The organism is Sphingobacterium detergens, assembly GCF_003610355.1.
Taxonomy (GTDB): domain Bacteria; phylum Bacteroidota; class Bacteroidia; order Sphingobacteriales; family Sphingobacteriaceae; genus Sphingobacterium; species Sphingobacterium detergens.
Genome location: NZ_RAPY01000006.1, coordinates 333,802 through 391,472, shown reverse-complemented (window position 1 = coordinate 391,472; position 57,671 = coordinate 333,802). Strand labels below are relative to the sequence as shown.

Sequence of the window (57,671 nt, the reverse complement as noted above, 5' to 3'; positions counted from 1 at the left end):
CCAGCAACTGGTCATGTTCCCCCTGTTCGATAAGTACGCCGTCTTTTAGGACAAGGATGGTATCAGCAGCTGCAATTGTGCTGAGACGATGAGCGATGACGATCATAGTTTTTCCTGAATCCCGGAAACGATGAAAAGCGCGTTGAATAACTTGTTCTGTAGACGAATCGAGCGCTGAGGTTGCCTCATCCAAGATCAATATATCTGGATTCCGGTACAAGGCCCTTGCAATAGCAATGCGTTGACGTTGCCCTCCAGACAGCATAGAACCATTTTCCCCCAGATAAGTATCAAAGCCCGAAGGCAGTTTTTCTATGAATGGCATCATCTCCAGTTCATTGACGATTTCCAAAAAATGTTGAAAATTGGGAACATCTTCGCCGACCGCTATATTATCGATCACATTGCCTGAAAATAAATCTATCTGTTGCGGAACGATAGATATGCGTTCACGCAATGAAGATTTGGAAATGTAATTCAGGTCGTATTCGCCGATACTGATTTTGCCTTCCTGCACAGGGTATAACTGCTGGATCAATGCGCCCAAGGTTGTCTTGCCACTTCCACTTTCACCGATAACGGCTGTCATTTTCCCCTGCTTAATCTTACAGCTAAAATTCCGGAATACCTCAACCCTCGAACCATAGGAAAAACGGACATTATCAAATACAATATCCCCAATAAGATTCGATGTTAGATGTAACTTATTCTCGTTTTCGTCACATTCCAGATCCATAATCTCAAATAACCGGTCAGCAGCAATAAGCGCATTTTGCATGGTTTTATTCATCCCGATCAGCTGTGTAACTGGTCCTGTAAAGTATCCGATCAATGCATAAAACGACAATAATTCACCTGGAGTTATGGTACGCTCGATCACATAATATGAACCGGCCCATAACAGAATAATCGTAAATAATCGGGAAAGAAATTCACCAGCCGTACCTGAAAACAGACCATTCATTACCGAATCGTAGATAGTCCGCAGTAACCGGGAAAACCGCTTATCGGTTTCACTATTAAAATAAGTTTCAATACCGAATTGTTTTATTGTCTTTACCGCATTCAGGGAAGCAACCAAATGGGATTCCAATTCGGCACTCTCTTCCATCATTCTCCGTTCGACCTTTTTATTAAGTCTATTGGATAGCCAATAGACTCCAGCATAGAACGGGATGACCAACAACATCAGGAGCGCAAGCTTCCAGAAGTAAGTAAACATCAATGCGAAGGAAAAAACGACGATAAATACGTTAACCACGACCTGGATCGCCACATCGTTGATAAAAGCGCGGATCTTTACTGCGTCATTGACCCTAGAGATGATCTCTCCGACTTTCATCGTATCAAAAAAACGCTGTGGTAGCGTCAGAAGATGCTTATAATAACCTAAAATAAGATATTTATCAATGCGCTGCCCTGTCTGTAAAACCATCACGCTCTTGAGCGTTCCTATTAACAGCTGGAAAACCAAGATAACCAGCATGATGATGGAAAGCAGGTTGAGTAACCTGACATTTCCGTCAATCAGGACATAATCCGTTATCTTCTGTATATAAAATGAAGTTGATAATCCCAGGAGAGTATATACTGCTGCCCCAACCAGTGCCTGAACAGCCACTGAACGATGGGGTCTGATAAGATTCCAAAAACGTTTGTAGACACTCGTTTTTTCGTTCTTCTGTTCGAAATACTCATTGGGCTCCATCAAGATAAGAACACCCGTCCATATCTCCTGAAATTCATCAATTGTATACTTTTCTAGCTTTCCCGGTCCCGGATCCATGACCAGCACTGTCTTTTTGTCTACCTTGTAAATAACGACATAATGATTCAGCTGCCCCTTCAGAATGACATGCGCAATGGCAGGCAAAGGAATTTGCGGTATCGCATCTATTGCCCCTTTGACTCCCTTCGCATTAAACCCCATTTGTTGAAGCCCCTGCACCATTCCCAATACGTTTGTACCTCGAATGTCAGTATGGCAATACTGCCTGATCTTAGCGATGGGCATATCGATTCCATAATAGCTACCGATGGAAGCGAGACAGGCAGCACCACAGTCACGGATATCATGTTGTTGAATACAAACTGGTGTTTTTTTCATCGGATTAGCTTATTTAGAAATGTTTGGTTCTCTGTCGAGAGATAGTTAATAATCGGTGAGCAAGTAAGTTTTATTGAATCGAAGACATACTAGTCCCCAAATTGGGATTGAATAGCTCATCTGCCCTATCAAATAGTAACTGCCATAATGTTCGGTCCAGAAGGTAAAAACGCGCATTAAAAGTATTGCCCTTTCCAACGAAAACTTTATTTCCATTTGGTAGGCTCAGGTAATTTTGATCTATACGACAACGTACCTTAAAAAAGGCCCCCTTCTGTTGGTCTTCAATAAGATTATAATCTATATCCGTTACTTTTCCATTAAGTAAGCCCCATTGATTATAATTGTAGGTATCCATCTGAAACTTCACAGCCTGGTCATGCCTGATATATCCAATTGATTTCGCTGGAATCATACATTCAGCGATGAGATTATCTTCAGGAGAGATCTCCAGGAGATCCTGCCCCTGTACGATTGGACTTCCCTTCTGGTATCCCTTAAAATTAACGACAGTACCACCTAGTGGTGCCCGGACCACATAGTTTTCACCGTCTATCAGAATTGATCTCTTCTCCGAAGACAGCGATTGTGATTTTTGCTGTAGCTCAACCAGCTTCGCACTCCATTGTGCCATCTGCTGTTTCTTTATGGATAAAACCTGATTTTCCAGTTGCTCAAAAGTATATTTGCTTTTTTCCAGCTCGGCCAGCGCTACGACACCTTGTGTATATAATTGATTGTTTCGTTCATATTCCCGGCGTGCCAGGGTAAGCTGAGACTTCACTTCTGACATCCGCTGTTCCATGGAAAGATACTCGAGTTTATATTGCCCAGCAGGAAGACTTGCTGCATTTCCATGAAGAATCAACTTCAGATCCGAGATTTGCTGCGTATAGTCAGTTTGCAGGTCCCGGTTCAATACAAGCTTGTTCTCTAGGTCTTTGGAAACTACGATCATTAACGTATCCCCCTGTTTGACTTGCTGGTTACTATGCGTGATACGATTATCCACGACAAGTCCGCTCACCAGTGACAGAATCTTTGTGTTATCAATAATTGGTCGAATGGCGCCGCGGGCGGAAATAGAAATCGGAACTTTTATAACCGGTAGCATCGCAATACTGCCGACAAACGCTAAAATCAACAATATATAGATATAATTCGCTCTTTTCATTTCTACAAATTTGAACATTGGATTACATACACACTACAACCCAGAGTTATATTTTGAAATTTATTATCTATTTTAGCAGCATTAGGAAAGCGAACCAAATGAAATTTTTTGATATATTTCCAACCTTCTCAGAGTCACCTTATTCGTATACACTCGTTCCTGTAGTTATGATCTGTAGCACCATTGGTTTTTACTATAAACCTTTCTTTCATGCGCTGATCCTACACCCTTATGAGATTGCAAATGGTAAACGGACACATACTTTATTTACCTCAGCTTTGATCCATCGCGGTTGGCTACATTTACTGTTTAATTGTATTGTGATATTCAGTTTGGTCTATGATATGACTAGTATACTCAAACAGGAGTTTGGACAGACGGTCTCTTACTTAGTAACCCCTATTTTGGTGCTTACATTAATTGTGCTACCTAATTTATGTCAAACCTACTTACATCGTAAGAATTTTATCTTCACATCTATTGGAGCATCGGGACTATCCCTAGGCTTATATGGTTTTTCGGCGCTGTTTTTTCCATTACAAAAAATCAATCATCTCTTTGTTCCTTGGATACACAACTCTGCTCAGTATTGGATCTATATTTTACTGCTGTTAATCTTGTCTTCCTTTATAAAAAATACCAAGATTAATAGATCGTTGCATCTGATTGCTTTTATTTTGGGATCGGTTTTAGCACTTCTAATCAGCCCCTATACCGTTGAGTTACGGGAAGCATTTAATTAGAAGGAAATCAAGAGGAGCATTGCCTCCCAAAAGTTTCCACTTTTTTCATCTTTTCGCTCGCCTCCAGCTTCAGTATCCATCATTTCGGATAAAGTCATTTCTTGAATGTCGATTGTTGTGATTTTATCTTCCATCATAATTTAAATTTTTACATTTCAAATTTGCTAGAAATAGCTGTTATATACCACAACTACAAGTTATATTTTACAACTATAAGTTTTGAAATAAAAAATACTACAAATTCAACTTTTATTTATTAAATTAGAATCGCTATATTTTTAAAAGAAATGGCAGTGGCGCAAATCGGAACTTATATCAGACAAAAGAGGGAGAGCCTAAGGATATCGCAAGAGGCAGTTGCCTATGTATTGGATATGTCACAGGCAGCATATTCAAAAATTGAACGGAATGAGACCAAGATAAAAGTAGATCAGGTATACAAAATAGCAGATTATTTTGGAATTAGTGTTTACGAATTATTACCACCATCATTAGCCAGTGACGTTACCGGCGAAAACCTATTAAGCTTATTATATCATTATATCAACCGCTGGCTTAAAAAAGACCGTAAGACTGTTTAAAGCCAAATTAGGTTGTTTCTTAAGAAGCATCGCTGCCTCCTTGCTTTTTTGGCTAAAAACAAAAAAAGCCTTCCAATTTTCATGGAAAGCTTTTCTCTATCGTTAATTACTAATCTTACTCTTTTTCTACTTGCATGTAGTTCAATTCAAGTGGCGTCTTACGACCGAAGACCTTCACCATGACGATCAATTTCTTCTTGTCTTCATGTACCTCTTCAATTTCACCTGTAAAACCGTTAAAAGGACCATCGTTTACTTTTACAGTTTCACCAACGTAGTAAGGGACATTAATGGTTTCACCCTGCTCAGCCATTTCATCAACCTTACCTAAGATACGGTTAACTTCTGCTTGGCGTAAAGGGACAGCGTTTCCAGCTTTATCTCCCAAGAAACCAATTACGCTATTGATATTCTTAATGATGTGCTCCAACTCTCCATCCAATGCGGCTTCTAATAAAACGTATCCCGGGTAGTAGTTACGCTCTTTAGCGACCTTCTTACCATCGCGCATCAAGTAATATTTTTCCATTGGAATCAACACTTGAGGAATCAAGTGTTCAATACCTAAACGACTAACCTCGGCATCAATATATTGCTTTACTTTCTTCTCTTTCCCACTTACAGCACGAACTACGTACCATTTTAAACCTTGATCTGCCATAAATAAATACTATTGAAAATTAAGAAGCAATACCGTACAAGAACTCTAACCCTACGCTTGAAGCCTTATCCATTACAAAGACTACCAATGCAATAAGAAGAGATGCAATAAGCACAATAACAGCTGAACTTTGCAACTGAGACCATGTAGGCCAAGTCACTTTCTCAGTGATCTCTACATAAGAGTCTTTAAAAAAATCAAGTACTTTTGCCATTTTAGTTTATCTGTTTTTATAAGCACGGGCACCAGGACTCGAACCCAGACCAAAGGTTTTGGAGACCTTCGTTCTACCTTTAAACTATGCCCGTGTATTTCTTATTTTGTGATGCAAATATAGTGTTTTAAACCACTTTCTGCAAATCTTTTTTAACTTTTTTTTATTTTAATCCGATAAATCGCTTATCGAAAAAATAAGCTAATCAACCTCAGTCGATTAGCTTATTTTATATTTTTCTAGATCTTTACAGACTAGATGATTTCAGTTACCTGACCAGCACCTACTGTACGACCACCCTCACGGATAGCGAAACGTAGACCTTTTTCCATTGCAATAGCAGAAATTAATTTCACGCTGATTGTAACGTTATCACCTGGCATAACCATTTCAGTACCTTCTGGTAAAGAGATCTCTCCAGTTACGTCAGTTGTACGGAAATAGAATTGAGGACGGTATTTGTTGAAGAATGGAGTGTGACGACCACCTTCAGCTTTTGACAATACGTAAACCTCAGCTTTGAAATGATCGTGAGGAGTTACTGAACCTGGTTTACAGATAACCATACCACGTTTGATATCAGTTTTCTCAATACCACGTAACAATAAACCTACGTTATCACCAGCCTCACCGTAATCTAAGATTTTACGGAACATCTCAACACCTGTTACTGTAGATTTCAAGTTCTCAGCACCCATACCTAAGATCTCAACTGGATCACCAGAGTTGATTACACCTCTTTCGATACGACCTGTAGCAACTGTACCACGACCTGTGATCGAGAATACGTCCTCTACTGGCATCAAGAAAGGCAACTCAGTTAAACGTGGAGGAATTGGAATGTAGTTATCAACAGCATCCATTAATTCCATGATTTTCTCAACCCACTCAGGCTCACCATTCAATGCACCTAAAGCAGATCCTTTGATTACAGGGATATCATCACCTGGGAATTCGTAGAATGACAATAACTCACGAACTTCCATCTCTACTAAGTCTAACAACTCAGAGTCATCAACTAAGTCAGTTTTGTTCATGAATACTACTAACGCAGGAACACCTACCTGGCGAGCCAACAAGATGTGCTCACGAGTTTGAGGCATAGGACCATCAGTCGCAGCAACTACGATGATAGCACCGTCCATTTGAGCAGCACCAGTTACCATGTTCTTAACGTAGTCAGCGTGACCTGGACAGTCAACGTGTGCATAGTGACGGTTAGCTGTAGAATATTCTACGTGTGCAGTATTGATTGTGATACCACGCTCTTTTTCTTCAGGAGCAGAGTCAATTGAATCAAATGAACGAGCTTCTGACAAACCTTTATCAGCCAATACTTTAGTGATAGCAGCTGTAGTTGTAGTTTTACCGTGGTCAACGTGACCGATAGTACCAATGTTTAAGTGTGGTTTACTACGGTCAAATTTCTCTTTTGCCATGTTTATGCGAATTAGTAATTATAAATTATTTCTATTTGTTATATACTCTTGCTTAACTTTTACACAAGTACGAGCCAAAGATGGGATTTGAACCCACGACCTCTTCCTTACCAAGGAAGTGCTCTACCCCTGAGCTACTTCGGCTTACTAAAAAACCTTATTTACGTATTAATGCCCCCACCTTTAGATACATTATTATCAAAGAAGATAGAGACTAAATTTAATACTTGAAAAATTTGAGCGGAAGACGAGGTTCGAACTCGCGACCTATAGCTTGGAAGGCTATCGCTCTACCAACTGAGCTACTTCCGCTTAATAATTAGAAACTAGAGTAAATCTAAACTCCAATTAAAAAAAAGTGTGGAGGGAGAAGGATTCGAACCTTCGAAGCCGAAGCAACGGATTTACAGTCCGTCCCATTTGACCGCTCTGGAACCCCTCCAGACCTGTAACTTTCGTTACATTTAGAGCCTCTTATCGGAATCGAACCAATGACCTACTGATTACAAGTCAGTTGCTCTACCAGCTGAGCTAAAGAGGCTTCTAATATTTTTTAAATAACTTACGTTCTATCAACGCCTATCAGATGTTTTATCTTTTCAGCGAGTGCAAATATCGAATTTACTTTTGATTATTGCAAGTTTATTTTTTACTTTTTTTTCATTTAAAGAACTAAGCAAACTTCGTTGTTAAGAACCGTTGTTCCCTTGTTTGCTGATGCAAAGATAGACACAAAACTCACTTTACAAAAATATTTACCAAAAAAAAACAACACTTTTTGTCAATTATACTGATATGCAGCACAATAATTTTTAATTGTTTATTTGCCTATTTTGGTTATTTGCCTAATGTACTATCTTTGGGCATGCAAATTTTACCGCAATCACTTTCAAAACTTACTCGGTATACGGTGCTCTGCACTCTGTTTATAGCCGGAACAAGCGATTTGAAAGCTCAAAATATTATTCAAAAATTGAGTAAAAAATTCCTCTCTGCCGAAAAGGACTCTACCCGTTCAGGCAGTTTTATGGTTTTACCTGCCGTCGGTTACGCACAAGAAACAGGCGTAGAATATGGATTAGCCAGCTCATATAATTTTTACCTGGACAAGTCAGATCCCCATATTCGTACATCCACGATGACATTGATGGGAACCTTTACATCCAAACATCAGTCAAATTTTAAATTTCAAACCGATCTTTGGACAAAAAATAACGACTACCATTTTGTAAGTGAAATCCGTTACCGCAACTGGCCATTTAATTATTACGGCATTGGTATGGATACATGGAAGGCAGATGAAGAACGCGTCGATCAAAAGCTATTTCGCGTAAAATTGGAGGCAGAAAAAAAAGTCGGCAACAATCTGTATTCCGGAATCAATATACAGTACGATAATTTTTCGATCCGTAGTGATAGTAGCGACCATATATTTAACCGATCCGATCTTATTGGAAAAGAGGGCGGGCAACAATTGCTGCTCGGTCTATCTCAGTTATTTGACAATCGGGACAATGTTTCCTATAGTACACGTGGTTATTATGCCAAATTGCGGCTGGCTTACGCACCTAAGTTATGGACCAGCACAGACTTTAATGGAGCTAATCTGGATCTAGACCTCCGCGGATTTATTCCATTACATAAAAAAGTCACACTGGCCCTTCAAGGGATCTTTCGTTCGACATTTGGAAAAACAATTCCTTTCTATAATTACCGTGAATTAGGTGGTGATATGATGATGCGCGGATATTACCTCGGGCGTTATCGTGACAAAAACTACCTCGCTTCGCAAGCTGAATTACGCTATCGCTTTCATCCTCGTTTTGGCATTGTCGGTTTTTCGGGAATTGGATCAACCTTTTCAAAAGAAAATAGCAGCAGGTATGTACCCAGTTATGGTGGCGGATTGCGCTACTTCTTCAGTTTAGAACACAATAGTAGTATTCGATTTGATTATTCTTATGGCGAACAAAGAGCTGGTGAGAAACGTCAATCAGGCTTCTATCTATCCCTAAGTGAAGCTTTTTAAATAATATCTTCATGCGTTCAGCTACGGCTATGAGCGCATGAAGGTTCTTACTGACCGCCTCGAGTCCACGTCAAGTCCACCTTTCCAAGTGGAGTCATTATCCAGACAGCCTGCTCACGCTCCAGTCATAACACGAAGTTAATAGCTTTCAATATCCTGAGTAAACATTCATTAAAGACTGTAGGAAGGACATCGAACATGCTAAAACCTGATCAGAAAATTTTCTTTACGTTGCCCGGCTCTAAAAAAGACCAAGCCAATTCGATACAGATCTATGCTGACAACTACGCGACCATCATCCTTTAGCCTGTTCCAATAGTCTTCACGTTCTGCTGACAAATGCGGTTCGTTCACAATCAGCATATCCCTTTCATTGATAGCATTCAGCAAATTCAAGTCAAGATTCATCTGATCTACATAATAGATCTTCCGAAAAGAGTAACTTCCGACCCTATCTTTGAATAGTGTCTCATAACTCGCTAGAGGTTTTTCGGTCAAAAACACAAACTGATCATAAGCAAAAGCCTTTAATAGACGATCGACCAACAGATATTTTTTTTCCTCTGCCTTTCCTCCTGCTCTGATGTCGTGAGGCAAGTTTGAGACCGTATCAGGATCATCTTTCTGATAAATTACTTCATCGACCAATTTATAAACAAAGGGAGAATGTGTCCCATGTCGGCTATGGGAGATGAAATAATGGCGCCAATACTTCAGGTGGTAATTCATTTTGCTGCAAACATCGAAAAATTTACCCTGATATACAATTAAATTCTCGTTCTGTAGCGGCATATTTAATCATCTATAGCACTAGTAAAAAGCATTTCACGTCCGAATCCAGCAAGAATCGACCTTAGTTTTACATATCACAATACCACTTTTACTAATTATTTCACATGGAACATTCAAGCACGTAGACATAAACAAGTCATTTAAAACCCTATTCGGGATATAAGGAGAGCTTCTGTATAATAAGACATTGTATGTGGGATGATATTTAAAATTGAAGTATAAAAGCACTACCTTCTCCCTCAACACTATTGAGAAAGATGGTACCCTTATGCAGCAACATAATTTGCTTGCTCAGGGTCAGACCAACCCCTGTTCCCGTTTTCTTTGTTGTAAAAAAAGGTGTAAATATCTGTTCCTGGAGATCAGCGGGAATCCCCGAACCATTATCTTCGATACGAATCTGCACACTTCCGTCAATTTCCAGTGCAGACAAACTGATATAAGCTTCCTCCCTGGTCTTTACTGCATCAATAGCATTTAGCATCAGATTGATAATAACTTGCTCAATCAAGTTGACATCAGCATACAGTATCAACCGGGTATTCTTTAAAATGATATCAACATCAATATTTTTCTGAATTAACGTTGGCTCGAGCAACTGATAGATATGTTCAAATAATTGGGAAACCTGAATCGGAGCCACCTGTGGTTGATCCACTTTGTTGATCATGCGGTAGCTTTTTGCAAAATGTAAAAGCCCCTCGCTTCGACGTTTGATGGTAGATATACCAGTTTTTAAATCATCAATGTCCTCATGTCCCCTGAAATGATCCAAACGGCCGTTGAGTGTTTCAGCTAATGAACTGATCGGCGCAATAGAATTCATGATCTCATGTGTAAGTACACGCAATAATTTATGCCAGGCCTTTGTCTCAGTCTCGTCAATAGCTTCGTTGATATTTTGATAAACGACAATGCGAAATATCGCATCTTGTGTTTCAAAACTAGAACTCTGAATTAATAATTTTATCTTTCCTTTACTTGACTGAATAGACTCCATTTGTTGCCGCCCATTATCGAGTAACATGGTCTTTTCATAAAGGTCAGGATTTTTCTTTTTTAAGCCGGCAATATTCCCCAGGTGTGGTAGATGAAAAAGCTGTTTGAAGGCATCGTTTACCCACATTACTTTCCCTGTGTCCATTTCATAAAAGATAATAGCCGAGTTAAGCATATTGATGACACGATCAAGGTACTGGTGCTGGATCTCCTGTTTAATGTTGATTTCCTTATATGTTTCGTTAATCTGATTAAAAGCGAGAAAAAGCTGTCCCTCAACCGATTTTGGGTTTTTTACCAAAAAACGTCGTGTGAAATCGCGATATTTAACTGCCTCGGCAAATTCCACAAGCTGCCTTTCCAAAAAATTATATTGGGCATATAGATTAAAGCCAAGATAGAGCATAATACAAAAGATTAAAGACGCTTGTACATACTCACGCTTCAGCAAGAGGTAGGCACCCACAACCGCAGCTACCAACAGCAAAATAATCTTAATTACATTTAAAATCTTTCCATGTCTCATAGACTAGATATCGTATTTCTCCAAACGCCTATAGAGTGCCGCACGGGTAAGCCCCAGTTCCTTTGCTGCCTTACTGATATTTCCATTAAAACGTTCGATGGCCGACTTAATGGCTTTTCGCTCCAACTCTTCCAGATTTTGACTACTAGGAACGGATTCAACAACGACCTGTTCTGCTTGCTGCTCAATAGGAGAGAAAAACAGATCATTTCCAGCAATACTTACTTGATCGGCCATGATTACAGCCCGTTCGATACTGTATTGTAACTCACGCACATTTCCGGGAAAGTGGTAAGCAAAGAGCTTTTTTATGGCATCCGGTTCAAATCCTTCTATCCGTTTATTGTACTTCTTCGCATAGATATCCAGAAAATGTGCCGCCAATAGTCTAATATCTTCTCCCCTATCCCGTAAAGGAGGAACCTGAATTTCCACGGTATTGATCCGATAAATCAGATCCTTCCGAAAACGGCTTTCGTCGGCCAAGTGTTTAAGGGATACATTTGTTGCGGAGATTAGGCGTATATCCACAGGGATCGGTTGATAAGAACCCAGCGGTGTAACCTGTCGATTTTGCAGTACAGTTAACAGTTTGGCCTGTTGCTGTAAGGAGATATTTCCGATTTCATCCAGAAACAACGTTCCACCATTTGCCGCTTCAAAACGTCCCTGACGGTCTTCACGTGCATCTGTGAATGCCCCTTTTTTATAGCCGAAAAGTTCACTTTCAAACAAAGTTTCCGTCAATGCTCCTACGTCAACTTTCACATAGACCTGATCCGAACGTAATGAGCGCCGTTGAATAGCCTGCGCAATTAAATCCTTACCTGTACCATTTTCACCCAAGATCAAGATATTGGCATCCGTTGGTGCTATTTTCTCAAGCTTATATTGCAGTTCGTCCATGACCACTGAGTTACCGATCAGATCCGGGCTATTGCTGGAGCGCAACAACGAACTCTTATTTTTCTTCTCTTTATTTTTTGATTCAGCAAGTGTGCTTTCAATTGTTGCCAGCAGCTGCTCGTTTTCCCAAGGCTTGACCACAAAATCAGCGGCACCCTGTTTCAGCGATTTTACAGCCAGATCTACCGCACCATAGGCAGTGATCATAATCACATGCACCTGCGGGAATTTTTCCTTGATCCGCGACAACCAATATAAACCCTCATTTCCGGTATTGATTGTGCTTTTGAAATTCATATCCAGAAGCACAAGGTCATAAGGCATTTTCTCCAAATGCCCAATCAGGTTCTCTGGATTAGATTCGACTTGAACGTGGCTGACTTTAGGTTTTAGCAAGATCCTTGCTGCTGTAAGTAAATCTTGGTCATCGTCGACAACTAAAATAGATGCTTTTTTCATATTCCCTGGCTTCATTCAGACACTAAGATAACTATAAATTTAACGAGCCTGCGTAATAATCATTGATATATTTTTGTAGCAACCATTCATATTGCTTGACAACCAATTGAATCTGGCTATTATCATATTTGGTCTTTGCAGTTAAAAATATGACCGAATTACTGTTTCCCAGCTCGAAGACTACCTTAGCGATGCGAAATGATTCAGCGTAATTTGTATTTTGCTCATGTAATTGAGTGATTGTATTGCTGGCATTTTTCAGGTTAAAAACCGCATTTGCTGTCTCGGCCCTCAAATTATTCAGTGCAATCTCGCGTTGAAATTTACTTGATTCCAAATCCAATTTAGCCAGTTTAACATCATTCTTAACCTTAAATCTATTAAAAACAGGTATTGAAAGATTTAGTGATACATACTTCCCAACATTATTTCGCATCTGATACCAATAATCCCCATCCATTCCATTTTTGGAATAATTCGAGTTCAATCCACCATTTAAAGATAAAGAAGGCCAATAGGATGATTGTGCTATTTTAATATTCTTTTCGGCGGCCTTAATTTTCCATTCCAGTGCAGGAATATCTGGAAGGCTCTCCGTCGCTAATTTATAAAGTGCTATAGCGTCCAATTTTTGTGCATCAGCTTTTAATTCCAATGCCTGCAAATCGCCCAAGTGCGCCTCTTCAACATTTAAAAAACTGGCTAGCTTTACACGATTGGTATAAAGGATCTGTTTATTGCTTTCGATCGTATTAATATCGTTAGCAAGTTGCCCTTTTAGATCAAAATAATCACCGGGATTAATTGCTCCTTCTTTTTGCATCGCTTCAGCACGACGTACCTGCTCACGCGTGACCTCTGTTTGCATCTCCGATTGCTTCAACACATCTTGTGCTGTTAACACCTGAATATAAGCCGTAATAACATCCAGTTTCAACGCGTTGACCTGCGAATCAAACTCAAGTTTTCCAGCAGTCTTCGCATCTGCACGCATCCGAATATCATTCAATATGCGAAATCCATTAAAAACGGGTACACTAGCGTCCAACGAAAAATTTCCAGAGGAATTATTTCTCGTAATATATTGATTTGTGGAGTTATCAACTGAACGCCCCGAGGTAAGGCTATGACCTAAACGTCCATTTAAATCAGGTAATCGATTCGATTTGGCTTGTGAAAGATTCACCTCCGCACGTTTAACAGCTAATTCATTTTGTAATAAGGTAGGATTGGCTTTTATCGCCAACTGGATACATTCGGCCAAGCTGCGTTTTGCATCTTGCTTATCTCCGTTAGCGGCAGCTTCTATTTTTAAAACATCCTTCTCCCCTGTTCCTTGCTCAGTCTGCTGTGCGTCAACTTTCATATAAGTCAGCAAAAAACACAATGTACTATATATATAGATTCTCTTCATATCCACTTTTTGTTTTCCAAGCAGACCATCCCCATGCCAAACAATAAAATTTCTGATTATCAACAAGATGCACAAAACCACGAACGATCAATGTCCAAGTTCGTACAATCAACTGTCCGATATTGAACACCCACACAATCTTATTAAAAGACAATAAAAATAAACCGTAAAAATCGCAGATAGGACCGAGGTTGTACGCCATCGTACATGAAGTGTCCGCTATCGAACACCGAACAGCAGTACAAACAAAATAAACAACTAAAAATCAACAGGTTAAATTATTGGCACAGCTTTCATAGTTACATAGCAAATTGATATTAAATTATGGACAGACCTTTAGAAAAGAAGAAGTGGAATAGCAAACGCATTATGACCATTGTAGGGATTGCTGGCATCGTTGGATTAATCGGCGCTAGTTTTTACTTTACCTCGGGCAAAAGCAAGCTAAATGTAGAAGCGGACCGTATCTCTATTGTCGAAATAAAAAATGGTAACTTTCAGGAATTCATTCCAATCAATGGTACAGTGCTTCCAATCAGTAGCATCTATCTCGATGCTTCTGTAGGTGGTCGTGTGGAGGAGAAATTTGTTGAAGATGGTACTGTCTTAAAAAAAGGTGATCCGATTATGCGTCTATCCAATACAGATCAGGAACTCACGTTAGTTCAACAGGAAACACAAGTACTGAACCTTTTGACACAGTCGCAGATCGCTCAGACTAATGCCCAACAAGCAACTATTACCAACCGCAACCAGATGGCAGATGTCGAACAGGCTTTTAGAGAAGCCGAGCGTATCTATAATTTAAACAGAAAATTGCTCGCGGAAAAAGCCATTGGCACACAGGAATTTGAAAAATCAAAAAACGAATATAATTACCAAAAGGAACGAGTCAATCTAACAAAACAGATTCTAAAACAAGACGAAATATCCAACGCTCAAAAAACCAATCAAGATAAACAGACTTACCAACGTACGCAAAGTGCATTGGAATTAATGAAACGGAAAATCGGCGACCTTATTGTACGCGCACCTGTAGATGGTCAGTTAACCGCTTTTGATGCTGAAATCGGACAGAACAAAAATGCGGGCGAACGTTTGGGACAGATTGACGTACTGACCGGATTTAAAGTGCGTGCTGATATTGACGAGCATTATATCAACCGTATTTTCCCAGATCTTCAGGGCGAGTTTTCCATTGGTGACAAAACCTACAAGCTTCGTATTAAAAAGGTATATACACAGGTAACCAATGGCCGCTTCCAGGTCGATATGGAATTTATCAATGAAGTACCCAAAGGAATCCGCCGTGGACAGACTTTACAGATACGTCTCGCCTTAAGTGATGAAACGAAAGCATTATTATTAGCTAAAGGTGGTTTCTATCAGCAGACAGGTGGCAACTGGATCTTCAAACTCGATAAGAATGGAAATACAGCCTATCGTGTTGACATCCAACTGGGCAGACAGAATCCGGAATACTATGAAGTGATCAAAGGATTGCAACCCGGAGACAAGGTAGTCGTATCGAGCTACGAAACCTATGATAAAGTCCAGGAATTAAGTATCAAGAGGTAAATTTGAATTGAAAAAATAAAGCCAGTGGTAATCCACTGGCTCATTTAACCAAAATCTGAATAAGCAACACCGATTACGCAATACCACGATGATAAAGAACTTTATAAAAACAGCCTTTCGTAACCTTTGGAAAACCAAAGGTTATAGCTTTCTCAATATTTTTGGGTTAGCGATCGGCATTGCAGCGGCATCATTGATCTTTTTATGGGTAGAAAATCAGTTAAGTTATAACGATAACTTCCCAAACAAAAAAGATATCTACGTCGTCAAGTCAAAACAGACCTATGATGGTGCAACCTTTGTGTTCGAATCAACCCCCGGTCCCCTGGCACAAAATATAGCGAAAGAGATTCCGGGCATTAAACATGCCGTACGTATGACATGGAATAGCCCAATGTTATTCTCCGTTGGTGACAACAATTTATTTCAAAATGGACTATATGCTGACGCGACCATTGCCGATGTACTTTCCCTTGAATTTATGGAAGGAGATCGTAAGACTGCATTTGACAAAGTAGATAACATCATTTTATCAGAATCTGGTGCGAAAAAATTATTTGGTAGTCAACCAGCGTTAGGCAAAACAGTGAAGACCAATAACAAAGATCTTTACATCGTTTCAGCCATTACAAAGGACCTCCCTAAAAATAGCAGTTATGAATTTCAATGGTTAATTCCCTTCAAAAAATTTGAGGCTACCCAAGACTGGTTGACCAGATGGGACAATAATGGTCTCCAGACTTTGATTCAGGTTGAAGACAAGGCAAATGTTGATCAAATCAACAAACAGCTCATGAACTACGTCAAAAACAAAACCAATGGCGAGGTTACTTTTTCACAAAACTTCCTCTATCCTATGGAAAGATGGATTACGCATAACCGATTTGATAACAGTGGAAATGAGAAAGAAGGAAGCTTAAAAAATATTCGTCTGTTCACCATTATTGCTTGGATCGTTTTGCTGATTGCCTGTATCAATTTTATGAATCTTGCTACCGCCAGATCCGAAAAAAGAGCAAAAGAAGTCGGTATGCGCAAAGTTGTTGGTGCAAGTCGTCAATCGCTGATCGGACAATTTCTCGCAGAATCATTGGTCCTAGCCTCTATTTCCTCATTAGTTGCTATTTTATTGGTTTATATTTGTATTCGGCCATTTAATACCATGATTGGCCAAGACCTTCAGGTCGATTTATTAAAACCGATGCATCTTGCCTTTGTCATCACAATTACTTTAATATGCGGACTATTTGCAGGAAGTTATCCCGCATTCTTTCTGTCCGCTTTTAAACCACTATCGACCATCAAAGGAGCAAAGCAGAAAGCTGGGACCGGAAGTCTTATCCGCAAGGGATTGGTTGTGCTACAGTATACCGCATCAGTTGTACTGATCATTTGTACGATTATCATTTATCAGCAAATACAACATAACAAAAATAAAGACCTAGGTTTTGACAAGAGCCAGGTATTGACCACAGCATTGCAAGGGGACATGGCCAAACATCTTCCCCTGATCAAAAACCAGCTCATCGCAACCGGGCTAGTGGAGCAGGTTGGTGTCAGTGATGTGAGTATTCTCAACATTTACAATAATACATCTGGTTTCAATTGGGAAGGAAAAGATCCCAACAAGAGTATTCTGATCGGAATGTTGCGTGCCGATGAAGGCTTAGTACCAGCATTAGATCTTAAAATGTTTGATGGAAGAAACTTCCACGCCAATTTACTAGGAGACAGCACGTCAGTTCTTATTAATGAAACCCTTGCTAAATTAATCCGCAAAGATGGTCATGTAGTGGGTAGTATCCTCAATTACGGCGGAGAGAATTACACGATTGCCGGAGTCGTCAAAAACTTTGTTTATAACAACGTATATGCCGATCCAGATCCCATGTTATTTGTACCCCTGGTCAGAGAGAGCGGTCTATTGAATATCCGTACAAAAGCAGGGATTGACCTGCCACAAGCTATCCAGCAAATTGAAAAGATTATTGTGAAAAATAATCCCGGATTTCCTTTCGATTACAAATTTTTGGATGAAACCTTCAATAGCAAATTTCAGGCTGAACTTTTTATACAACAGCTATCCAGCGTATTTGCCATCATATCGATTATTATTTCATGCCTAGGCCTATTTGGTTTAGCTGCCTTTGCGACAGAACAACGTGCCAAAGAGATCAGTATACGCAAAGTCCTCGGTGCTTCCGTTTCCGGTCTTATTCAGATGCTCAATCGCGAATTTATTATCCTTATTGGTATCTCCTGTATCATTGCATTCCCGATTGCCTGGATTTTCATGCACAAATGGCTCGCAGACTATGCACATCATATTACTATTTCTTGGACAGTCTTTGTACTGAGTGGCCTATCTGCAATAATTATAGCCTTATTAACGATTAGCTCACAAGCTTTTAAAGCAGCGATAGCCAATCCGACCAAAACACTCAGAGACGAATAAACAGAAAAATAAACAATTTAAAAGAATAGAATTAAACAGAATAATAACCGCCTAAAGCGATTGCCTAGGGCCCAAAACATAAAACCATGAGCGCAAAAAATATGATTAAAATAACCAATCTTCAAAAGTATTACCGCACGGAAGAAGTTGAGACTGTCGCATTGAACAATTTGAATATTCACGTAAAAGAAGGTGAATTTGTTGCCGTGATGGGCCCTTCTGGTTGTGGCAAATCAACTTTACTGAATATAATCGGACTATTGGATGATCTGGATGAAGGGAGCTATTTATTCAACGAGATCGAAGTGGCCAAATTTAAGGAACGCGGCCGTTCAGATCTGCGTAAGCACAATATCGGTTTCGTATTCCAGAGTTTTAATCTGATTGATGAACTGACGGTATTCGAAAACGTGGAACTTCCTCTAGTTTATACCAATGTCCCTGCAGCCGAACGTAAGAAACGTGTCGAAGAAGTACTGGAGAAAGTACAGATCATGCACCGCCGCAACCACTTTCCGCAACAGCTTTCCGGGGGACAGCAACAGCGTGTAGCCGTTGCCCGTGCTGTCGTCAATAATCCCAAATTAATTCTTGCCGATGAGCCTACCGGTAATCTGGATTCCAACAATGGTAACGAAGTGATGCAGCTCTTGACCGAACTGAACGAAGCTGGCACAACCATCGTCATGGTAACCCACAGTGAACACGACGCCAAATTTTCGGATCGCGTCATCCGTATGCTGGATGGTCAGGTCATTATGGAAACGACATCATTAGGATCCTAGCAAAGCTAGTGGCCCATTTTTAGGACAAGAAATGTTATTAAAAATCTAAAACGCTAACCTATAAAGGACCAAGAGTTATTAAACGAGTTTAAAGTATAAAACGATGAAAGGGTTAAAATTAATTTTGAGACAATGGGGACGTAACCGTCTATTTACTTTCCTTAATATCATAGGTCTAGCGATCGGGATCAGCGCAAGCTGGATTGTATTTCGAATTGTCAATTACGAATTCAGTTTTAACCAGAGTCATCCCGACAAGGAACAGATTTATAAACTTTACTCGGCATTTAAGGAAGGTGAAAATATCCATCGCTTTGATGGGACCCCCTACCCTCTTGGCACTTATCTCGGCACTAATTTAAAAAAAGACCTGACCGGATTAGAATTGGTTGCACCTATCGCTAACCGATCATTTGAAAGCATTAAGGTAAAGCGTTCCAACAATGAAACATTGGAATTCAATGCCCAGGACAAAATTGTTGCAGCCACCACGGATTATTTTAAACTTGTTCCCTACAAATGGATTGTTGGTAATCCGAATACCGCACTCAAAAACAACAATGAAGTTATCCTGACGGCCTCCCGTGCAAAACAATACTTCCCCGATGCAGATTTAAAATCCCTTCTTGGCAAAACGATACAATACGATGATCAGCTTCTTACAGTAACCGGAGTTGTTGCAGACTTAGACTATCCGAGCAGTTTTGTCGACAAAGAATTTATCCGTGTAACTCCCAATCCTCAGGAAGCAGACAATTGGGAGAATTCAAGTTCAAATTTCCATGTGTATGTTAAATTAACTAAAAATGGACTGCCTTCGCAAGTAATTGCACTAGCAACCAAGAAGTTTCAGGAGATGGTTGGCGAGAAATTTAAACAGCACAATATAACGGCTGGTTATGAGTTAGCACCACTGACGGACTTGCATTTCAATAAATTCATCTTGAATGGAAGTGACAAGCAGGTGTTGTTCGGACTTATAGGTATAGCCGTATTTCTACTTATACTGGCAAGTATCAATTATATCAACCTGACTACTGCCCGTGTTCCTGCCCGGGCCCGAGAAATTGGTATTCGGAAAACATTAGGAGAACAGCCCAGACGCCTGACACTGTCCTTTATCAAAGAAACCTTTTTTACCTGCCTATTTGGGTTGTTATTCTCCTGGCCATTGGTCAAGATATTTGAACTTACCTTTAGCACATATTTTCCGGAAAATATAAACGCCTATTCAGATAGTCTACCAGTCTTTATCTTTCTATTGGGACTTATTACCCTTTTGACGTTAATTTCCAGTCTGTATCCAGCTTACCTCATCAATAAGGTACATGTCGTAGAAGCTATCAAAATCCATGCAGCAGACAAAATTTCGTTTGGTGGTATTTCGCTCAGAAAGATCCTCATTGTCTTTCAATTTGTAATCGCTCAGGCTTTTGTTGTCCTGACAGTGATCATGGGCTTGCAGCTACAACATGCTTTAAACAGCGATGTTGGCTTTCAGGATGATGCTGTCATTACACTCAAACTACCAAATAGAAAAGCGGAAGATTCCGGTAAAAGTCCATTTCTGTTGAAGGAGCTTCTCCAAAAATATACTGAAATTGATCAGGTTTCGCTAGGCCACCTCCCAATGAATAACGACCAATGGGGAAATAATATCGTTATGCAGAGCGATACCGGTCAGATCATGGTCAATATGCCTTTTAAATATATCGAAGAAAATTACCTGGATGTATTTAGAATGAAACTACTGGCCGGCCGGGCACTCAAACTTTCGGATACAACTTCAGGAATACTGGTCAATCAAAAAGCCATTAGTAAGTTTGGATTTAAATCCCCTACAGAGACCGTTGGAAAAACCGTTTCTGTAAACGATTGTCCAACGACAATTGTCGGCGTACTGGCCGATTTCCACAACTTTAATCTCCACGCCCCATTAGAGCCCCTTGCTATGCAAATATCAGCTGACAAGGGCACGCTGCAGAATATTAATATTAAATTAAATGGAGATCCTAAAAAATGGCACCAAGCGATTGCATCCATAAAGGCTGAATGGGAAAACGTATATCCAAATGCACCATTTACCTACCAATTTTATGACGAGAGGATCAAGGAACTCTATGAGAAAGACTATCGTTTTTATAAAATAATCAATTTATCAACCTCAATTACCATTCTATTAAGCTGCTTGGGATTGATCGGCTTAGTGACATTAACTACGCATCAACGGACAAAAGAGATCGGTATCCGAAAAATTTTGGGAAGCACGGTCAGTGGAATTGTGCTACTGCTATCAAAAGATTATATCAAACTAATTGTTATCTCGATCCTAATTGCTACACCGATTGCCTGGTTGGCGATTGATAAATGGCTAACCGACTTTGCTTTTAAAATAGAGCTCAGCTGGTGGATGTTTATTATTCCAGCGATAGTAACTATTGGCGTAGCATTTTTAGCCATGAGTTATCAATCCGTCAGTGCTGCCCGTGCAAATCCAGTAGATAGTTTAAGAGATGAATAAAGAGACATTAAAAAAAATAAACCCAATAAAACCGAATTGTAATGAGTAATATGAAATTGATTTTTAGACAACTCTGGCGACATCGTCTTTTTACTTTTCTGAATGTATTGGGACTTGCCATAGGTATAAGCGCCTGTTGGTTTATCTTTCGTATTGTCAATTATGAATTTAGTTTTGACCGACAACATCCAGACAAAGAGCAGATATACAAAGTATTCTCACATACACAAAGTGAAAAAGAAAACGGAGATTTTGACGCAGTACCATTTCCTCTTCCTTATTACCTGAAAGAGAACTCGCAAGATGTCGAATTGGTTGTACCTTATTATAATCGTTATTTTGAAATCGTAACACCAGCTTCCAAAAGTGAAACGCCCACAGAGTTTGCCGGACAGGAAAAGATTTTTGCAACGACAGCCGACTATTTTAAAATGGTCCCCTACAAATGGCTTGCCGGAAGTCCGCATCAGCTTTTCAAGCTCCAAAATGAAGTTGTTCTTACCGAATCGCGTGCGAAAGCCTATTTCCCAAAACTGCAAAGTCAGGATATTATAGGCAAAACCATTTCTTATGATACGACACAGTTTACTGTATCTGGCATTGTAGAAGACTTAAGTTATCCAAGTACTTTTATTGGTAAGGAATTTATCAAAATACCTGATCAGGATCCGAACCTAAACAATTGGATGATGCTGATGAACTATTATCAGTTATTCGTCAAAGTCAAATCTGTCGATCATCTTAAAAATCTTGCCAATACCATCGATCAAAAATTAGTGCAGATGAATGGCGAAGAATATAAAAAAGAGAACTATAAGCAAACTGCCCGTTTTTCACCATTATCTGAGCTACATTTTAACCCAACTATACAAAATCACAGCAATATCAAAGTACTCTATGGACTTATTGGAATAGCTGCTTTTCTACTTGTATTAGCTGCAATCAATTATATCAATCTAAGTACCGCGATGGTGCCTATGCGCGCGCGATCCATCGGTATACGGAAAACACTGGGGGAACGGGAAGTCTATTTGACCCGAAGCTTTTTAACAGAGACTTTCTTGGTCGCACTATTCGCCCTCTTGCTTTCCTGGCCTTTTACAAAAATGATGGAAGTACTGTTCAGCGATTTTATCCCTTCGGACATTAACAACTACGACGATCAGTTCAATTTGTTGTTATTCATCATTGGGTTACTTGTCTTAATCACATGCTTCGCTGGAATATATCCATCGATATTGATTAACAAAGTAAAATTGATCGAAGTCATGAAAATAAAGAGTTTATCCAATAACTCAAACAAAGGCGTATACCTCCGCAAAGGACTGATTATTTTTCAGTTTATTATCGCTCAGGTTTTCCTTATTGGCACTTTCGTGATCACCATTCAGATCAAACATATGCTCAAGAGCGATCTGGGATTTACTAAAGATGCTATTGTGACCGTATCAATTCCCAATCGGGCTGCAGATAAAGCAACAACAGATCCATTTGTATTTAAGCAGGCCTTATCCAAATATCCGGAAATCGCCCGTGTCTCCTTGGGACATTTTCCTATGGATAATAGTTATTGGGGAAATAGAATCCGTAAATATGGCGAAGAGGAAATCAAAAATAGAATCATGCAATACAAGTATGTTGATCAGGATTACATTGACCTCTATGATATAAAACTTCTTGCTGGCCGCAAATTAATGATGTCCGATACGAGTTCGGGGATTATAATCAACGAAAAAGCAATGACCGAACTGGGATATAAAAGTGTTGACGAAGCAATCGGACAATCTGTTATCTCCAGAGACAAAAATGTAAAAATTGTAGGTGTTATAGCTAATTTCCACAGCAAAGATCTTCACCAGCAGTTAAACCCTATTGTGATGGAGGCTTCAACCAATAGAGGCCCCCTTGGACACATCAATGTCCGTTTAGACCATGATTCTAAAAAATGGTCGACTGCTTTAGCGAACCTCGAAAAGGAATGGAAAAGCATTTATCCACATGCCAAATTCAGCTATCGCTTTTATGACCAGGAGATCAAATCTCTTTATGAAACAGATATACGACTGTCCAAGATTATCAATCTGGCAACAGCAATCACCTTATTGCTGAGCTGCCTTGGTCTCGTTGGTTTAGTTACGATAACAACTGTACAACGCACAAAAGAAATTGGAATCCGCAAAGTATTGGGAAGTACCGTTGCGGGCATCATTGGTCTACTGTCTAAAGATTACATCAAACTGATCATTATTTCAATTTTGGTATCAACACCAATTGCATGGTGGGCCACACACGAATGGTTGCAGGATATCACATTTAAAATTGAGATACAATGGTGGTTATTTTTTATACCTGCGGTACTCACGATAGGAATAGCATTTTTGACATTAAGTTTTCAATCATTGCGGGCCGCACGTGCAAATCCAGTAGATAGTTTAAGAGATGAATAAAAGAAGCTCAATAGTGATCAGAGAAAGTAATGGGTCTCAATAGTGAGCCCATTGCAATCTCTACCTACATCATCTCAATTAGAAGTAAGAGCAATATTTATCACGATAAATGTTTAAAAGACAAATAAATAAAATAATGATATGTCGGAAGGTTATAATATCTCGGAAAAAGATAGAAAGAATAACCCCGATAAACTTTCATAAAAAACAGCGATCATGATACAAAATTATATTAAAATAGCCTGGCGCAATATTCTAAAGAATAGAGGTTATGCCACCATAAATATTGTAGGCCTCGCCATTGGCTTGGCCTGCTGTTTATTAATTGTTATTTATGTGCAGCATGAACTTTCCTACGATAAATATCATGTCAACAAAGACCGTATTTTCCGCGTCGTACATGACTATAAAGAAGTCGGCAGCACAGAACAACATCAGATCTGGGGAAATGCCCCGATCGGAGAAGCCCTAAAAGCCGACTTCCCGGAAATCGAGAAGATCGTTCAGTTCTCCGGGCAAACGTCCATCCTACTCAAACAAGGAGAAAATAGATTCCAGGAAGAAAATGTATTTTTCATGGATTCTACAGCATTCGATGTATTCAGCTGGAAAATTTTGGCTGGTAATCCACATACGGCATTAAAAAATGCATATTCTGTAGTATTGACAGAAAGCACCGCTAAAAAGTATTTCGGTGACCAGAACCCTATCGGCAAAACCATTGAAGGGGGATTAGCTGCTGGCCGTGCAGATGCCGGCCTGTATACCGTAACAGCCGTGATGGCAGATGTACCAGCCAACTCACATTTTACCTTCGATGCTTTACTATCCATGAGTACCTTTCGGAAAGGACGACCAGATGTATTTGAAAAAGAAGGTTGGGACTATGTAGATTTTTATACCTATTTTTTGACATCGAAAGAATTTGATCCTACAAAATTCAATCAGAAGATACCTGACTTTCTTAAACGGCACATCCAAGTACATGAAAACGCCAGCTCAAAATACGGTTTCCATCTCGAGCCCATGCTTCAAGCATATATGCACTCCACTGCGGATCGCCAACCGGGAACAACGGGTAGCTTTCAAAATTTGTACATTTTCGCGATTATCGGCGGATTTATCCTGCTGATTGCCTGCGTCAATTTTATGAATCTTGCTACGTCCAGATCCATGGAGCGTGCCAAGGAAGTCGGTGTCCGAAAAGCCATTGGCGCCAATAAAAGCAATCTCATTCTACAGTTTATGTCTGAATCGCTGGTACTCGTATTTATCGGCGGTATATTAGCTATCGCTTTGGTCATTGCCTTTCTCCCTTTTATGGAAGCTTTTTCAGGTAAACAGTTTGGTTATTCAACCCTCCTTAACGGCACCACATGGACGATTTTCTTTTTAGTAACACTTATAACCGGGATATTAGCCGCCAGCTACCCCGCATTGATCCTGGCAAATTTTAAACCGATTAAAGTTCTGAAGGGGACGTTTAGCAACAGTAAAGGTGGGACATTATTACGTCGGGGTCTCGTCGTCTTTCAATTCTGTCTTTCTATTGCATTAATTGCAGGTACGGTGATTGTATTCTCCCAATTGAATCAACTGCAACAGCAAGACCTTGGATTTCAAAAAGCACAACGTCTAATCATCGACTATAATTTCGATGAAAAAGTCAACAATAACTTAGAGGCAATCAAAAATACACTCGCAAAAGATAAAGATGTACAGTCGGTGACAGCTTCACGCACCGTACCAGGAGCATTTTTTCCAAATGCCGGAACAGAAATTATGTCTACCGATGGCAAAATGACCAATTTCGCTCCGTCGCTATATGAAGTAGATATAGACTTTATCCCCAATATGGGCATCAAGATGGCAGCAGGAAGAGCTTACTCACGCGATTTCCCAGCAGATAGCGCCCATTCACTTGTGATCAATGAATCAGCAGCCAAATTATGGGGCTATTCAAATCCACAGGATATCATCGGAAAACAATTTAGACAGTGGGGCAAAGAAGGCACGGTCATCGGCGTTGTAAAAGATTTCAATTACCTGTCCCTACATCGCAAAATTGAGCCATTAGCGCTACGACTTGAGCCAAGTAGCAGTCGTTATCTGACCGTGAATCTACAAAATGTCAATCAGCAAACAATTGACCGAATGGGCAAATTGTGGGCCGAACTCGCCCCTCACCGTCCCTTTCTATATAGTTTCTTAGATGATAATTTTAACCGTCAATACGAAGCCGATTATAACTTCAGAAGACTCTTTACAGCCTTTTCAAGCCTCGCTCTTTTCATTGCCTGCTTGGGTTTACTAGGATTGGTGACCTATACTGCTCAACAGCGTACCAAAGAAATCGGGGTCCGCAAAGTCCTTGGCGCATCTATATACAATTTAGTGCTGCTGCTTTCTTCCGATTTTATCAGACTATTAGTCATTGCGCTCTGTATCGCTACACCGTTATCATGGATAGCAATGAACAAGTGGCTGGATAATTTTGCTTACCATATTGAGCCAAAATGGTGGATGTTTGCTTTTGCCGGATTTTCAGCTGTTCTAATTGCCTTGGTTACCGTTAGCTTCCAAACGTTTAAAGCCGCTAAAGCCAATCCAGTAGATAGTCTGAGAGATGAATAAATAAGATAGAACCTTTATGATCATCATAAAATAATTAACAATGAATACGCTTATATTGAAATCGGCTGTTCGCCAGCTTTTGAAAAATAAATTGTTCACACTACTGAATATTGTCGGATTGTCTATCGGCATTACCTCCTGTTGGATGATATTCAAAATTGTTAATTATGAATACAGTTTCGAGGAGGGTATTCCACAATTGGAGCGTAGTTATCGTTTAATATCTAAATTTGGTAATGAGGGAAAAGCGACTTATAATCCAGGTATTGCGAAGCCATTTCATCAGGCCATAAAGAAAGAAATTCCAGGAGTCGAACTGGTGGCACCGGTATTTCGAGATTATTCCATATCCGCTGTTACCATCAACAAAGGCACTGCTGATCAGAAATTGATTGAAGATTTTGCCGATGCCGCCGGAAATGTTACTGAAACGACCCCAGACTATTTTAAACTCGTTGGCTATAAATGGCTCGCAGGTTCGCAGGAGAAGGCATTCGCTACACCGGATAATTTGGTATTGACTCAAAAACGGGCAGCGCTTTATTTCCCTAACCAACCAGTAGACCAGTTGATCGGCAAAACCATTTTCTATAACGATACGATTCCAAAAACCATTTCTGGAGTAATCGCCGACCTACCGTTTAACAGTGAATTTGATGGCACCGAGTTCGCTCTGGTTAAAGATGAAACATACCCGCTCTATGTTTGGACAAATGTCAGTGGTACAAACCGTCTATATATCCGCTTGGAAGATGGTGTAAAAAATACCGATATCCAAGCAGCCATAGCAAAAATAGGCAAGAAAAATTGGATCGCGTTTCAAGAAGCGCAGAAAGCCGAAAACGAATATAAGTGTCAAATAGAAGTGATGCCGCTCAAAGAATCTCATTTTGCGGCACATGTACAAGATTGGAAAGGTGAAAAGACAAGCAAAACACTGATTTATGGGCTGGTAGCAGTTGCTATTTTCTTAATGGCTCTTGCCTGCATTAATTACGTCAATCTCAGTACCGCACAACTCCCAGCACGCAGCAAGGATATTGGAGTCCGCAAGACATTAGGTAGCAGTCAGGGGAGTTTGGTTCTTCAAATTATTTTCGAATCCCTGATAACCATTTTTATTGCGCTCTTATTTTCGGTCCTATTGACCAAACTAGCTTTCCACTATTTTCAGGAAATGATTCCCGATAAAGTGCAGAGTTTTACCAGTTCTGGCTCATCTAGCTTATTTATCGCTATCCTGCTTGCAGTAACAACGGGTATAGCTGCAGCTTATCCGGCTTGGTTAATCAAAAAGGTGCAACCTGTCAATCTATTTCGGGCCGGAAAACAATTCCAGATTGGAAAGACTCAGATCAACTTGCGTAAAACCCTTATTGTCTTTCAGTTTTTTATTGCACAGTTCTTTACGGTATCGGCCCTGATCATCGGTCAACAGCTATCTTATACATTGAACAAAGAAATGGGCTTCAATAAAAATGCTGTTGTTACATTGGATATGCCTTATAAATTGGTCAATAAGTTTTGGAACAAAAATATAGACCAGCAAAAGAAACAGACTTTCCTCAATGAAATCAAAAAAATCAAGGGCGTTTCCGTTGCTTCAGTGGGCTCACTACCATTAACAGATAACTATTCCTCCTCATGGCTTCATTTTCAAAATCCTTCAGGGAAAGAAAAAGTCTCATCCGACGTCTACTTCAAAGATGCAGATCCCAATTATATTGAGGTCTATGACCTGAAATTAATTGCAGGAAATAATCTTACCCAGTCAGATACGACCAATGCTTATGTGATTAATGAATCCGCAGTCAAAGCTTTTGGGTTTAAATCTCCACAAGAGGCAATAGGCAAATACATTGGTCAAGGACAGAGCAACTACCCTATCGTTGGTGTAATTAAAGATTTCCATGCGCAAAACTTCTATACAGAAATCAAACCTTTAGCATTGCGTAGTTTTAGCTTCGGATCCTACACTTTCAATATGAAATTATCAGGTAATAGTAGTGAGTGGAAATCCGCCATTGAAGATATTAAAAAAGTATATGCCAGGTTCTTCCCGGAATATCCTACAGAAATCAAATTCTACGATGAGACCATTGCCTCCCTCTATCAAAAGGAACAAAATATGGCCAAACTGATCAACTGCAGTACAATCGTTGCCATCCTCATTGGTTGTTTGGGGCTATTTGGACTTATCACGCTTGCAGCCTTTCAACGTAGCAAAGAAATCGGAATCCGCAAAGTTCTCGGCGCCAGCATTCCCAGCATTTTTCATTTGCTGGCCAAAAATTTTGTACAGCTGATTTTGATCAGTATTCTCATAGCAGCACCGCTGACCTGGTGGCTGAGCAATAAATGGCTGGAAGACTTTTATTACCGCATAGATATTTCAACCACTCCATTTTTGCTCGGAGCAGGCCTATCGCTATTCGCGGCAGTTTTTACCGTTAGTTTTCAGGCCATAAAAGCAGCAATTCAAAACCCGGTCGATAGCCTGAGAGACGAATAAATAGTATACAATCAAGAACAAACTTAATATATCAGCACGAAACAAATAGATACGATCATGATCAAGAACTACATAAAAACAGCCTGGCGAAGTATCCGGGCCAACCGATTTTTCAGCATCCTTAATATTAGTGGATTAGCGATTGGCATCTGTGTGTCCCTGCTGCTATTTGCTTTTATCCGTCAGGAACTGAGTTTTGATACCATGTATTCGAAAGCTGATAATATCTATCGTTTGCACATGCAGCTGTCGGCAGAATACAATCGGGAGAAAATGATCAATCTGCCAAATGCAGTGGGGCCCGCACTGAAATCCGATATTGCTCAGGTCGATAATATGGTGCGACTTGTAAAAGATGGCTTTGGCGCCACGGCTTCTATACGTGCCGGAGAGGAAAATTTCAATGAGAAACAATTGTACCTAGCCGATTCAACGTTATTTTCCATCTTTGATTTCCAATTTATAGAAGGGAATGTTCACACTGCGTTTCTAAACAAAAAAAGTATTGTACTTTCCCAATCAACAAAGGAAAAATTCTTTGGAAACAATGAAGCACTGGGAAAACTCATTTCCATTAACCAAAGAGATACTGTACAGGTCACCGGTGTATTCAAGGATCTTCCTGCAAATAGTACCCTGGACTGTAATATGGTCATGAATATTATGGATTCCTGGATGGGACAAAATGTCTATTGGAGTAATGCCAGCTATGAAACGTATATATTACTAAAAAAAGGATCCGAACCAGCTGCTGTTGCGCGAGAAGCAACAAAGCTGATTGACAAATACGTAGAAAAAGACACCCGATATTTTACCGAATTTTTCTTGCAACCACTATTAAAGGTTCATCTCTACTCATCAAGTCTCGGAAAGGGAGTTACCAAACGTATAGGAAACATTGACACCATTCGAACGCTATCCGTTCTTGCTTTTCTTGTCATCGCGATTGCCTGTATCAATTACATGAACCTGGCCACGGCAAAATCACAAAAGAATGCTAAAGAGGTGGGTGTAAATAAGGTACTTGGAGCTACCCGAGGCCAGCTCATTGTCCGCTTTTTTGTCGAAACCGCAACGATTAGCCTATTTGCGATGACAATCGGCGTGGTTCTGGCCATTATTTTGATCCCGCTATTTAATTCCATCGGCAGTACAAATATTACCATCAGACAACTTCTAAACTGGGATATGCTAGGGATATTGGCGCTATCCTGGTTTATAATTACGTTTGTCGCGGGCAGCTACCCAGCCTTATTCTTATCGAAAATCAAATCGATCGCATTGATGAATAAAGGTTATAACAAACAAGGGAAAACAGTTCTGATCAGACAAATATTGGTGATATGCCAATTTACCATTTCGATTATATTGATCATCGGCATTAGTGTGATGCTCACCCAGATGAATTATATCCGAAATAAAGACCTCGGGTATCAACCTGAACATGTGGTCTCTATCCCTATCCGTTCTTTCCGGAGTCAGGAAAAACTCAACACGCTCAATCAGCAGGTCCAAAGCTTATCACATACGCTGTCCACCACATTCGCACAGTCTGTACCAGGAAGCAATGAAAGCGGAAAAACAACCTATAAACTCAGCACAGATAAACAGGGATTACCAACACTAAGTTGTGTCACTTATGGAAAGACAGTAAATACACTTGGATTAAAATTGCTTGCCGGAACAGATTTACCCGACATTTGGGGACGTCCAGATTCCACCTGTTATATGTTGATCAACGAGAAAGTACTGAAATACTTAGGGTATAAATCCCCACAGGAAGCGATTGGAAAACATATCGTCACCGAGATGAGCCCGACCAACTCGATCATCACCGGTGTCGTCCAGGATTTTAATTATGCAAACCTTAAATCTGAAATCGGGGGTTACAGCTATTACACTATGAATGATCCCTCAGAATCACCACGCAACTTATTGATCCGTTATAAAACAACAGATGTTCAAGGATATATCGAACAAATAAAGAAGATCTATACGACTGTTGCTCCAGAAGCTGCATTCGATATTTCCTTTTTAGATCAACATGTGCAAGACCAATATGAAAATGAAATCCGGTCATCCAATGTCATGAGTATGTTTTCATTTCTTACTCTTTTTATTGCCTGTCTCGGTCTGTTGGGATTAGCAGCCTATACCACCGAAGCCCGAAGCAAAGAAATCGGTATCCGCAAAGTCTTGGGAGCTAGTGTTCCGGGTATTATTCATTTATTATCATCAAATTATATCAAACTGATCCTTCTTGCATTTCTTATTGCCGGACCAATCGCTTATTATCTCTTTAGCCATTGGTTAAATGATTTTGTGTATCATATTGAGATGCCATGGTGGGCTTACCTGATTGCGATCGTATCGGTCACACTGGTGGCATTTATCACAATAGGATTCCAGACATTTAAAGCCGCGCTATTGAATCCGGTAAATAGTCTAAGGGACGAATAGATCTTCATCTGGTTGAATCAATTTAAAACTAAACGACAATGATTGGAAACTCACTAAAAACAGCCTATCGTTTTTTGAAAAAACATAAGTTGATTACATGTATCAATGTCATGAGCTTAGCCATTGGCATTACGGCAACATTAGTTATCTTTTTGATGATTCAATACGACTATAGTTTCGATAAAAATGTTCCCAACCGCGAACAGGTTTACCGTATTGTCAGCAACGGTGATTTTAAAAATGCAGGTGTATACATGCCTTTAGTACGAACTATGGAAGAAGAGCTACCAAACCTCGACGCCATAGCTCCAATCTATCGAAGTCATGTTCAAAAATTGAAAATCACGACCGCTAGCAACAAAGCTCAAGTTTTTCCAAAAGAGCAACGTATTTTACTAACCAACAGCCAATATTTCGATATTTTACCACGCAAATGGCTATCCGGAAATCCACTTAGCCTAAATACAGCCGGTCATATCGTGCTAACAGAAAAAACACTGGAAAAATTTTATGGAAATGAGTCTCCAGCCAATGTCATTGGCAAAACCATTGTCTATGCAGACAGTATTCCCCTTCAGGTTGTCGGCGTGGTCGAAAATGCACAGCAAAATTCAGATTTTAATTTTGACAGTTTTATCTCCGAAAAAACAATTCCACAGAACAACAGTCTGAAAGAGATGTTTAATTGGGAAGCCTGGAACAGTATCTCCGATTCCCATCAGGTATTGATCAAAACCAAAGCGGGTACTGCTCCAAATGTAGTAGAAAGCAACATCGCAAATCTACTCAACAAGTACAGAAACAAAAATGGTAAAACATTTAAGGATAAACTTATCTTACAGCCCCTATCGGAGGTTCATTTTGACTCAACTTTCAATTATGGAGCGACCAAGCCCGAAACACTCCGCAACCTAATTTTGCTTGCCATATTTCTATTGGCATTGGGAGCTGTTAATTTTATCAATTTATCTACCGCACAATCCATTGAACGGGCAAAAGAGGTAGGTATTCGCAAAACATTAGGAAGTTCAAAATCCACGTTAATTAAGCAATTTTTAGTAGAGACATTTTTGATCACCCTAACAGCGACACTACTGGCTGTCCTATTACTACCTTTGTTTTTACGTGTTTTTGAAGGATTTATTCCCCCAAATTTAAGTCTGGATTTATTAGATAAAAAATTAATCCTACTGTTCCTATCTGCTCAGCTTATTCTCGTCACCTTATTGGCTGGTTTTTACCCTGCCTGGGTACTGACAGGATATGCTCCTGTATTAGCCCTTAAAAATCAACTGGGAAAAAACACCAATCTTTCCAGAAGTGCATGGATACGCAAAGCCTTGACCATTTTTCAATTTGTGATGGCCCAGGCTTTTCTGATCTGTGTGCTGATTGTGATTCGACAGATCAATTATCTATCCCACAAGGATATGGGATTCCAACGCGATGCAGTCATCAACATCGATATTCCAGGAGCATTTCAAAATTCGGACAAAGGGCAAATGCTCAAAAACGAACTGCTGAAACTTCCCGAGGTAAAAGCGATAAGCTTTGGAAATATTGCACCGGCAATGAGTGGTTTTATGACCACTTCAATGGTGTATGATCAATCACCGGACAAAAAATCCTTAACTTTTGATAACCGGTCAGGCGATGAGAGCTATCTGGATGTTTATAAAATCCCACTTTTAGCAGGAAGGAATATTCGTTTACTGGACTCAACAAGTGAAATGCTGATCAATAGAAAAGGTTTAGAATTATTAGGTATCCAAAACCCACAGGATGCAATTGGTAAAACTTTTGAAAATGGAGAATCCACTATTGTCGGTGTTATGGAAAATTTTGACATCGCTTCGGCCCGTCAGACGATCAAACCTGTACTCTACATCGGAAGCAAGACCGGTTATGTACTTCATATCGCTTTAGACCAAAAACATCCGGAAAATTGGAAAACAGCAATTGATAAAATTACCTCCACTTACAAAGCTTCCTTCCCTGATGATGAGATCGACCTCCGCTTTGTGGATGAGATTGTCCAACAATTCTATGAACAGGAAAAACAACTTTCCAAATTGTTGTCCTGGGCTGTCGGGCTCTCCGTATTTATTGCGGGGTTAGGATTATTTGGCTTAACCATATTTACAGCCAACCAAAGGACAAAAGAGATTGGCATACGTAAAGTTCTAGGTGCTTCCGTATTACAGATCACCTTTTTATTGCTTAAGAATTTATTGACGCTGGTGGCTATAGCCTGTTTGATTGCATTCCCGATCGCTTATTACTTTATGGATCATTGGTTAAATGATTTCGCATATCGCACCGAAATAAATCCATGGATTTTTGGGCTATCTGCCCTAAGCCTGATTGGATTTGCAAGCTTCGTGCTGTCAACCAAAAGTATTATGGCCGCAAAAGCAAATCCAGTAGATAGCCTAAGGGACGAATAGATCAGCTGATGGTGGCGAGAATGGTATACAGTTAATTTTGAATCTAAAAAACGGATCACAATGATAAAGAATTTCATCAAAACCGCGTGGCGCAGTATTTTTTCCAACAAATTCTATAGTGCTATCAATATCCTCGGGCTGACTGCAGGATTAGTTGTGGGAATCTTCCTACTACTATGGATAAAGGATGAATTGTCCTTTGATCGTTTTCATAAGAATCAAGGCTCTATCTACAAAATTGGGATTGAGGGTGGAACAGGGATCTCAAAACGAATATTTGGATCTATCATTGCCCCTGTTGGGAGTTTTGCTAAGAGAGAAATCCCTGAGGTTCAGGACGCCGTACGTATCTTTAGGATCGGTGATGCCGCCATCAAGTATAAGGACAAACGATTTAGAGAAAAGAATTTCGCTTTTGTAGATCCAAGTTATTTTAGTGTTTTTGATTTCCCTCTTATTCAGGGCAACCAGAAACAACCCTTTCCCGACAACAATTCCGTTGTTCTTACCGAGACTACCGCCCGTCGGTATTTTGGTGATGAAAATCCAATCGGCAAAACGGTGGTATTGGGAATAGAGGACCTATGTATAGTTAGCGGAGTTATCCCCGACTATCCCGAAAATTCTTCCTTTCAATTTCAGGTGCTCCTCCCCCTTTCACGGTTTAATGAGCAGGCTTACATCAAAAATAAGACCACCTATGACAATAAAACCTATCTGTCATCGATGGATGAAGATTGGTCGAGCTTCTCCTTTGGCACCTACCTGCAGTTGAGAGCCGAAGCAAACCCTGCTCTGGTAGCTCAGAAATTACAAAAGATACATGAACGCAATAAACCCGAAGATACTCCCGTGCCCTATGTCACGCAAGAATTAGCGAAAATGCACCTTTACCAGATGGATGGCAGCGATGCAGGAATTGGTACAGTCCATATCTTTATCGGTGTCGCATTGATGATTCTTGTCATTGCTAGTATCAATTACATCAACCTCTCTACCGCACGCTCCTTATCCAGATCCAAAGAAGTCGGTATCCGTAAAATTATCGGAGCCGGAAGAAAGGAACTATTTTTCCAATTTATGCTGGAGACGACACTGCTCTTCACGATCGCTGCGACTTTAGCAGTCAGCATTGTTTTTATCTTTCTTCCCTTTTTTAACAATTTCTCGGGCAAACATATTTCTTTGCAGCTATCTAGTATTGATCTCTGGAGCTATATTTTAATCATGTTGATAGGCACATTACTATTGACCAGCATTTATCCGGCATTATTACTTTCAAACTTTGACCCAATCAAAGTATTAAAGGGCAGATTCGGAATGAAGAAATCAAATTTTAGAAAGATATTAGTCGTATTACAATTTACTGTATCGATTGTGCTCATCATAATGACGATCGTCATCGGTCGACAATTGGAATATATACGCAACAAGAACCTGGGGTACGAAAAGAACAACATTATAGCTGTCTCCATGGCTCCAAAAATGGCGCAACATTTTGATGCCGTCAAAAGTGATCTACTGAAAAATAAAGGTGTAAGTGATGTCATTCGACTTGGAAGGGATATGGTATATGGTGGTGGATCGACAGGAGATAACGATTGGGACGGAAAACCCAGCAATTCAAATCTTTGGTTCAGCATTACGCATTCGGATCAATATGCACTTGATTTTTTCAAGATAAAACTGGCTCAAGGGAAAAATTTCACTGGCTCGATGGCAGATTCTACGCACTTTCTCATCAATGAAACTGCCGTTCGTGAGATGGGATTAAAGGATCCAATTGGTGCCCGTCTACGGATCCGAACTGTTCCGGGAACCATTATTGGTGTGGTCAAAGATTTTAATTACGCAAGTGTACGTCAAAAGATCGAACCCATGGTCTTTCAATTTAGTCCCAAAGATTGCCAGCAGCTTTATATAAAAACAAACCCTGCCGGAACCGAATCGGCGTTGCATGCGCTGCGACAGATCTGGAAAAGCTACTATGACGATATGCCGATCAGTTATAGTTTCCTCGACGAAAGCTACCAACAGCAATATATGAGCGAGCAAAAACAAGGAACATTGTTTAATTTCTTTGCCATCATAGCGATACTGATTTCATGTCTGGGGCTTCTTGGACTATGCACCTATACCGCACAACTGAAAACCAAAGAAATTGGCATCAGAAAAGTCCTCGGTGCAACGGTATTCAATATTATGCAAATGCTGAATAAAGAATTTTTGCTTTTGATCATTATCGCGAATATCATTGCAATTCCTGTCGCGCTATATTTCACTTCGAACTGGTTAGATGGATTTGCCTTCAGAACAACAGTGCCGATAACAATATTTTTAGGTGCGGGCATCCTAACGATTATGATTGCCCTATTTACAGTTAGTTTCCAATCGATCAAAGCAGCTATTGCCAACCCCGTCAAGAGTTTAAAAGACGAATAGCTTGTGTTCATAAAAATCAACTCTTTATATATTGGATAATTAATCAGTACACCAAAAACAACAAACATAAGCATCAAACACCGCCATGATTAAATTATTTTTGAAAACCGCTTTACGCAATCTTAAACGCAACCCCTTAAATACGGCAATCAATATTCTCGGGTTGTCTTTGGGATTTACGGTTGCTTTGGTGAGCACCCTGTGGATCTTGAAACAATTTTCCTTCAACCGCAATCATGAAAACTATGATAGTATCTATCAAGTCATGTTAACAGGTACCTTCAATAATGAAAAATCTACGGGTCCCTCTACTCCTGTCCCTTTAGCAAAGGTTATTGCATCTGATTTTACCAATGAGGTGCAGGATATTACATTGGTCACTAACGAAAGTAACAACCTTAAGGTTGGGGACAAGAAGTTGAACGTCGATGGTTTCTATGCAATGGGCAAATTTTCCGAATTGTTTTCATTAAAATCTGTACATGGAGATATTTCTACCCCTACCGCAGCATCCACCATGATAATCTCGGAATCATTAGCCAATCGTCTATTGGGGTCAACTGATGTAATCGGGAAGACTATTCAGCTCAACGGAAAAGAGCAATATAATATACTCGGTGTTTTTGAAGATATTCCCGAGAATAGTACTTTTCAAGGATTGGCGTATATTTTGCCTTTTGTCGATTACCTCCGCAAAAATGAAGGTATAGACGAAAGTTGGTCAAACTGCTTTTTTCGCACGTATGGCAAAATCGAGAACCCACAAAATATCCCGGGACTCGAGCAAAAACTGACCAATATCTTTAGAACAAATCTTACAGATATCAACCCTGAGATCTTGTTGCATCCCATGTCCAAATGGAATCTTTATGATTCATTCAAAAATGGTAAAAATGCAGGTGGACAAATTCAATATGTGTGGATGTTTGCTTGGATAAGCATATTTATTCTTTTGTTGGCCAGTATTAACTTTATTAACCTCAGTACAGCCCGAAGCTTAAAAAGAGGAAAGGAAATTGGTATTCTAAAATCTGTTGGTGTAAACCGTCGGCAACTGATTGCCGGATTTTTAGTTGAGTCCATCCTCTCCGTATCCTGTGCTTTTCTGATAGCCCTTATAGTAAGTACTTTGCTTCTTCCGTGGATAAATACCATCACCAATACCGCATTGCATGTTCCATTTACGCGTCTTCAATTCTACTTATACTCCTTTTTGGGGATTCTCTCTATTGGTGTTCTTGCTGGACTATATCCCGCACTATTCTTATCCTCTTTCAATCCGATCCTTGCGCTCAAAGGAAAGATGAACATCGGCAAACGGGGATTTAATGCTAGAAAGGGAATGGTTATCATACAATTTGCGATTTCCATCTTTCTGATGATTGCAACCTATTTGGTCATCAAACAATTGCACTATACAAAGGATCGTCCGATTGGTTACAAAAGCTCAAACTTAGTCAACATCACCAGTACTAGTCAATTAATTTCCAAAAACTTTGAGATTCTGAGAAAAGAACTGATCGGTCAACGTTTGATCCAGGAGGCCTCACTTACTTCGAATTTTGTAAACAAACTCACTTTAACTGGTGGCGGTTTTAACTGGCAGGGGAATGAAACAAAGGAAGGATCCATTATGGGGATTTTCACGATAGACGAAAACTTTGCCAAAACCGTACAATGGAACTTTTTGAAGGGAAGAAATTTCTCCAAAGATTTCAAGACAGATTCCACGGGAGTAATCATCAATGAAGCAGCGGCCAAATTTATGGGAGTTACAGATCTGACGAGCAAGCAGCTATCCAAAAGAGGTATCAACTATACCATTATCGGTATTATACAGAACACCTTATCCGAATCCCCATTTAAGTCGATTACACCTACTGCCTATTTTCTTGATTTTCTGCCAAAAAATAAAATAACACTCAGACTGAATGAACAACAAGATATCAGTCAGACGATGAAAGCAATCGCTCAACAATTCAATCGTTTTGATCCAGATCTCATCTTTGATTATGCGTTCACAGATAAAGAATATGCCAAGCAATTTGAACAAATGGAAATGATCAAAAGTCTGACCAGTATTTTTACGGGGCTTGCCATATTGATTTCTTGTCTTGGGCTATATGCATTGGTCGCATTTCTAACCGAGCAACGTGAAAAAGAAATTGGTATCCGTAAGGTTCTTGGCGCATCAGAAGTTGGTTTATGGAAATTATTATGCACCGAATACCTCTGGTTGACATTGATCGGTTTCCTCGTAGCAGCTCCGCTGGCCTATCTGTTAATGGAAACATGGCTTGACGATTATGTTTATCGTATTTCAATTAGTTGGACCGTATTTGCCCTTACAGGATTAACTGCACTGGGCATCACCCTAATAACGGTCAGTTATCAAGCCATTAAAGCAGCATTGGCTAACCCCGTCATCACATTACGGAACGAGTAAATCCACATGTTCGGCGACGGACAGCAGACTGTCCGTTTCCGAACATATAACAGGCCGTCAAAACAAAACAACAATTAATAATCAACAAGTTACACTTATGGCAAACGAATTGAATTAGCTATTTCTATTGTGGCATGACCAGCAAAAGCCTATCTATCCAGATAAACGACTTTGCTGGACAGAAAATTATGAAAAAGTCAAAAACTCAATACGATGATTAAGAATTACCTTAAAATTGCCTGGCGGAATATCAAAAAAAATAAGGGGTTTTCCTTATTAAACATGTTTGGCTTAAGTTTGGGCATTACCTGCTTCCTGTTATTAGCAGCCTATATTTTTCACGAATCAAGTTATGAACGTTTTTTTCCAAATGCCGACCGTTTAGCTTATTTCAGTCTGACCTATAAGGCACCCAATAGTACCGAAGAGGTCAATTCCAGTGTAACACCAACAGCCTTGGCGCCAACCTTACAAGCAGAGCTTCCCGAAATCGAACAGGCGACCCGATTATTTGAATATTCCAAAGCCGGAAATGTAGAATCGAAAGACGAAACGACGAAGGAAAAAAAACTGATGTATGCTGATCCTAATTTTTTTAACACTTTAGGTTACACATTTATCGAGGGCGATGCAAAACATGCATTAACTGAACCGAATCAAATCGTATTGACTAAAAAACTAGCCGAAAAATACTTCCCAAAACAATCCGCGCTGGGAAAAACCTTAACTATCGATAAAGTCAACTGGAAAGTCTCCGGTGTCATACAAGATTTACCGACAAATACACAGATAAATTTCACGGCCATTCTTTCCAACAAAGATTTAGCGCGATACAAGCAACCAGAATGGTCTTCGGCAAATGACATCACCATCGCGCTACTAAAAAACAAAGACAGTTTTGGCGCCATTCAACAGAAATTAGATCAGATCACCAAAGCAAAATTTGCCGAGGCAACCAAACAAGGTTATCAATTTAGCTTTTCAATCGAAAAACTAATAGATATTCATCTGCATTCTAAGGCTGCGGGTTCTGGCAACCTGGTATATATCTATATTTTGATGGCTCTAGGAGCTGCGCTTATTATCTTGACGAGCATTAACTTCACAAATTTAATATTGGCACATGCCATCGAACGCAAAAAGGAAATTGGAGTTAAGAAAGTTTTAGGCGCTGCCCGAAAAACGATTTTCTTGCAGTTCTTCTTAGAATGCAGTTTGATGGTATTGCTCTCCCTTTCTTTAGGTTTGCTGGCTACATTTCTATTATTGCCCGTGTTCAGTTCGTACATGGGAAGCGAAATGCAATTAACGGTATGGACAGATCCTAGGTTCTATGCGATCCTGTTTTTATTTTTTATCGTATTGACTTTAATCTCTGGTGGATGGCCGGCCTATTCCATTGCCAGCTCAAAACCAATGTCTATTTTCAAACGGAAATTGGCGGAGAAACAAAGCGGGATTTCTTTTAGCAAAGTATTGGTCACCTTCCAATTCAGCATATCCATCTTTTTTATCATCTGTACCCTATTTGCGGGACGTCAAATGCAATTTATACAATCCAAAAATACAGGACTAGACCGCACGGATATGCTGGTCATTGATGGGCAGGGATGGCAGGACAAAGAGCGGCAATTATTAAAAGATAAATTGATGCAGCTCAATAGTGTTCAGGGTGTAACTGCTTCCTATGACAATCCGGTCAATATTCAGGGCGGATATAGCATTAATGAAGTTGAAGGGCAACCTGCCGATTTTGAAATGAATGTGACAGCAATTCCTATTGAAAAAGATTTTGTATCAGTCTTCCGTATTAAAACGCTAGCAGGCGATCCACTTTCTGATACAGATATTTTACGTGCACGGGATACCGCATCTCCGGAATATAGTTTTGTGATCAATACACTCGCGGCATCGGCAATGGGGTTTACACCACAACAGGCAGTCGGTAAGAAAATTAATTTAAACGGCCGTAAAGGCAGTATTAAACAAGTTGTTGCCAGTTTTAACTTTGCCTCACTCCACAATGAGATTAAGCCTATTGTACTTTTTCCTGAATACTATTATTTTGGTAATATTTTCATTCGACTCAACCCAAATACACCGATTCAGGACGCAATAGCACAGGTGAAATCGGTCGTGAAAGATATTGATGCGAAAAATCAATTTGAGTATCATTTTCTAAATGATGACTATAGCAAACTCTATTTAAAAGATCAACAGACGACAAAAGTCATGCAGCTCTTTTCGATTATTACAATTGCCATTGCTTGTATGGGATTATTCGCACTATCCGCTTATGCTGTGCAACAACGTGTAAAGGAAATCGGAATCCGCAAAGTATTGGGTGCTTCCGTATTCAAAATTGTCAAGATACTCAGCGTTGACTTTATGATACTCGTTTGTTCAGCACTTTTGATCGCCATACCATTGGGATGGTACGCCATGCATCGCTGGATGGACAATTTTGCTTATCACATTACACTGGACTGGTGGGTATTTATTATCGCAGGATCAAGCGCACTGCTGGTTTCCTTTATTACAATCAGTTTTCAGACAGTAAAAGCAGCAGTCACAAATCCCATTGACAGTTTAAGGGATGAATAATTATCCATTATCTCATATTTTAATAGAAACAACATGATCAAAACATATATCAAAGTAGCTTGGCGAAATCTTTGGAAAAGTAAGAGCTATTCTATTATTAATATTATTGGACTTTGCATCGGCATGACTGCTGTATTGATTATTGGCATATGGGTGCAAAACCAATTACAGTTTGACAATTTTTATAGCGATAAAGAAAACATCTATAAGGTTTTGAACAAAAACCGTAACGATGAAGGTAAAATCAGCTTGCAAGAATACACCTCAGGACAAGCTTCCCCAGCATTGATTGCTGATTATCCCGAAGTTGAGCGTGCAGCACGCATGTATTGGAGCATTAGCAAGCTACTCTCTTTTGGAGACAAAAAAATCAAATCCAAAGGCAACGAAGTCGATCCGGCATTTATTCAGATGTTTGATTTTAAACTTTTAAAAGGCAATAACAATAAGGCTCTTGGAGAGACAAGAAATATTATCCTGACGGAAAGCCTGGCAAAAAGTATCTTCGGGGAGAAGGATCCATTAGATCAAACAATTATATTGGACAATAAGGAGCCTTATAAAGTCTCCGCTATCATGCAGGACCTTCCAGGCAATACAAATTTTGATTTTACCTATCTCATACCCTTGGTAAATGCAGAAGGTTATTCGCCAAACTGGAATACGATCGCCTTCACGACCTATATTCAACTAAAAAAAGGAACCAATGTAGATGCTTTTAACAATAAGCTTATCGATATCATCAAGAAAAAGACCAATAGTGAATTGGGAGGATCCCTTTTTTTGTATCCAATATCCAAAATGCATCTGTATTCGAAATTTGAACAGGGTATCCCTGTTGGCGGAAAAATTGATCAGGTTAAAATTGTTACTGGAATTGGCTTATTAATTTTATTGATCGCTTGTATCAATTTTATCAATCTCAGTACGGCGCGCAGTCAAAAAAGGGCTAAAGAGGTCGCTATACGAAAAGTTGTGGGCGCACAGCGTTTCAACCTCATCGCACAATTTCTGACAGAATCCTTATTATTGGCGATCATCTCAGGAGCACTTGCGATCACATTGGCAGTACTGACGCTTCCCCTATTCAATACGATATTTGATAAACCGTTGGTACTTGCTTTGTCAGATCCAACAATCTGGCTCTCGTTGATCGGTTTTATTTTTCTAACTGGCATACTGGCGGGACTATATCCTGCATTTGTGCTATCGGCTTTTAAACCAATAAAATCATTAAAAATATTTCGCTCATCAAAAAAGATCGCTTTGAATTTCCGTGAATTATTGGTCATTTTTCAATTCGGTGTTGCCATCATACTTATTATTGCCACGATTGTCGTCCGGAGGCAAATTGAATATGCGGGACAACGTGATGTTGGCTATACTACTTCCCAACTGATAGAGATCGGCATGGAAGGCGATATGGGGGGAAACTATGAAGCAATTAAATCAGAGCTGCTCAACAATGGAATTGCTACTGCTGTCACACGTTCGGGGTCATCAATAACCAGTAATGCTGGCAGCGCATGGGGTGGTTTTTCCTGGGAAGGTTCAACGCCGGAACAAGGAAAAAAAATGGGTTTCAATCTGGGAAGAACAGAAAGTGACCTTATCAAAACACTTGGATTAAAACTTATTGCCGGTCGGGATATCGACTATGCTAGGCTAGCAGCAGACAGTTCAGCAGTACTCCTGAATGAGGCAGCCATCAAAGAAATGAATTTGAAAAATCCCGTAGGAACTTATTTAAAATGGGGAAGTACCACCTATACCATCGTAGGAGTTATAAACGATTATATCAGTGGTTCACCCTACAATCCAGTAACACCCATGCTCATCTATGCAACCAAGAAATCCCTGTACAATTTAATTATCCGAACCAATCCAGCCTCGTCAGTACAGGATCAGCTCAAACAAATCGAACAGATTATTAAAAAATTCAATCCAGCGTATCCCTTCGAATATCAATTTGTCGATCAAAAATTTGCGGGTAAATTTAAAGATCAGCAACAGACAGCTCGACTGGCATTCATCTTTTCGGGGTTGGCGATTTTTATATCTTGCTTAGGCTTATTTGGATTAGCGTCCTATATTGCAGAACTAAGAACCAAGGAAATTGGCATACGTAAGGTACTCGGTGCCTCGGTTAGTGGCATTACAACTATGCTCTCCAAAGATTTTATCAAATTGGTGATTATTTCCATTGTGTTGGCATCACCGATTGCCTGGTGGGCAATGAACAAATGGTTGCAAGATTTCTCCTATCGCATTGAGATACAATGGTGGATTTTTGCGCTGGCAGGTGCTGCAGCCGTTTTGGTCGCCTTCGTGACAGTAAGTTCACAAGCCATTAGAGCAGCAAATCACAATCCGGTAAAAACATTAAGGGATGAATAAAATTATCCATTATCTCATATTTCAATAGAAACAATATGCTTAAAACATACATCAAAGTAGCTTGGCGAAATTTACTGAAGAACAAAGCTTTTTCGGCAATTAATATCTTTGGTTTAGCCATCGGTATGGCTGGTGCCTTACTTATTGCCTTATGGTTGCAGAATATGTTGGGCATGGACAGGTTTCATGAAAAAGGTGATCGGCTTTATATTATCAGTAACCGCGATACCTATCAAGGCGAATCACAGGCCTGGACAAATACACCTAAGATCATGGGGCCAACACTGAAAAGTGATTTCCCCGAAATCGAAAGCTTTACACGTATCGAGCAGGATGATAAATTTCTAACAAGCTATGGGGATAAAAATCTTGTTTCCAGCGCTACTTTTGCCGATGCTGGTTTCTTCAATATGTTCAGCTATCCATTGCTTAAAGGAGATAAAACCAATCCGCTTAAAGATGCAAACTCAGTTGTCATTACAGAAAAATATGCGAAGGCTCTTTTCGGTGATACGGATCCAATAGGAAAAACCATCAAAATAGAATCGAAGTATTTAGTCACCGTCCAGGCGATCGTAAAAGATCCTTCCAGCTACAGCAGTATACAGTTTGATTATCTGCTATCATGGGATTTGGCCAAGAAAATGGGCTTCGTAGATGAAAATTGGTCTAACAATTCAACCTATACTTATGTGCTACTACGGGAAGGGACAACATTGGAAAACTTCAATGCTAAAATAAGACTTTTCAGCCAGAACCATATCAATGTAGGTGATAACGAAATCAAGTCAACAAACGAAATCTTTGCATTTCCATACAAAGACACTTATCTCTACAACAAAAGCGAAAATGGCGCTTATACTGCAGGGCGGATCCAGTTAGTTCATTTATTTACCTGGATCGGTGTTTTTATTTTACTTGTTGCCTGTATCAATTTCATGAATCTCAGCACGGCCCGCTCCGAGAGAAGAGCCAAAGAGGTCGGCGTGCGTAAAGTAGTCGGAGCACAAAGAAAAAGTCTTATTCTACAGTTTATTGTCGAGAGTATCCTGATCAGTATTGGAGCAATGATACTCGCGCTCGTAGCCATCGTATTAGTTCTCCCAGCCTTCAATGATCTGGTTGAAAAAAACCTTACCATCTCCATCCTGTCCAGTGATACCTGGTTGTTCTTAATTGGCTTCACCTTGTTGACTGGAGTATTGGCGGGAAGCTACCCTGCATTTTTTCTCTCCTCCTTTAAACCTCTGAAAACATTAAAAGGGAAATTGAACACATACAACAAAGGAATCAGTGTACGCTCCATTTTGGTTGTCGTCCAATTCAGTCTCGCAATTATCTTGGTCATAGCGACCGTCATTGTTTCGCAACAGATCCAGCATACCAAGGATCGGGACCGCGGTTATAACGATAATGGACTTGCTGCAACCCGATTTACGGGCAAACTTAACGGTGGAAAGATCTACCAGACTCTTCGAAATGAATTGTTGGCCAGCAATGCCGTGCTCTCGGTGACAAAAAATATGTCCCCAGTCACGGATCGCTACAGCAATGGCTGGGGCTTCTCTTGGCAGGGCAGTACGGAGAGCGATAAAAGAATCTCCTTTGACCGTTTCAGTACCGATGCCGATGCCGTGAAAACGTTGGGTTTTAAACTTGTTGCTGGACGAGATATAGATATATACAAATACCCAACAGACAGTAATGCTATGTTACTGTCCGAAACAGCTGTCAAACAGATGCGCTTGCAGCATCCGGTTGGGCAAACGATAAACGGTGACGGTCAGGACTGGATCGTCGTTGGGGTAATTAAAGATTTTATCACGGAATCTCCTTTTTCGGCAGGTTATCCAATGGTCATCTTTGGCCCTAAATCCTGGTTTACCAATATCCACTATCGCTTAAATCCAAACAACAATACTGCGGCGAACTTGAAAACCATCGAAGCTATCTTTAAGAAATTCAATCCGGAATATCCATTTGAGTATAAATTCATCGACGAAAATTTTGAAGCTAAATTCAAGGAAACACAATCTATTGGGACGATTTCAATGCTATTTTCAGGCTTGACCATCTTTATTTCCTGTCTTGGTCTACTCGCCTTGATCGCATATATGGCTGAGACACGTATGAAAGAAATTGCGGTTCGTAAGGTCCTTGGAGCAAGTTTAACACAGGTAACTTCATTGCTGTCAGTAGACTTTATTAAATTAGTGATTATTGCTATTCTGATAGCCTCACCAATCGCTTGGTGGATAATGGACAAATGGTTGCAGGATTATAGCTACCGCATCCAGATCCAATGGTATTATTTTGTGATTGCGGGGCTAATGGCGATATTAATCAGTATGGCAACCATAAGTTATCAAGCCATTAAGGCCGCACTTAGCAATCCGGTGAATAGTCTGAGGAATGAATAACCAATAATACAAACCAATACGATCCCATTATGATAAAGAACAATCTAAAAATAGCGTGGCGGAATCTAAGAAGAAATTCTTCCACCTCGATCATCAATATCACCGGGTTAGCCTTGGGGATTGCGATCTGCTTACTGATAAGCCTATATGTCGCTGATGAGTTCAGTTTTGACCGGTTCAATACAAATGCGGATCGAATTGTACGCGTCGTCTTTCGGGGCACGGTTAAAGGCGGAACGATGAATGAGGCACATGTTATGCCTCCTGTCGCAGCCACAATGAAGGCTGAATTAGCCGAAGTCAAGGAAACAGCACGTTTGAGACAAGGTGGAGCCCCCTTATTTACGGTTGGCGATAAGGTTTTTCGTGATGAGCAGATGGCCTATGTTGACGCCTCCTTCTTTAAAATATTTACCTTGCCTCTTATTAAAGGTGATGCGAATACCGCCGTGAAGATGCCCTATACCGTGGTAATATCTGAATCCATGGCACGTAAATATTTTGGAACAACAGATGTTGTAGGTCGGGATCTCACCATAAAAGGTGATCAAAATATCCTAAAAATTACTGGGGTAATGAAGGATATTCCCAGAAACTCCCACTTCCATTTTGATATTTTCACCTCAATGGCGGCACTGGAAGACTCCCGTTCAAACTCCTGGATGACATCCGAGTATTATACTTATGCACTGCTCGCAGAAAATACCTCATTAAAAAGTCTAGAGAAAAACTTAGCGACCTTATTTGACAAACATGTTGGCGCTCAGTTTATGGCTGGATTCGGAATGAGCTATGAAGATTACAAAAAATCAGGCAATACAATAGGTCTCTATTTACAGCCCCTAACCGATATCCATCTGCATTCCAATTTTGGCTACGATCTAAGTCCATCCGGTGATATTCGATATATCTATATTTTTAGTGCTATAGCGCTATTTATGCTATTGATCGCGACGATCAATTTTATGAACCTATCAACGGCAAGTGGTTTCCGGAGAAGTCGGGAAGTGGGTGTACGGAAAGTACTCGGCGCCGACAAGCAAAGCCTGATCCGTCAGTTCCTCTCCGAAGGCATTCTGCTGGCCTATCTGGCCTTGTTTCTGGCCGTCGGGATTGTTTTACTGGCTCTTCCCTTATTTAATCAATTATCGGGTAAATCTATTGCAATCCATCAGCTTGATTTTGCCAAAATAATCCCCCTCCTGCTCGCATTCGGCTTATTGGTAGGTCTATTTTCGAGTACTTATTCTGCTTTATATCTAGCGGCATTCAACCCTTTGGTTGTATTAAAAGGACGTTTGTTGCGATCTACAAAACGGTTCAATCTCAGGAGCAGCCTTGTGGTCTTTCAGTTTATTATTTCCGTGGGGCTCATTTTCTGTACCGTAGTTGTCGTCCGACAGCTCGATTATATGCGGAACATCAAATTAGGTTATGAGAAAGAGAATGTCATTGTGATTCAGAGCTGGCCCTTGGGCGAAAACGAAAAAACGTACGTCAAGCTATTATCCGAAGACAGTCGTATCAAGCATATTTCCCGCTCATCTTACCTACCCGCTGGAGAAACCAACAACAATAACTTCTTTGTCTATCCGGACGGAAACACCGAAAAATGGGTCAAAACACTACGTTATGATGTAGACGAGGAATATATTGCTGCAATGGGCATGCAGCTTCATGAGGGACGAAATTTTTCGAAAGCTTTTGGTAACGATACCTTATCCATTATTGTGAATGAAGCCGCAGCAAAAGATCTGGGCTGGAAAGGAAAAAGCCTTGGCCGTACATTGACCAATAAGGATAATAAAACCTATCGTGTTGTGGGTGTTGTCAAAGATTTCCATTTTAAATCGCTACACGAACCCATCTCGCCCTTGGTCATGGTATTGGGCGATCAAGCTGGGAGTCTGATTGTCAAAACAGAGACAAAAGATACAGAGGCGCTGATTCAAAAGTTGAAAGCGGAATACGATGCCTTCCCTACCGATATTCCATTCAACTATTCTTTTCTCGATGAGCGCTATGCCCAAACCTATCAGGCCGAAGTCAAAACAGGAAAATTGTTGAGCATATTCGCCGGACTGACGATTTTTGTCGCTTGTCTGGGTTTATTTGGATTAGCTATTTTTACGGCAAACCAGCGCCGGAAAGAGATCGGTATCCGTAAGGTCATCGGCGCATCTGTCCCCGGTATTACAGGGATGCTTTCGGCAGAATTTATCAAACTTGTCCTGATCGCTATCGTGATTTCTTCACCGATAGCCTGGTGGGCGATGTACAAATGGCTGGAGAATTTTGCTTACCGCATTGAAATACAATGGTGGATGTTTGCCGTTGCAGGGCTACTTGCTGTACTGATCGCGCTGCTGACAGTCAGTTCTCAGGCCATCAAGGCAGCTGTAGCAAATCCGGTTGATAGCCTGCGGGAGGAATAACCGCCAAGACGACAAAAACAATGATATTGTAAACGCAACACAATAAAATTATGATTAAAACATATTTCAGATCAGCGCTACGGCAACTATGGAAACATAGCTACTATACCTTTTTAACAATTGCTGGTTTAGGCTTGGCAATTGCATGTAGCTTATTTATCTATAGCTATAACAGCTTCCAATATAGTTTTGATCAGTTTCATACCGATAAAGATCGCACCTTTCTAGTCGTACAGGATCTCAAACTAGAGCAGGTAGAGCATAGCAAAGGCGGATCCTATGCCATGTACAACGCTATTTCACGTGAAATTCCACAAGTGGAGCGAACAGCATTATATATGGATAATAAAGATCTGACGCTGCGGATAGGGGACCAATTGTATAAAACAGAAGGTAAAGCAGCTTTTGTTTCATCAGAATATTTCAGCACCTTAAATTTCCCTTGGTTAGAGGGATCTCCAAAAGATCTGGACCAACCTAACACCGTCGCGTTGACCAAAACAGTTGCCAAAACTTATTTTAATAACGATAACCCCTTAGGAAAAACGATTCTGGTCGATAGCAAATTCCCGGTAAAAGTTGTGGGTATCATCGATGAGAGCAACAAAAATTCAGACTTCCGTTCAGAAATCTATTTTTCACAAAGTTCTGTTGCCACCTTATGGCAGATCCCTCAAGATGATGGCTTCTTCAACAATTGGGGCTATTCCAACTCAAGTAATAATATTCTTGTCACCTTAAAAAACGCTGCCGATAAAAGTACCGTCGAGCAGGCCATTCGTACGCTTGTTGCCAAGTATTGGCACAAAGATGTACTACAAACATTCAATTATAAACTCCTGCCATTGACAAGCTATCATTTTGACACAGATTACGGCAAGGGAACACAACGTACACTGCTGAATATCCTGGTCGCAATTGCCATCGGAGTCAGTATCATGGCTTTGGTCAATTACAGCAACATCACCTTTGCCAGACAAATGAACCGCAGTGTAGAAATGGGCGTGAGAAAGGTATTGGGCAGTTCCAAAAGACAGCTGTATATTCAGTTTCTGATCGAAACCTTGATCCTGACCGCTGCTGCTGTTATCTTTGCCTTGATTTTATTACTGATCTTTTCAAATTGGGCAAATCAGGCTCTTTTTCCGAATGAACCCGTACAGGTTGTGCATCCCCTGTCATTTATAGCGATCATTGGTATCATCTGGATTTTAACGAGCCTATTGACCTCCATCTATCCGCTGATTTTCGTCAACCGGATGAACATCCAGCAGGCACTGAAAAAGCTGACCATAGGCCCCTGGAGTTTTAGTCGCAAAACACTTATTGTATTTCAGAATGTGATCGCCATGACGCTGCTGATTGCCACTTTCGTTATTGTCTTACAAGTAAATCACCTCAAAAACACAGATATAGGGTTTAACAGGGAGCAGGTTATCCTGCTTCCGTTCACAAAAAGAATGATCCAATCAAAAGCGAAAATCGCTCATTTCATTAGCAATAGAACCGATATTCAATCGTATACTTTTAGCGATAATCCACCTTCATCTGAAAAGGTATGGGGCGGAACCATCCAGTTTGACAACAGAACGGAATGGGAGAAATGGCCTGCCCGATACGCTATCGGGGATTCTGCTTATATCAGCACATTCAACATCAAATTATTGGCAGGAAGAAATTTCAACGATAATCCGCAGAAGCCAGAATTTCTGATCAACAAGAATATGGCTACCGCATTGGGCTTTAAAGATCCCAATGATATTATCGGCAAGTCTTTAAACGCCGGCGGGCTGAACGAAGAACAAGCAGGAACAATTGTAGGTGTTGTTGCAGACTTTAGCACCAATTCGCTGAACGAACCCATCTCCCCTACAGTAATTGGGTATAACGAAACACGGTTAAAAAATGTAGCGATTAAACTAAAGGGTACCGATCATAAGCTGCTCGTGAAAGATCTGGAACAACAATGGAAAAACTGGTATCCCGATGAAGTGTTCCAATACAAATTCTATGATCAGCAGATTGCTCAGCTCTACAAGAAAGAAGCATTACTGGAAAAACTGATCTGGATCGCTGCTATCGTCGCGATAAGCATCAGTTTGCTCGGTTTTCTAGGGCTGCTCTCCATCAACATCCTCAAACGAACAAAAGAAATAGGAATCCGGAAAGTGTTAGGTTCTTCGGTAACAGGTATTATTGTGTTGTTGTCACAAGATTTCTTCAAATGGATAACAATCGCTTTTGTACTTGCGACACCACTGGCTTATTATTTTATGAACCGCTGGCTGGACAATTTCCCATTTCGGATCAGTATGGGCTGGTGGATCTTTGTATTGGCTTTTTGCGTTGGGCTTATTTTAACGATTGCCGTGGTATACCTACAATCTATAAAAGCAGCTACAGCCAATCCTGTTGATAGTTTAAGAGACGAATAGGAAAGGAAGCTGTCAAACAAATTACAGCGAAACCGCTGAAAGTTGAAAAGAGACTATAGGAGTGTCCACCCTTTTGAACACTCCTTTTCGATGTTCCATATTTGAATAGAGCCGGACTAAAGTATAGATGCCGGTTCTATTCTTTTTTGATTACAAATCAGTATAACACCTGTATTTCTGTAGTAAGCTTATTTTACTAAATTCCATTAAATTCCTCCAGTCCATCTGTCTGGTTATTTGCTAATCGTTCGAGGAATCGACCAGACTGAGGTGTTCGCGGGTGTACAATGACTGTCCGAAATCGGACAGTTCACTCGACGAAAGCCATCTTAACAAATTAACAATCAGTAAACTACAGGCTTGGCTAAGGATTTGTATTATCGTACACAAATTAGCAAAAACCAAAGCCTGCAGCCAATCTGTTTGCGGCGATGGAAATAAACCTTATACGAGTGACAATGACTTTTACAAACTTCAAGATTGCCTGGCGGAATATTCGAAAGAAAAAAATTCAAAACCTGATCAACCTAGTTGGATTGACCCTTGGCATTACCTTTTTACTACTGGTCGGGGCCTATGTATGGGATGTTCAACAGGTAAATAGCAAGATAAAAAATATAGATCAGCAATTTTTATTACAGAGCAAGTATAAGAAGGAAGGATTTGGGATCAATTTGACCACAATCGGAGCGCTCCCCAAAGCCCTGTATGAAGAATATCCAAATTTGGTGGCCAACTATTATCGTATCGATGGACTGACAGGTATTATCGCCAATGGAGCTACGGTCCACGAAGAAGGAATGGCCCTCGGTGATCCCAGCCTTTTAACCATGTTTGGTTTTGAACTTTTAGCAGGTAATCCCAAGACTGCGCTAAATAACCCTTTTTCTGTGGTGATCACTGACCAAGCTGCTGTAAAATATTTTGGAAATGTAAATGTTCTCGGAAAAACCCTGCAGATTAAAAATTTCAGAGGCGAAAAACATGATTTTGAAATTACTGCTGTCATAAAAACTGCAGTACAAAATGCGGTCATGGATCTCACAAAGGATATGCACTCTGATATTTTTCTGCCCATTGCCAACGAAGAATATTTCGGCCGATCCCTGGATAACTGGAATAATCCTTACATCGCAGGTTATCTCGAATTGAAAACTGGAGTAACGACGCAACAATTGGATGCAGCGATTCAAACGCTGGTTCACAAAAATACAGATAAGGAATTCGCCAGCCAGTACAGCCCAAATCTAAAACCCTTGAAAAGCTATTATCTAGACGATAATCAAGGCGCTGTCCGCAAGATGATTCAGACCCTAATCTGGATTGCCGTTTTTATTCTGGTCATGGCAATCATCAACTTTATCAATTTTAGTATTGCACAGCATATTACGCGGTTGAAGGAAATCGGTGTGCGCAAGATTATGGGCTCCTCCAGACCACAATTGATAAGGCAGTTGCTGACAGAATATATCCTTATTGTAGCTATTGCAGCATTGATCAGTCTGCCCATCTATAGCATAGTACGCCCTTTATTTGCACATGTACTGATGCGCGAGCTGCCCTCTCTAATCAGTTTACCGGGCTATTTTTTCGGTTTATTGGGTCTATTGACAGTAGTGATCGGTATGCTGGCGGGATTATACCCAGCAATTAAACTGTCCAATATCAAGATACTTCCCTCGGTCAAAAATCAGTTCTCCGCATTAGGTGACAAGCAATTAGTTCGAAAAGTGCTATTGTTCTTTCAGTTCGCCGTTGCGCTGCTCCTATTGGTCTGTACCTTGATTATCTCCAAACAGGTCAATCTATTTATAAATAGCAATTTAGGATACAACAAAGATTATCTGTTGACGGTACAGGCACCAAGGGACTGGTCTGAAAATGGTATCCGGAAAATGGAGACCATTCGGCATGAGCTGCTGCAGGAATCAGCGGTTAAGTCCGTAAGTCTTTCTTATGAGACACCGGGGCTATTAGGCTTCAATATGCAACCGGCTTTTGGCAATAATATCGATACAGAGGTGCAGGTTCAACGGATTAACAGTGACAGTTACTTTCTGGAAACCTATGAAATCCCCCTATTGGCGGGTACCTTTTTACCCAAAAATGCGGTGACAAATGCCACAAATAGATCCGTTGTGATCAACAAGAAAGCCATGGAAGATTTTGGCATCCGTGATGCCGAAAGTGCAATCGGTCAACAGATCGCCCTGAACGATCCAAATGTTAAGATGACCATTGTGGGCGTCACCGATAACTTTGTCGCAAATTCTCTTCACCGGGCATCTCCAGCTATTGTCTGGACAGATATCCATGAAAATTTCCAATACCGATACCTGAGTATCCGTTTAAAACCGGGCCGACTGTCCAGCGCGGTACAAGGACTGGAAAAGAAATGGAAAGAATTAATGCCTGATGCACCATTTAAGTATCAATTTATGGATGACCGCATCAAAGGTTTATATGAAACGGAACTGCAACTGCACCGGGCAGCACAGATTGCGACTGCTGTTTCACTTTTGATTGTTGTATTGGGGCTGACCGGCCTAATCTCTCTATCGATTCATCTCCGTAACAAGGAAGTAGGTATCCGCAAAGTACTGGGTGCCTCATTAGCACATTTGATGCTGTTATTTTCGAAGGAATACTATGGCATATTTCTATTAGCGGTTTTGGTTACAGTACCATCTAGCTATATGCTGATGCAACATTGGCTACAGAACTATATCATCCGAATAGAAATCAATGCATTTACCTACCTATTACCAATGGGTATACTGTTGAGCGTACTTGGTCTACTGGTAGGCTTCATCGTATTTCGGGCGACCCGGTTTAATCCGGTTGAAAAATTAAGGGATGAATAATGTATTTCAAATAGCCCGTATCAATCCCGTCAATAGTTTACGGGATGAATAAGAAAAAATAAGCCGTAGGTTGTTGACGTTCAAAAGTGCATTTATTATTAACCGATTGGGAATGAAAGTTTATAATTGGTGTACCTACGACTTAGGATCTTTGCAGCAATTTTTAGCTGTTCCCAGTGAACAGCTAAAAATTGCTTATTTCTTTTCAGTCGATTTTGCGTGAGCAGCCAAAACATAGCCGAATCCGCGTTCAGTTTGATGACGAACAATCCTTGCCGCCTCGCTACCTTGAAGCAATTCATCTAAAACTAACATCAAATTTTTAGGCTGTATGTATCGTTTGAGTTCCGTACAACATAACTTTTGTATTTCATAAGGTTCTTTTTCCTCATTAAAATATCCTGCATCAATTTGCTCATCTAAAAGAATCCTTATCTTTTTGACCTCCTCCGTTGTCGAATTTGTATAAGGATCAATATCGTGACGAATGTCTATTAACTTAAATTCCATTACTTTTTGATCCTGTTCTACATCAATCTTATATAGCTCATAGATAACCCGATCCGTCAATTGAGTCAGATGTAATTCATACTCATACTTTTGCAATGATAGCTTAGCTCCCACGAACACCATGGAATCTATACTATTTACCTCTAAAAAATGATGCATGACAAGTAAATCGTACATAAAAATTCGTTTGGTTTTGAACGTCTCGAATTTGCTTATAAAATCGAATGGTTTCCCCATTAAAAAGGAAACTTCCTCAGGTGACAAGTGCCGCGAAATACGCTGTAGCAGCATACGATAATATATAAGTATGTCTATCTCTTTTCCCTTTCTCTTATAGATCTTTGTTTTCTGAATTTTCGCTGTTTTCATAATTGGCACATTGAAATAATATAGATTTTCAATACAAAGAAATAGAAAATGTTTCAAAAATAAAAACATTTGTATAAATAAAAATAACATTATCTATATTTATCTATACAAAATGATGAAATATTAAGATAACACAATGACCAAACTAGGCGAATTTTTAGCGAAGAAGTCTGTAAATAAGTCTCAGATTGCGCGCAGAACTGGACTGAGTAAAGCCAGGATCAATGAATTGACGATGACCGAAACATCCAAATTACGTTTGGATGAAATGTACTTAATCGCTTTGGCTATCGATACCGATCCAGCTAAAATGATGTTCGAATTATGTGAACATCTTCAATTGAAAGAGATTGAGGATTAAGTTCCGCATCTCGTAATTTTATGCACTTATGCGCATAAAACTACGAGATGTTATTGCTTCCTCCTATTTCCTGCCAATTCACCAGTACCTCTTATAAATTTCATCCTTAAAAATCTGAAACACCAAATCATTCGAAAAGATAAAGCCAAAGGCAACATATTGGGAAATATGATTATTTCTTGGCACAAATCATCTGATGCCGATGGATATTAAAAAAAAGAAGGGATATCACATCGTGGGAATAATCTGTGCGGTATTGGACGTAAAACTGTTCGATATCGTACAGACACAAAATCCAACAAACAACACAAAAACCTAAAAGCCAACAATTTAACAAAATGGCAATACAATTGACTTCAGTATAATGTCTAGATTGACCTGTCGATTACGGATCAATAAGACCTTAAAAAAGTATTGTTATGGTAGGAAATAGTCTTAAAATCGCTTGGCGAAATATGGCAAAAAATAAACTCTATTCTTTTATAAAGATCGGAGGATTTGCTTTTGGTATCGCAATCTGTATTCTCATCGTACTTTACATCAAACAGGAGACGAGTTACAACAAATTTTATCCAACGATGGATCGAATTTATCGTCTGGTTGTTCAGCTTCCGATCGAAGGTAAAATAGAGCGCTGGGTGTCACTTTCGGCCCCCGTTGCTCCAACGCTTAAAGCTGAAATTCCTTCCATAGAACAAACAGGTCGAGTACTTGGTAATCCCTTGTTTGGTGCGGGCAGCAACCAACTCTCTCTGAACGATAATCCGCAAAGCTTTTACGATGATGGCTTTGTGTATGTTGATCAATCTATTCTGGACATGTTTCCTACACCTATGGTTTCAGGAAGACTTGAGCACGCATTGGATCAACCTAACACATTGGTCATTACGAAAAGTAAAGCCGAAAAATATTTCAAAACTGATCCTATCGGACAGACCATCTATCTGAACAATAACAAATCCAAACTATATACCATTACTGGTGTCATCGAAGACATCCCACAAAATTCTACGCTGGCCGGTTATAGCTTCTTTATTTCTCTTGCTGGGGAACCTTTTTACCCTGGCGAACAAAACCAATGGCTCAGCAATAATTACACGGTCTACGTTAAATTAAAACCACAGGTCAACATTGAACAAACAGAAAAAGAAATCTTAAAAAACTATAAAGACCACTATTTGCCTGAATACAAAAAATCAGGTCGTAAGCTCAATCCTTTATTCGAGCAGGCAAAAATCAACTTACAAAATGCACTTGACATCCATCTCAAGTCTACGGATATAGATGATGATAAAGTCAGTACACTGAATCGAGGTGATATCCGCATGGTCTGGACATTTGCCACTGTAGCACTATTTATTCTGCTAATTGCCTGTATCAACTTTATCAACCTGTCCACGGCCAATGCCGCTACACGTGCCAAAGAAATCGGTATCCGGAAAACAATTGGTTCGACAAGGGCATTGTTGATCGGACAATTCTTACTCGAAGCGATTTGCTATAGTGTATTATCTTTGTTCGTTGGCCTATTGCTGAGTTGGTTTTTGTTACCAATATTCAACAATCTCGCCAATAAGTCCTTGACCATTCCCTGGACATCCCTATACTTTTTCCCATCGTTATTGCTGGCGATAATTTTCATCGGCAGCTTGGCCGGAATCTACCCAGCCTTATATCTATCCCGATTTAAACCGATTGCTGCATTGAAAAATAAGACCGCCGGAGCCAAGTCATCATTATTCAGAAATGGTCTTGTCATTTTTCAGTTTGCAACCTCCATCATCCTCATTGTAAGCGCCCTAGTGACCAATCAACAGATACGCTATATCCTAGAAAAAGACCTCGGCTTCAAAAAGGAACAAGTGATCGTCCTTCGTGGCGTTGGTACATTGGGAAATCAGATCCCTAGTCTTAAAAATGAATTAAAGTCCATTCCAAATGTCAGCTCCGTTTCCCTAGGTGATTTCCTCCCCGTTCCCATTGATGGTGCCAAAAGAAATGGTAATCCTTTTTGGAATGAGGGTAGACGAGAGGTCGATATGGCGACACAAGGGCAGTTTTGGGAGATTGACCAGGATTATCTTGCGACCTTCGGATTGCAATTGACGAAGGGTAGAAATTTCGATCCCAAAATGGCTACGGACAGTACCGCTGCGATCATCAATCAAAAATTAGCGGATGACCTGGGATTAAAAAATCCCATCGGAGCAAAAATAACCAATGGCAGTACCTGGACAGTAGTTGGTGTCGTGGACAATTTTATTTTTGAGTCGCTGAAAGGTAAAGGATTCGCTGGCTTATGTATGGTATTGCGAGGTTATCCATCACTCCTCTCGATTAAAGTTAAGCCCGAAAACTTACAGGAGACCCTAACCGGGATTAACACGGTATGGAATAAATTTTCACCCAATCAAAAAATCAATTACAGCTTTTTGGATGAGGGCTTTGCTTCCCTTTATCAAGATGTTGAACGGACGAAAAATATATTCAGCTGTTTTGCAATCG

General features: G+C 40.1%; 33 protein-coding genes and 5 tRNA genes (1 of these 38 running past the window's edge). 22 read left to right on the top strand and 16 right to left on the bottom strand.

Features of this window, described 5'->3' with window-relative positions:
- Together DFQ12_RS24340 and DFQ12_RS24335 are read right to left on the bottom strand one after the other, a co-directional pair.
- A protein-coding gene (locus DFQ12_RS24340; protein ID WP_120261635.1) for a peptidase domain-containing ABC transporter crosses the window boundary here: on the bottom strand, positions 1–2,107 show its 5' portion. Its footprint begins 56 nt before the window's first position; the window shows 2,107 of its 2,163 coding nt (coding positions 1–2,107); it begins with the start codon at positions 2,105–2,107; the stop codon falls past the left edge of the window.
- 70 nt (positions 2,108–2,177) lie between these two features.
- Positions 2,178–3,281: an HlyD family secretion protein gene (locus DFQ12_RS24335; RefSeq protein WP_167457348.1), complete on the bottom strand. Its 1,104-nt coding sequence runs from the start codon at positions 3,279–3,281 to the stop codon at positions 2,178–2,180.
- 98 nt (positions 3,282–3,379) lie between these two features.
- Here DFQ12_RS24335 and DFQ12_RS24330 point away from each other — a divergent pair, with 98 nt between their 5' ends.
- On the top strand, positions 3,380–4,024 hold the full coding sequence (locus DFQ12_RS24330) for a rhomboid family intramembrane serine protease (protein WP_120261633.1): 645 nt from the start codon (positions 3,380–3,382) through the stop codon (positions 4,022–4,024).
- Here the strand turns inward: DFQ12_RS24330 and DFQ12_RS28240 are convergent.
- Positions 4,021–4,161: a hypothetical protein gene (locus DFQ12_RS28240; protein ID WP_167457347.1), complete on the bottom strand. Its 141-nt coding sequence runs from the start codon at positions 4,159–4,161 to the stop codon at positions 4,021–4,023. The two genes, DFQ12_RS24330 and DFQ12_RS28240, sit on opposite strands and share 4 nt — an antisense overlap.
- A gap of 150 nt (positions 4,162–4,311) precedes the next feature.
- Between DFQ12_RS28240 and DFQ12_RS24325 the strand changes: the two genes are divergently transcribed.
- Positions 4,312–4,605 carry a helix-turn-helix domain-containing protein gene (locus DFQ12_RS24325; RefSeq protein ID WP_120261632.1) on the top strand — a complete coding sequence of 98 codons (294 nt, stop codon included), beginning with the start codon at positions 4,312–4,314 and terminating at the stop codon, positions 4,603–4,605.
- 115 nt (positions 4,606–4,720) lie between these two features.
- Here the strand turns inward: DFQ12_RS24325 and nusG are convergent, their stop codons facing one another.
- From nusG to DFQ12_RS24285, 8 genes are all read right to left on the bottom strand, one after another.
- Positions 4,721–5,266, bottom strand: a complete 546-nt coding sequence (gene nusG, locus DFQ12_RS24320) for a transcription termination/antitermination protein NusG (RefSeq protein ID WP_046672242.1) — start codon at positions 5,264–5,266, stop codon at positions 4,721–4,723.
- Positions 5,267–5,285: 19 nt separating this feature from the next.
- Positions 5,286–5,480, bottom strand: coding sequence for a preprotein translocase subunit SecE (secE, locus tag DFQ12_RS24315; RefSeq protein WP_120261631.1), 195 nt, complete (start codon positions 5,478–5,480; stop codon positions 5,286–5,288).
- A gap of 23 nt (positions 5,481–5,503) precedes the next feature.
- Positions 5,504–5,574, bottom strand: a tRNA-Trp gene (locus DFQ12_RS24310).
- Between the two features lie 160 nt (positions 5,575–5,734).
- Complete coding sequence (tuf, locus tag DFQ12_RS24305) at positions 5,735–6,919, bottom strand: elongation factor Tu (RefSeq protein ID WP_120261630.1); 1,185 nt, start codon at positions 6,917–6,919, stop codon at positions 5,735–5,737.
- Positions 6,920–6,991: 72 nt separating this feature from the next.
- Positions 6,992–7,063: transfer RNA gene (locus DFQ12_RS24300), tRNA-Thr, on the bottom strand.
- Positions 7,064–7,158: 95 nt separating this feature from the next.
- Positions 7,159–7,231 (bottom strand) — tRNA-Gly (locus DFQ12_RS24295).
- 49 nt (positions 7,232–7,280) lie between these two features.
- Positions 7,281–7,361, bottom strand: a tRNA-Tyr gene (locus DFQ12_RS24290).
- 26 nt (positions 7,362–7,387) lie between these two features.
- Positions 7,388–7,460, bottom strand: a tRNA-Thr gene (locus DFQ12_RS24285).
- A 432-nt stretch (positions 7,461–7,892) separates the two neighbouring features.
- Between DFQ12_RS24285 and DFQ12_RS24280 the strand changes: the two genes are divergently transcribed.
- Positions 7,893–8,948: an outer membrane protein assembly factor gene (locus DFQ12_RS24280; protein ID WP_244211840.1), complete on the top strand. Its 1,056-nt coding sequence runs from the start codon at positions 7,893–7,895 to the stop codon at positions 8,946–8,948.
- 201 nt (positions 8,949–9,149) lie between these two features.
- Here DFQ12_RS24280 and DFQ12_RS28420 read toward each other — a convergent pair whose 3' ends face one another.
- The 4 genes from DFQ12_RS28420 to DFQ12_RS24260 form a co-directional block, all read right to left on the bottom strand.
- A complete protein-coding gene (locus DFQ12_RS28420; RefSeq protein WP_120261628.1) occupies positions 9,150–9,740 on the bottom strand; it encodes a hypothetical protein in 591 nt (196 codons plus the stop codon).
- 205 nt (positions 9,741–9,945) lie between these two features.
- Positions 9,946–11,265: a sensor histidine kinase gene (locus DFQ12_RS24270; protein WP_120261627.1), complete on the bottom strand. Its 1,320-nt coding sequence runs from the start codon at positions 11,263–11,265 to the stop codon at positions 9,946–9,948.
- 3 nt (positions 11,266–11,268) lie between these two features.
- Positions 11,269–12,630, bottom strand: coding sequence for a sigma-54-dependent transcriptional regulator (locus DFQ12_RS24265; protein WP_120261654.1), 1,362 nt, complete (start codon positions 12,628–12,630; stop codon positions 11,269–11,271).
- A 31-nt stretch (positions 12,631–12,661) separates the two neighbouring features.
- A complete protein-coding gene (locus tag DFQ12_RS24260) occupies positions 12,662–14,044 on the bottom strand; it encodes a TolC family protein (protein WP_120261626.1) in 1,383 nt (460 codons plus the stop codon).
- A 324-nt stretch (positions 14,045–14,368) separates the two neighbouring features.
- On the opposite strand from DFQ12_RS24260, the gene DFQ12_RS24250 reads away from it, so the two are divergent.
- From DFQ12_RS24250 to DFQ12_RS24170, 17 genes are all read left to right on the top strand, one after another.
- Entirely contained in the window at positions 14,369–15,622 is a 1,254-nt protein-coding gene (locus DFQ12_RS24250; protein ID WP_120261624.1) for an efflux RND transporter periplasmic adaptor subunit, read from the top strand.
- A gap of 88 nt (positions 15,623–15,710) precedes the next feature.
- Complete coding sequence (locus DFQ12_RS24245; RefSeq protein ID WP_120261623.1) at positions 15,711–18,077, top strand: ABC transporter permease; 2,367 nt, start codon at positions 15,711–15,713, stop codon at positions 18,075–18,077.
- 101 nt (positions 18,078–18,178) lie between these two features.
- Positions 18,179–18,862 (top strand): ABC transporter ATP-binding protein, encoded by a 684-nt coding sequence (locus tag DFQ12_RS24240; protein ID WP_104385115.1) that lies wholly within the window; start codon positions 18,179–18,181, stop codon positions 18,860–18,862.
- A 103-nt stretch (positions 18,863–18,965) separates the two neighbouring features.
- Positions 18,966–21,383 carry an ABC transporter permease gene (locus tag DFQ12_RS24235; protein WP_120261622.1) on the top strand — a complete coding sequence of 806 codons (2,418 nt, stop codon included), beginning with the start codon at positions 18,966–18,968 and terminating at the stop codon, positions 21,381–21,383.
- A 41-nt stretch (positions 21,384–21,424) separates the two neighbouring features.
- Positions 21,425–23,830, top strand: coding sequence for an ABC transporter permease (locus tag DFQ12_RS24230; RefSeq protein WP_120261621.1), 2,406 nt, complete (start codon positions 21,425–21,427; stop codon positions 23,828–23,830).
- Positions 23,831–24,046: 216 nt separating this feature from the next.
- Positions 24,047–26,464, top strand: a complete 2,418-nt coding sequence (locus tag DFQ12_RS24225; RefSeq protein ID WP_120261620.1) for an ABC transporter permease — start codon at positions 24,047–24,049, stop codon at positions 26,462–26,464.
- Between the two features lie 40 nt (positions 26,465–26,504).
- A complete protein-coding gene (locus tag DFQ12_RS24220; RefSeq protein ID WP_120261619.1) occupies positions 26,505–28,976 on the top strand; it encodes an ABC transporter permease in 2,472 nt (823 codons plus the stop codon).
- A 57-nt stretch (positions 28,977–29,033) separates the two neighbouring features.
- Entirely contained in the window at positions 29,034–31,436 is a 2,403-nt protein-coding gene (locus DFQ12_RS24215; protein WP_120261618.1) for an ABC transporter permease, read from the top strand.
- A 38-nt stretch (positions 31,437–31,474) separates the two neighbouring features.
- Positions 31,475–33,883 (top strand): ABC transporter permease, encoded by a 2,409-nt coding sequence (locus DFQ12_RS24210; protein WP_120261617.1) that lies wholly within the window; start codon positions 31,475–31,477, stop codon positions 33,881–33,883.
- Positions 33,884–33,943: 60 nt separating this feature from the next.
- Positions 33,944–36,325, top strand: coding sequence for an ABC transporter permease (locus tag DFQ12_RS24205; protein ID WP_120261616.1), 2,382 nt, complete (start codon positions 33,944–33,946; stop codon positions 36,323–36,325).
- An 85-nt stretch (positions 36,326–36,410) separates the two neighbouring features.
- A complete protein-coding gene (locus tag DFQ12_RS24200; protein WP_120261615.1) occupies positions 36,411–38,771 on the top strand; it encodes an FtsX-like permease family protein in 2,361 nt (786 codons plus the stop codon).
- Positions 38,772–38,984: 213 nt separating this feature from the next.
- Complete coding sequence (locus DFQ12_RS24195) at positions 38,985–41,375, top strand: ABC transporter permease (protein WP_120261614.1); 2,391 nt, start codon at positions 38,985–38,987, stop codon at positions 41,373–41,375.
- Between the two features lie 33 nt (positions 41,376–41,408).
- Complete coding sequence (locus DFQ12_RS24190; RefSeq protein WP_120261613.1) at positions 41,409–43,772, top strand: ABC transporter permease; 2,364 nt, start codon at positions 41,409–41,411, stop codon at positions 43,770–43,772.
- Between the two features lie 35 nt (positions 43,773–43,807).
- On the top strand, positions 43,808–46,192 hold the full coding sequence (locus DFQ12_RS24185) for an ABC transporter permease (protein WP_120261612.1): 2,385 nt from the start codon (positions 43,808–43,810) through the stop codon (positions 46,190–46,192).
- Positions 46,193–46,221: 29 nt separating this feature from the next.
- Positions 46,222–48,627, top strand: a complete 2,406-nt coding sequence (locus DFQ12_RS24180; RefSeq protein WP_120261611.1) for an ABC transporter permease — start codon at positions 46,222–46,224, stop codon at positions 48,625–48,627.
- Between the two features lie 50 nt (positions 48,628–48,677).
- Complete coding sequence (locus tag DFQ12_RS24175) at positions 48,678–51,062, top strand: ABC transporter permease (RefSeq protein WP_120261610.1); 2,385 nt, start codon at positions 48,678–48,680, stop codon at positions 51,060–51,062.
- Between the two features lie 458 nt (positions 51,063–51,520).
- Positions 51,521–53,926, top strand: coding sequence for an ABC transporter permease (locus DFQ12_RS24170; protein ID WP_167457346.1), 2,406 nt, complete (start codon positions 51,521–51,523; stop codon positions 53,924–53,926).
- Positions 53,927–54,121: 195 nt separating this feature from the next.
- On the opposite strand, the gene DFQ12_RS24165 is transcribed toward DFQ12_RS24170, so the two are convergent.
- Positions 54,122–54,805: a hypothetical protein gene (locus tag DFQ12_RS24165; protein ID WP_147420469.1), complete on the bottom strand. Its 684-nt coding sequence runs from the start codon at positions 54,803–54,805 to the stop codon at positions 54,122–54,124.
- Between the two features lie 136 nt (positions 54,806–54,941).
- On the opposite strand from DFQ12_RS24165, the gene DFQ12_RS24160 reads away from it, so the two are divergent.
- Both DFQ12_RS24160 and DFQ12_RS24155 read left to right on the top strand, forming a co-directional pair.
- Entirely contained in the window at positions 54,942–55,166 is a 225-nt protein-coding gene (locus tag DFQ12_RS24160) for a helix-turn-helix domain-containing protein (RefSeq protein WP_120261607.1), read from the top strand.
- A gap of 419 nt (positions 55,167–55,585) precedes the next feature.
- The coding region (locus DFQ12_RS24155; protein WP_120261606.1) for an ABC transporter permease at positions 55,586–57,671 on the top strand (2,086 nt) is incomplete at its 3' end.

What these genes read in the sequence shown, in the direction of transcription:
- DFQ12_RS24245 (WP_120261623.1), top strand. Translation starts at nt 15,711, where the DNA reads ATGATAAAGAACTTTATAAAAACAGCCTTTCGTAACCTTTGGAAAACC.
- DFQ12_RS24270 (WP_120261627.1), bottom strand. Translation starts at nt 11,265, where the DNA reads ATGAGACATGGAAAGATTTTAAATGTAATTAAGATTATTTTGCTGTTG.
- DFQ12_RS24185 (WP_120261612.1), top strand. Translation starts at nt 43,808, where the DNA reads ATGCTTAAAACATACATCAAAGTAGCTTGGCGAAATTTACTGAAGAAC.
- DFQ12_RS24265 (WP_120261654.1), bottom strand. Translation starts at nt 12,630, where the DNA reads ATGAAAAAAGCATCTATTTTAGTTGTCGACGATGACCAAGATTTACTT.
- DFQ12_RS24195 (WP_120261614.1), top strand. Translation starts at nt 38,985, where the DNA reads ATGATTAAGAATTACCTTAAAATTGCCTGGCGGAATATCAAAAAAAAT.
- DFQ12_RS24220 (WP_120261619.1), top strand. Translation starts at nt 26,505, where the DNA reads ATGAATACGCTTATATTGAAATCGGCTGTTCGCCAGCTTTTGAAAAAT.
- DFQ12_RS24225 (WP_120261620.1), top strand. Translation starts at nt 24,047, where the DNA reads ATGATACAAAATTATATTAAAATAGCCTGGCGCAATATTCTAAAGAAT.
- DFQ12_RS24180 (WP_120261611.1), top strand. Translation starts at nt 46,222, where the DNA reads ATGATAAAGAACAATCTAAAAATAGCGTGGCGGAATCTAAGAAGAAAT.
- DFQ12_RS24325 (WP_120261632.1), top strand. Translation starts at nt 4,312, where the DNA reads ATGGCAGTGGCGCAAATCGGAACTTATATCAGACAAAAGAGGGAGAGC.
- DFQ12_RS24210 (WP_120261617.1), top strand. Translation starts at nt 31,475, where the DNA reads ATGATTGGAAACTCACTAAAAACAGCCTATCGTTTTTTGAAAAAACAT.
- DFQ12_RS24175 (WP_120261610.1), top strand. Translation starts at nt 48,678, where the DNA reads ATGATTAAAACATATTTCAGATCAGCGCTACGGCAACTATGGAAACAT.
- DFQ12_RS24165 (WP_147420469.1), bottom strand. Translation starts at nt 54,805, where the DNA reads ATGAAAACAGCGAAAATTCAGAAAACAAAGATCTATAAGAGAAAGGGA.
- DFQ12_RS24335 (WP_167457348.1), bottom strand. Translation starts at nt 3,281, where the DNA reads ATGAAAAGAGCGAATTATATCTATATATTGTTGATTTTAGCGTTTGTC.
- DFQ12_RS24190 (WP_120261613.1), top strand. Translation starts at nt 41,409, where the DNA reads ATGATCAAAACATATATCAAAGTAGCTTGGCGAAATCTTTGGAAAAGT.
- DFQ12_RS28420 (WP_120261628.1), bottom strand. Translation starts at nt 9,740, where the DNA reads ATGCCGCTACAGAACGAGAATTTAATTGTATATCAGGGTAAATTTTTC.
- DFQ12_RS24160 (WP_120261607.1), top strand. Translation starts at nt 54,942, where the DNA reads ATGACCAAACTAGGCGAATTTTTAGCGAAGAAGTCTGTAAATAAGTCT.
- nusG (WP_046672242.1), bottom strand. Translation starts at nt 5,266, where the DNA reads ATGGCAGATCAAGGTTTAAAATGGTACGTAGTTCGTGCTGTAAGTGGG.
- DFQ12_RS24260 (WP_120261626.1), bottom strand. Translation starts at nt 14,044, where the DNA reads ATGAAGAGAATCTATATATATAGTACATTGTGTTTTTTGCTGACTTAT.
- DFQ12_RS24230 (WP_120261621.1), top strand. Translation starts at nt 21,425, where the DNA reads ATGAGTAATATGAAATTGATTTTTAGACAACTCTGGCGACATCGTCTT.
- DFQ12_RS24330 (WP_120261633.1), top strand. Translation starts at nt 3,380, where the DNA reads ATGAAATTTTTTGATATATTTCCAACCTTCTCAGAGTCACCTTATTCG.
- DFQ12_RS24240 (WP_104385115.1), top strand. Translation starts at nt 18,179, where the DNA reads ATGATTAAAATAACCAATCTTCAAAAGTATTACCGCACGGAAGAAGTT.
- DFQ12_RS28240 (WP_167457347.1), bottom strand. Translation starts at nt 4,161, where the DNA reads ATGATGGAAGATAAAATCACAACAATCGACATTCAAGAAATGACTTTA.
- DFQ12_RS24235 (WP_120261622.1), top strand. Translation starts at nt 18,966, where the DNA reads ATGAAAGGGTTAAAATTAATTTTGAGACAATGGGGACGTAACCGTCTA.
- DFQ12_RS24200 (WP_120261615.1), top strand. Translation starts at nt 36,411, where the DNA reads ATGATTAAATTATTTTTGAAAACCGCTTTACGCAATCTTAAACGCAAC.
- DFQ12_RS24215 (WP_120261618.1), top strand. Translation starts at nt 29,034, where the DNA reads ATGATCAAGAACTACATAAAAACAGCCTGGCGAAGTATCCGGGCCAAC.
- secE (WP_120261631.1), bottom strand. Translation starts at nt 5,480, where the DNA reads ATGGCAAAAGTACTTGATTTTTTTAAAGACTCTTATGTAGAGATCACT.
- tuf (WP_120261630.1), bottom strand. Translation starts at nt 6,919, where the DNA reads ATGGCAAAAGAGAAATTTGACCGTAGTAAACCACACTTAAACATTGGT.
- DFQ12_RS24170 (WP_167457346.1), top strand. Translation starts at nt 51,521, where the DNA reads ATGACTTTTACAAACTTCAAGATTGCCTGGCGGAATATTCGAAAGAAA.
- DFQ12_RS24250 (WP_120261624.1), top strand. Translation starts at nt 14,369, where the DNA reads ATGGACAGACCTTTAGAAAAGAAGAAGTGGAATAGCAAACGCATTATG.
- DFQ12_RS24205 (WP_120261616.1), top strand. Translation starts at nt 33,944, where the DNA reads ATGATAAAGAATTTCATCAAAACCGCGTGGCGCAGTATTTTTTCCAAC.